This window comes from Enterobacter sp. 22499, assembly GCF_052044815.1.
Lineage (GTDB): Bacteria > Pseudomonadota > Gammaproteobacteria > Enterobacterales > Enterobacteriaceae > Enterobacter > Enterobacter bugandensis.
This window is the reverse complement of record NZ_JBQENR010000010.1, coordinates 1-56907: the sequence shown is the minus strand read 5'-3', so window position 1 is coordinate 56907 and position 56907 is coordinate 1. Positions and strand designations below refer to the sequence as shown.

General features: G+C 57.5%; 54 protein-coding genes (1 of these 54 only partly in view). 20 read left to right on the top strand and 34 right to left on the bottom strand.

Annotation, left to right across the window (positions count from 1 at the left end):
* From alr to ACTJI7_RS21555, 5 genes are all read left to right on the top strand, one after another.
* On the top strand, positions 1-780 hold the 3' portion of the coding sequence (gene alr / locus ACTJI7_RS21575) for an alanine racemase (RefSeq protein ID WP_440670989.1). It extends 300 nt beyond the left edge of the window; the window shows 780 of its 1080 coding nt (coding positions 301-1080); the start codon falls outside the window, past its left edge; the stop codon is at positions 778-780.
* A 109-nt stretch (positions 781-889) separates the two neighbouring features.
* On the top strand, positions 890-2083 hold the full coding sequence (tyrB, locus tag ACTJI7_RS21570) for an aromatic amino acid transaminase (RefSeq protein ID WP_440670987.1): 1194 nt from the start codon (positions 890-892) through the stop codon (positions 2081-2083).
* A 218-nt stretch (positions 2084-2301) separates the two neighbouring features.
* On the top strand, positions 2302-3015 hold the full coding sequence (gene aphA, locus ACTJI7_RS21565) for an acid phosphatase AphA (protein WP_041911537.1): 714 nt from the start codon (positions 2302-2304) through the stop codon (positions 3013-3015).
* Positions 3016-3127: 112 nt separating this feature from the next.
* Positions 3128-3544, top strand: coding sequence for a secondary thiamine-phosphate synthase enzyme YjbQ (locus tag ACTJI7_RS21560; RefSeq protein WP_041911536.1), 417 nt, complete (start codon positions 3128-3130; stop codon positions 3542-3544).
* Between the two features lie 2 nt (positions 3545-3546).
* The gene (locus tag ACTJI7_RS21555; protein WP_028015174.1) at positions 3547-3900 is read left to right on the top strand and encodes an MmcQ/YjbR family DNA-binding protein; all 354 of its coding nucleotides are present in this window, start codon (positions 3547-3549) and stop codon (positions 3898-3900) included.
* Positions 3901-3903: 3 nt separating this feature from the next.
* Here the strand turns inward: ACTJI7_RS21555 and uvrA are convergent, their stop codons facing one another.
* The gene (gene uvrA, locus ACTJI7_RS21550; RefSeq protein WP_041911534.1) at positions 3904-6726 is read right to left on the bottom strand and encodes an excinuclease ABC subunit UvrA; all 2823 of its coding nucleotides are present in this window, start codon (positions 6724-6726) and stop codon (positions 3904-3906) included.
* 251 nt (positions 6727-6977) lie between these two features.
* Between uvrA and ssb1 the strand changes: the two genes are divergently transcribed.
* Positions 6978-7508 (top strand): single-stranded DNA-binding protein SSB1, encoded by a 531-nt coding sequence (ssb1, locus tag ACTJI7_RS21545; RefSeq protein ID WP_006810470.1) that lies wholly within the window; start codon positions 6978-6980, stop codon positions 7506-7508.
* A gap of 60 nt (positions 7509-7568) precedes the next feature.
* Here ssb1 and ACTJI7_RS21540 read toward each other — a convergent pair whose 3' ends face one another.
* Positions 7569-7850 carry a YjcB family protein gene (locus tag ACTJI7_RS21540; protein WP_028015176.1) on the bottom strand — a complete coding sequence of 94 codons (282 nt, stop codon included), beginning with the start codon at positions 7848-7850 and terminating at the stop codon, positions 7569-7571.
* A gap of 656 nt (positions 7851-8506) precedes the next feature.
* On the opposite strand from ACTJI7_RS21540, the gene ACTJI7_RS21535 reads away from it, so the two are divergent.
* A complete protein-coding gene (locus ACTJI7_RS21535) occupies positions 8507-10072 on the top strand; it encodes an EAL domain-containing protein (RefSeq protein WP_028015177.1) in 1566 nt (521 codons plus the stop codon).
* Between the two features lie 6 nt (positions 10073-10078).
* Here ACTJI7_RS21535 and soxS read toward each other — a convergent pair whose 3' ends face one another.
* Positions 10079-10405, bottom strand: a complete 327-nt coding sequence (soxS, locus tag ACTJI7_RS21530) for a superoxide response transcriptional regulator SoxS (protein WP_008503387.1) — start codon at positions 10403-10405, stop codon at positions 10079-10081.
* A gap of 98 nt (positions 10406-10503) precedes the next feature.
* On the opposite strand from soxS, the gene soxR reads away from it, so the two are divergent.
* The 4 genes from soxR (at position 10504) to ACTJI7_RS21510 (ending at position 15368) form a co-directional block, all read left to right on the top strand.
* On the top strand, positions 10504-10962 hold the full coding sequence (soxR, locus tag ACTJI7_RS21525; RefSeq protein ID WP_023331806.1) for a redox-sensitive transcriptional activator SoxR: 459 nt from the start codon (positions 10504-10506) through the stop codon (positions 10960-10962).
* Positions 10963-11249: 287 nt separating this feature from the next.
* Complete coding sequence (locus ACTJI7_RS21520) at positions 11250-11921, top strand: glutathione S-transferase family protein (RefSeq protein ID WP_028015178.1); 672 nt, start codon at positions 11250-11252, stop codon at positions 11919-11921.
* Between the two features lie 297 nt (positions 11922-12218).
* A complete protein-coding gene (gene ghxP, locus ACTJI7_RS21515; RefSeq protein WP_028015179.1) occupies positions 12219-13568 on the top strand; it encodes a guanine/hypoxanthine transporter GhxP in 1350 nt (449 codons plus the stop codon).
* A 153-nt stretch (positions 13569-13721) separates the two neighbouring features.
* The gene (locus tag ACTJI7_RS21510; protein ID WP_028015180.1) at positions 13722-15368 is read left to right on the top strand and encodes a Na+/H+ antiporter; all 1647 of its coding nucleotides are present in this window, start codon (positions 13722-13724) and stop codon (positions 15366-15368) included.
* An 81-nt stretch (positions 15369-15449) separates the two neighbouring features.
* Here the strand turns inward: ACTJI7_RS21510 and ACTJI7_RS21505 are convergent, their stop codons facing one another.
* Entirely contained in the window at positions 15450-16337 is an 888-nt protein-coding gene (locus tag ACTJI7_RS21505) for a LysR family transcriptional regulator (protein WP_041911529.1), read from the bottom strand.
* A gap of 102 nt (positions 16338-16439) precedes the next feature.
* On the opposite strand from ACTJI7_RS21505, the gene ACTJI7_RS21500 reads away from it, so the two are divergent.
* Positions 16440-16850: a CidA/LrgA family protein gene (locus ACTJI7_RS21500; RefSeq protein WP_047366861.1), complete on the top strand. Its 411-nt coding sequence runs from the start codon at positions 16440-16442 to the stop codon at positions 16848-16850.
* Entirely contained in the window at positions 16843-17532 is a 690-nt protein-coding gene (locus ACTJI7_RS21495) for an LrgB family protein (protein WP_045630755.1), read from the top strand. Before ACTJI7_RS21500 ends, ACTJI7_RS21495 begins: the two co-directional genes overlap by 8 nt.
* Before the next feature lie 32 nt (positions 17533-17564).
* Here ACTJI7_RS21495 and actP read toward each other — a convergent pair whose 3' ends face one another.
* The 3 genes from actP to acs form a co-directional block, all read right to left on the bottom strand.
* Positions 17565-19214: a cation/acetate symporter ActP gene (actP, locus tag ACTJI7_RS21490; protein ID WP_047366862.1), complete on the bottom strand. Its 1650-nt coding sequence runs from the start codon at positions 19212-19214 to the stop codon at positions 17565-17567.
* Complete coding sequence (locus ACTJI7_RS21485; RefSeq protein ID WP_028015185.1) at positions 19211-19525, bottom strand: DUF485 domain-containing protein; 315 nt, start codon at positions 19523-19525, stop codon at positions 19211-19213. The genes actP and ACTJI7_RS21485 overlap by 4 nt, the downstream gene beginning before the upstream one ends.
* Positions 19526-19659: 134 nt before the next feature.
* Entirely contained in the window at positions 19660-21618 is a 1959-nt protein-coding gene (acs, locus tag ACTJI7_RS21480) for an acetate--CoA ligase (RefSeq protein ID WP_047366863.1), read from the bottom strand.
* Positions 21619-22041: 423 nt separating this feature from the next.
* On the opposite strand from acs, the gene gltP reads away from it, so the two are divergent.
* Positions 22042-23355: a glutamate/aspartate:proton symporter GltP gene (gltP, locus tag ACTJI7_RS21475; RefSeq protein WP_028015187.1), complete on the top strand. Its 1314-nt coding sequence runs from the start codon at positions 22042-22044 to the stop codon at positions 23353-23355.
* An 80-nt stretch (positions 23356-23435) separates the two neighbouring features.
* Here gltP and ACTJI7_RS21470 read toward each other — a convergent pair whose 3' ends face one another.
* The 3 genes from ACTJI7_RS21470 to fdhF all read right to left on the bottom strand — a co-directional run bounded on the left by ACTJI7_RS21470 (position 23436) and on the right by fdhF (position 26852).
* The gene (locus tag ACTJI7_RS21470; RefSeq protein WP_045261055.1) at positions 23436-24110 is read right to left on the bottom strand and encodes a tetratricopeptide repeat protein; all 675 of its coding nucleotides are present in this window, start codon (positions 24108-24110) and stop codon (positions 23436-23438) included.
* A 121-nt stretch (positions 24111-24231) separates the two neighbouring features.
* Positions 24232-24384, bottom strand: a complete 153-nt coding sequence (locus ACTJI7_RS21465; RefSeq protein WP_028015189.1) for a Hok/Gef family protein — start codon at positions 24382-24384, stop codon at positions 24232-24234.
* A gap of 320 nt (positions 24385-24704) precedes the next feature.
* Positions 24705-26852, bottom strand: a complete 2148-nt coding sequence (gene fdhF, locus ACTJI7_RS21460) for a formate dehydrogenase subunit alpha (protein ID WP_080350604.1) — start codon at positions 26850-26852, stop codon at positions 24705-24707.
* A 257-nt stretch (positions 26853-27109) separates the two neighbouring features.
* Here fdhF and ACTJI7_RS21455 point away from each other — a divergent pair, with 257 nt between their 5' ends.
* Positions 27110-27841, top strand: coding sequence for a response regulator (locus tag ACTJI7_RS21455; RefSeq protein WP_048960190.1), 732 nt, complete (start codon positions 27110-27112; stop codon positions 27839-27841).
* Here the strand turns inward: ACTJI7_RS21455 and ACTJI7_RS21450 are convergent.
* From ACTJI7_RS21450 to ACTJI7_RS21425, 6 genes are read right to left on the bottom strand one after another with little or no spacing between them, the layout of a single operon-like run.
* Positions 27838-28845, bottom strand: coding sequence for a carbohydrate kinase family protein (locus ACTJI7_RS21450; protein WP_182034418.1), 1008 nt, complete (start codon positions 28843-28845; stop codon positions 27838-27840). The two genes, ACTJI7_RS21455 and ACTJI7_RS21450, sit on opposite strands and share 4 nt — an antisense overlap.
* Positions 28842-29702, bottom strand: a complete 861-nt coding sequence (locus tag ACTJI7_RS21445) for a ketose 1,6-bisphosphate aldolase (protein WP_028015195.1) — start codon at positions 29700-29702, stop codon at positions 28842-28844. The genes ACTJI7_RS21450 and ACTJI7_RS21445 overlap by 4 nt, the downstream gene beginning before the upstream one ends.
* A gap of 10 nt (positions 29703-29712) precedes the next feature.
* A complete protein-coding gene (locus ACTJI7_RS21440) occupies positions 29713-30399 on the bottom strand; it encodes a D-lyxose/D-mannose isomerase (RefSeq protein WP_063155539.1) in 687 nt (228 codons plus the stop codon).
* A gap of 49 nt (positions 30400-30448) precedes the next feature.
* Complete coding sequence (locus ACTJI7_RS21435) at positions 30449-31390, bottom strand: ABC transporter substrate-binding protein (protein WP_028015197.1); 942 nt, start codon at positions 31388-31390, stop codon at positions 30449-30451.
* A gap of 30 nt (positions 31391-31420) precedes the next feature.
* On the bottom strand, positions 31421-32416 hold the full coding sequence (locus ACTJI7_RS21430; RefSeq protein WP_028015198.1) for an ABC transporter permease subunit: 996 nt from the start codon (positions 32414-32416) through the stop codon (positions 31421-31423).
* The gene (locus ACTJI7_RS21425) at positions 32413-33933 is read right to left on the bottom strand and encodes a sugar ABC transporter ATP-binding protein (RefSeq protein ID WP_028015199.1); all 1521 of its coding nucleotides are present in this window, start codon (positions 33931-33933) and stop codon (positions 32413-32415) included. The genes ACTJI7_RS21430 and ACTJI7_RS21425 overlap by 4 nt, the downstream gene beginning before the upstream one ends.
* Positions 33934-34058: 125 nt before the next feature.
* Between ACTJI7_RS21425 and ACTJI7_RS21420 the strand changes: the two genes are divergently transcribed.
* Both ACTJI7_RS21420 and yjdP read left to right on the top strand, forming a co-directional pair.
* On the top strand, positions 34059-36338 hold the full coding sequence (locus ACTJI7_RS21420; protein ID WP_047366871.1) for an ATP-binding protein: 2280 nt from the start codon (positions 34059-34061) through the stop codon (positions 36336-36338).
* Between the two features lie 69 nt (positions 36339-36407).
* Positions 36408-36731, top strand: a complete 324-nt coding sequence (gene yjdP, locus ACTJI7_RS21415) for a DDRRRQL repeat protein YjdP (protein ID WP_028015201.1) — start codon at positions 36408-36410, stop codon at positions 36729-36731.
* Positions 36732-36783: 52 nt separating this feature from the next.
* Here the strand turns inward: yjdP and phnP are convergent, their stop codons facing one another.
* From phnP to ACTJI7_RS21335, 16 genes are all read right to left on the bottom strand, one after another.
* Positions 36784-37542, bottom strand: a complete 759-nt coding sequence (gene phnP / locus ACTJI7_RS21410; protein WP_047366872.1) for a phosphonate metabolism protein PhnP — start codon at positions 37540-37542, stop codon at positions 36784-36786.
* Between the two features lie 9 nt (positions 37543-37551).
* The gene (gene phnO, locus ACTJI7_RS21405; RefSeq protein ID WP_047366873.1) at positions 37552-37986 is read right to left on the bottom strand and encodes an aminoalkylphosphonate N-acetyltransferase; all 435 of its coding nucleotides are present in this window, start codon (positions 37984-37986) and stop codon (positions 37552-37554) included.
* On the bottom strand, positions 37979-38530 hold the full coding sequence (phnN, locus tag ACTJI7_RS21400) for a ribose 1,5-bisphosphokinase (protein ID WP_120247327.1): 552 nt from the start codon (positions 38528-38530) through the stop codon (positions 37979-37981). The genes phnO and phnN overlap by 8 nt, the downstream gene beginning before the upstream one ends.
* Positions 38527-39663 carry an alpha-D-ribose 1-methylphosphonate 5-triphosphate diphosphatase gene (gene phnM / locus ACTJI7_RS21395; protein ID WP_047366875.1) on the bottom strand — a complete coding sequence of 379 codons (1137 nt, stop codon included), beginning with the start codon at positions 39661-39663 and terminating at the stop codon, positions 38527-38529. Before phnM ends, phnN begins: the two co-directional genes overlap by 4 nt.
* Positions 39660-40340, bottom strand: coding sequence for a phosphonate C-P lyase system protein PhnL (gene phnL, locus ACTJI7_RS21390; protein WP_047366876.1), 681 nt, complete (start codon positions 40338-40340; stop codon positions 39660-39662). The genes phnM and phnL overlap by 4 nt, the downstream gene beginning before the upstream one ends.
* 9 nt (positions 40341-40349) lie before the next feature.
* A complete protein-coding gene (phnK, locus tag ACTJI7_RS21385; RefSeq protein WP_045261067.1) occupies positions 40350-41105 on the bottom strand; it encodes a phosphonate C-P lyase system protein PhnK in 756 nt (251 codons plus the stop codon).
* Entirely contained in the window at positions 41102-41947 is an 846-nt protein-coding gene (phnJ, locus tag ACTJI7_RS21380; RefSeq protein ID WP_041911512.1) for an alpha-D-ribose 1-methylphosphonate 5-phosphate C-P-lyase PhnJ, read from the bottom strand. The genes phnK and phnJ overlap by 4 nt, the downstream gene beginning before the upstream one ends.
* Positions 41940-43004, bottom strand: a complete 1065-nt coding sequence (locus ACTJI7_RS21375) for a carbon-phosphorus lyase complex subunit PhnI (RefSeq protein ID WP_047366877.1) — start codon at positions 43002-43004, stop codon at positions 41940-41942. Before ACTJI7_RS21375 ends, phnJ begins: the two co-directional genes overlap by 8 nt.
* Positions 43004-43588, bottom strand: coding sequence for a phosphonate C-P lyase system protein PhnH (gene phnH / locus ACTJI7_RS21370; RefSeq protein WP_045630769.1), 585 nt, complete (start codon positions 43586-43588; stop codon positions 43004-43006). Before phnH ends, ACTJI7_RS21375 begins: the two co-directional genes overlap by 1 nt.
* The gene (gene phnG / locus ACTJI7_RS21365; RefSeq protein ID WP_028015211.1) at positions 43585-44037 is read right to left on the bottom strand and encodes a phosphonate C-P lyase system protein PhnG; all 453 of its coding nucleotides are present in this window, start codon (positions 44035-44037) and stop codon (positions 43585-43587) included. Before phnG ends, phnH begins: the two co-directional genes overlap by 4 nt.
* Positions 44038-44763: a phosphonate metabolism transcriptional regulator PhnF gene (gene phnF, locus ACTJI7_RS21360; RefSeq protein ID WP_047366878.1), complete on the bottom strand. Its 726-nt coding sequence runs from the start codon at positions 44761-44763 to the stop codon at positions 44038-44040.
* 20 nt (positions 44764-44783) lie between these two features.
* Entirely contained in the window at positions 44784-45563 is a 780-nt protein-coding gene (gene phnE, locus ACTJI7_RS21355) for a phosphonate ABC transporter, permease protein PhnE (RefSeq protein WP_028015213.1), read from the bottom strand.
* 51 nt (positions 45564-45614) lie between these two features.
* Positions 45615-46631: a phosphonate ABC transporter substrate-binding protein gene (gene phnD / locus ACTJI7_RS21350; protein WP_047366879.1), complete on the bottom strand. Its 1017-nt coding sequence runs from the start codon at positions 46629-46631 to the stop codon at positions 45615-45617.
* A gap of 23 nt (positions 46632-46654) precedes the next feature.
* On the bottom strand, positions 46655-47443 hold the full coding sequence (gene phnC / locus ACTJI7_RS21345; protein WP_047366880.1) for a phosphonate ABC transporter ATP-binding protein: 789 nt from the start codon (positions 47441-47443) through the stop codon (positions 46655-46657).
* Positions 47444-47579: 136 nt separating this feature from the next.
* The gene (gene yjdN / locus ACTJI7_RS21340) at positions 47580-48017 is read right to left on the bottom strand and encodes a VOC family metalloprotein YjdN (protein WP_028015216.1); all 438 of its coding nucleotides are present in this window, start codon (positions 48015-48017) and stop codon (positions 47580-47582) included.
* Between the two features lie 81 nt (positions 48018-48098).
* Positions 48099-48434 (bottom strand): zinc ribbon domain-containing protein YjdM, encoded by a 336-nt coding sequence (locus tag ACTJI7_RS21335; protein ID WP_047366881.1) that lies wholly within the window; start codon positions 48432-48434, stop codon positions 48099-48101.
* Positions 48435-49027: 593 nt separating this feature from the next.
* Here ACTJI7_RS21335 and crfC point away from each other — a divergent pair.
* The gene (gene crfC, locus ACTJI7_RS21330; RefSeq protein WP_192979156.1) at positions 49028-51382 is read left to right on the top strand and encodes a clamp-binding protein CrfC; all 2355 of its coding nucleotides are present in this window, start codon (positions 49028-49030) and stop codon (positions 51380-51382) included.
* Positions 51379-52254 (top strand): diguanylate cyclase regulator RdcB family protein, encoded by an 876-nt coding sequence (locus ACTJI7_RS21325; RefSeq protein ID WP_028015219.1) that lies wholly within the window; start codon positions 51379-51381, stop codon positions 52252-52254. The genes crfC and ACTJI7_RS21325 overlap by 4 nt, the downstream gene beginning before the upstream one ends.
* Before the next feature lie 55 nt (positions 52255-52309).
* On the opposite strand, the gene kdgT is transcribed toward ACTJI7_RS21325, so the two are convergent.
* A complete protein-coding gene (gene kdgT, locus ACTJI7_RS21320) occupies positions 52310-53302 on the bottom strand; it encodes a 2-keto-3-deoxygluconate transporter (protein ID WP_049137606.1) in 993 nt (330 codons plus the stop codon).
* Positions 53303-53951: 649 nt separating this feature from the next.
* On the opposite strand from kdgT, the gene proP reads away from it, so the two are divergent.
* Positions 53952-55454 (top strand): glycine betaine/L-proline transporter ProP, encoded by a 1503-nt coding sequence (proP, locus tag ACTJI7_RS21315; protein WP_028015221.1) that lies wholly within the window; start codon positions 53952-53954, stop codon positions 55452-55454.
* 34 nt (positions 55455-55488) lie between these two features.
* Here proP and ACTJI7_RS21310 read toward each other — a convergent pair whose 3' ends face one another.
* Positions 55489-56442, bottom strand: coding sequence for a nickel/cobalt transporter (locus ACTJI7_RS21310; RefSeq protein WP_440670976.1), 954 nt, complete (start codon positions 56440-56442; stop codon positions 55489-55491).
* Between the last annotated feature and the right edge of the window lie 465 nt (positions 56443-56907).

The following is a 56907-nucleotide window of genomic DNA, read 5'->3' as shown; positions in this document are numbered from 1 at the left end:
AACGAAGAACAACTGGCCGCGCTGGAAACGGCTGAACTGAGCGAGCCGGTCACCGTCTGGATGAAGCTCGATACGGGCATGCACAGGCTGGGCGTGCGCCCGGAAAACGCGGAGGCGTTTTATCAGCGTTTGTGCCAGTGCAAAAATGTGCGTCAGCCGGTCAATATCGTCAGCCACTTTGCCCGTGCCGATGAGCCCGAATGCGGCGCAACCGAGCAGCAGCTTGATATCTTCAACACCTTCTGCGAAGGCAAGCCGGGAATGCGCTCCATTGCGGCATCCGGCGGCATTCTGCTGTGGCCGCAGTCCCACTTCGACTGGGCGCGTCCGGGCATTATCCTGTATGGCGTTTCCCCGCTTGAGAATAAACCCTGGGGGCCGGACTTAGGCTTTAAGCCGGTGATGTCGTTGGTATCAAAGCTGATTGCCGTGCGGGAGCACAAAGCGGGCGAGCCGGTGGGTTACGGCGGTACCTGGACCAGCGAGCGCGACACGCGGCTTGGCGTGGTGGCGATGGGCTACGGCGACGGCTATCCGCGCGCGGCACCAACGGGCACGCCGGTGCTGGTCAATGGTCGTGAAGTGAAAATTGTCGGCCGCGTGGCGATGGACATGATTTGCGTGGATCTTGGGCCCGGCGCGCAGGATAAAGCGGGCGACGATGCGGTGATGTGGGGTGAAGGTCTGCCCGTTGAACGCATTGCTGAGATTACAAAAGTGAGTGCTTACGAACTTATTACGCGTCTGACGTCGCGGGTGGCGATGAAATACATCGACTGAGCTTTAACGGGATGCGATGCATCCCGCTTCTGTTAACATCCCCTCGATCTTATTCCGCTTCCGGTTTATTGTTGAAAACCCTGCCTCATAATAATCCGGAGAACATCGCGTGTTTCAGAAAGTAGACGCCTACGCCGGCGACCCTATTCTCTCCTTGATGGAGCGTTTCAAAGAAGATCCTCGCAGCGATAAAGTGAACCTCAGCATCGGTCTGTATTACAACGAGGATGGCATCATTCCTCAACTGAAAGCCGTTGCCGAAGCCGAAGCGCGTCTTAACGCAACCCCGCACGGTGCTTCGCTTTATTTGCCGATGGAAGGGTTAAACACCTACCGTAATACGATTGCGCCGCTGCTGTTTGGTGCGGACCACGCGGTGCTCGCGCAAAAGCGCGTGGCGACTATCCAGACGCTGGGCGGCTCGGGTGCGCTGAAGGTAGGCGCTGATTTCCTGAAAAAATATTTCCCGGATTCCGGCGTGTGGGTCAGCGACCCGACGTGGGAAAACCACGTGGCCATCTTTGAAGGCGCGGGCTTTAAGGTCGAGACCTATCCGTGGTTCGACAGCGAAACCAACGGCGTGCGCGTCGAAGCGCTGCTGGAAAAACTGAACACCCTGCCGGCGCGCAGCATCGTGCTGCTACACCCATGCTGCCATAACCCAACGGGTGCGGACCTCACCAATGCCCAGTGGGATGCGGTGATCGAGGTGCTGAAGGCACGTAACCTGATCCCGTTCCTCGACATCGCCTATCAGGGCTTTGGCGCGGGCATGGAAGAAGATGCTTACGCCATCCGCGCCGTTGCCAGCGCCGGGCTGCCAGCGCTGGTCAGCAACTCCTTCTCAAAAATCTTCTCTCTCTACGGCGAACGCGTTGGCGGTCTGTCCGTGGTGTGTGAAGACGCCGAAGCCGCGGGGCGCGTTCTCGGCCAACTGAAAGCGACGGTCCGCCGTATTTACTCCAGCCCGCCGAACTTTGGTGCGCAGGTGGTGGCGACCGTTCTGGGAGACGAACAGCTGAAAGCCACCTGGCTTGCGGAAGTGGAAGCGATGCGCAAGCGTATTCTGTCGATGCGTCAGGAACTTGTTAACGTGCTGAAAGAGGCGGTGCCGGGGCATAACTTCGACTATCTGCTCAAGCAGCGCGGGATGTTCAGCTATACCGGACTGAGCGCGGCACAGGTCGATCGCCTGCGTGACGAGTTCGGCGTCTACCTGATCGCCAGCGGCCGTATGTGCGTGGCGGGCCTGAATGCCGGCAACGTCCAGCGCATGGCGCAGGCGTTTGCTGCTGTAATGTAAATGCTCACTAACCCAGCCCTCTCCCCGTGGGAGAGGGCTGGGGTGAGGGCATCAGACCGCATAAATACGTCCCCCGGCACTTTGTGATCGTCTTCTTTTTATTCATCTTTATAAGTAAAAACTCCTTTCCTTCCCCTCCCGCCGGGGTTATGGTCGGATAGATTTTTGACCATCCACTCAAAATACAAAGATAACAAACTGAATATTCAGGGGAAAATATGCGCAAGATCACACTGGCGCTCAGCGCCGCCTGCTTATTGTTCTCGCTTAATAGCGCCGTCGTCGCGCGAGCTTCCGCACCGACGCCGCTTTACACCGGCACCACCGCCGCCATCCTTGCCGAGCAGGCACCCATTCACTGGGTTTCCGTGGCCCAAATCGAAAACAGCCTGATGGGCCGCCCGCCAATGGCCGTGGGCTTCGACATTGACGATACCGTGCTGTTCTCAAGCCCTGGCTTCTGGCGTGGCAAGAAAACGTATTCTCCGGACAGCGAAGCGTATCTGAAGAACCCGGAGTTCTGGGAAAAAATGAATAACGGCTGGGATGAGTTCAGCATTCCGAAAGAGGTGGCCCGCGCGCTGATCGCCATGCACGTTAAGCGCGGCGACAGCATTTACTTTGTCACCGGCCGTAGCCAGACCAAAACGGAGACCGTATCCAAAACCCTGCAGGACGATTTTCAGATCCCGGCAGCCAGCATGAATCCGGTCATTTTTGCCGGTGATAAAGAGGGACAAAACACCAAAACCCAGTGGCTGGAGCAGAAAAACATCAAAGTGTTCTACGGTGATTCGGATAACGACATTACCGCGGCGCAGGATGTGGGGGCCAGAGCGATCCGGGTGCTGCGTGCCTCTAACTCTACCTATCGACCGCTGCCGATGGCAGGCAAGTTTGGCGAGGAGGTGATTGTTAACTCCGAGTATTAGTTCTTGAGCGGCGGGTTTGATTCTTTTTTGAACAAATCCGCCGCTGCGGGTTTTACCTTTCGCCTTCTTGCTGCACACTTAGAAAGATTCATCTTTCAGAACGGAGCAGCTCATGTGGTATCAACAGACCCTGACCTTAAGCGCTAAACCCCGCGGGTTTCACCTGGTGACGGACGAAGTCATCGGGCAACTCCGCGACCTGTCGCGCGTCAAAACGGGTTTACTGCATCTGCTGCTTCAGCACACGTCAGCCTCCCTCACGCTTAATGAAAATTGCGACCCTACCGTCCGGTCTGATATGGAACACCATTTCCTGAAGACGGTTCCGGACAACGCCCCCTACGAGCACGATTATGAAGGCGCAGATGACATGCCTTCGCATATCAAATCTTCTCTGCTGGGCGTATCGCTGATGCTGCCGGTTCATAACGGGCGGCTAATGCTGGGAACGTGGCAAGGGATCTGGCTGGGAGAACATCGCATTCACGGTGGTTCGCGTAAAATTATCGCAACGCTACAAGGGGAATAAAGATGACAATTTCGGAGATACTTCAGTACTGCATGAGCAAGCCTGGCGCGGAACAAAGCGTTCACAGCGACTGGAAAGCCACGCAGATCAAAGTGGGAGACGTGCTGTTTGCGATGGTGAAAGAGGTTGAAGGGCGCCCGGCGGCGTCGCTGAAAACCAGCCCGGAACTGGCGGATCTATTACGTCAGCAGCATGATGATGTGAGGCCGAGCCAGCACCTCAATAAGGCGCACTGGAGTACCGTTTATCTGGACGGCTCGCTGCCCGGCTCGCAAATTTACTATCTGGTGGATGCGTCCTACAAGCAGGCGGTTGAGCTGCTGCCGGAAGCGACCCGACAGCAGCTCTCCGTGTAACAATTACAGCAACGGTTTAAGGAAGCGCGCGGTGTGCGAGGCTTCGCACTCTGCAACGGTCTCTGGCGTACCGGAGACGAGGATTTCACCCCCGCCGCTGCCGCCTTCCGGGCCGAGATCGACAATCCAGTCCGCGGTTTTAATCACGTCCAGATTATGTTCGATGACCACAATCGTGTTGCCCTGATCGCGCAGCTGATGCAGTACCTCAAGCAACTGCTGGATATCCGCAAAGTGCAGGCCGGTGGTCGGCTCATCCAGAATGTAGAGCGTCTGGCCGGTACCACGCTTGGACAGCTCGCGCGCCAGCTTCACGCGCTGCGCCTCACCGCCGGACAGGGTTGTTGCTGACTGCCCCAGGCGAATGTAGGTCAGGCCTACGTCCATCAGCGTCTGCAGCTTACGCGCCAGCGCAGGGACGGCGTCAAAGAACTCGCGCGCCTCTTCGATGGTCATGTCCAGCACTTCGTGGATGGTCTTGCCTTTGTATTTAATCTCCAGCGTTTCGCGGTTATAGCGCTTGCCTTTGCACTGGTCGCACGGCACGTAGATATCCGGCAGGAAGTGCATCTCAACCTTGATCACGCCGTCGCCCTGACACGCTTCACAGCGGCCGCCGCGCACGTTAAAGCTGAAACGTCCTGGCGTATACCCGCGCGAACGCGCTTCCGGTACCCCGGCGAAGAGTTCACGTACGGGCGTGAAGACGCCGGTATAGGTCGCCGGGTTGGAACGCGGCGTACGGCCAATCGGGCTCTGGTCGATGTCGATAACCTTGTCGAAATGCTCCAGCCCCTGAATATCGCGGTACGGTGCAGGCTCGGCCAGCGTCGCGCCGTTCAGCGCCGTCTGCGCAATCGGGAACAGCGTATCGTTGATCAGCGTCGATTTACCGGAACCGGACACGCCGGTAATGCAGGTAAACAGGCCAACCGGCAGCGTCAGGGTGACGTCCTTCAGGTTGTTGCCGCGCGCCCCTGTGAGCTTCAGCACTTTTTCCGGGTTCGCCGCGACGCGCTGTTTTGGCACTTCAATTTTGCGCTTGCCGCTCATGTACTGGCCGGTCAGCGACTCGGGCACCGCCATAATGTCCTTCAGCGTACCTTCCGCCACCACCTGGCCGCCGTGCACGCCCGCGCCCGGGCCGATGTCGATCACGTGGTCTGCGGCGCGAATTGCGTCTTCGTCGTGCTCCACCACGATTACCGTGTTGCCGAGATTGCGCAGGTGGATCAGCGTGCCGAGCAGACGCTCGTTGTCGCGCTGGTGCAGGCCGATGGACGGTTCATCCAGCACGTACATTACGCCGACTAAGCCCGCGCCAATCTGGCTCGCCAGACGGATACGCTGGGCTTCACCGCCGGAGAGCGTTTCCGCCGAGCGGGAAAGCGTCAGGTAGTTCAGGCCAACGTTCACGAGGAACTTGAGGCGATCGCCGATCTCTTTCAGCACTTTTTCGGCGATTTTCGCACGCTGGCCGGAAAGCTTCAGGTTGTTGAAGAAGTCCATTGCGTGGCCGATGCTCATGTCTGAGATGGTCGGCAGCGCCGTGTTTTCCACAAACACGTGGCGCGCTTCGCGACGCAGACGCGTGCCCTCGCAGGTGGCGCAGGAGCGGTTGCTGATGAACTTCGCCAGCTCCTCGCGCACCGCGCTGGATTCGGTCTCTTTGTAGCGGCGCTCCATATTGTGCAGCACCCCTTCGAACGGGTGGCGACGCACGGAGGTATCGCCGCGATCGTTCATGTATTTGAACTCGATGTTCTCTTTGCCGGAACCGAACAGGATCACTTTGTGCACGTTCGGGCTCAGGCTCGCCCACGGCGCTTCAACGTCGAATTTGTAGTGCTCCGCCAGCGACTTCAGCATCTGGAAGTAGTAGAAGTTACGCTTATCCCAGCCGCGAATCGCACCGCCCGCGAGCGACAGCTCGGGGTTCTGGATCACGCGATCCGGATCGAAATACTGCTGCACGCCCAGACCGTCACAGGTCGGGCACGCGCCCGCCGGGTTGTTGAACGAGAACAGGCGCGGTTCCAGCTCGCGCATGCTGTAGCCGCAAATCGGGCAGGCGAAGTTGGCGGAGAAGAGCAGCTCTTCCGCTTTCGGGTCGTCCATGTCGGAGACCACGGCCGTGCCGCCAGAGAGTTCCAGCGCGGTTTCAAAGGATTCAGCCAGACGCGTGGCGAGATCGTCACGCACCTTAAAGCGGTCAATCACCACTTCGATGGTGTGTTTCTTTTGCAGCTCAAGCTTTGGCGGATCGGACAGGTCACACACTTCGCCGTCGATACGGGCGCGGATATAGCCCTGGCTTGCCAGGTTCTCCAGCGTTTTGGTGTGCTCGCCTTTACGCTCTTTGATGATCGGTGCCAGCAGCATCAGGCGTTTGCCTTCCGGCTGCGACAGCACGTTATCCACCATCTGGCTCACGGTCTGTGCCGCCAGCGGGACATCGTGGTCCGGGCAGCGCGGCTCACCCACGCGGGCATACAGCAGACGCAGGTAGTCATGGATTTCGGTAATGGTACCGACCGTTGAACGCGGGTTATGCGAGGTAGACTTCTGCTCAATAGAGATAGCAGGCGATAACCCTTCAATATGGTCGACATCCGGTTTTTCCATCAGCGACAGGAACTGACGCGCGTACGCCGAGAGCGATTCAACGTAACGACGCTGTCCTTCGGCATACAAGGTGTCGAAAGCCAGTGAGGATTTGCCAGACCCCGAAAGCCCGGTCACGACGATGAGTTTGTCGCGAGGGATTATGAGGTTGATATTCTTGAGATTATGGGTGCGGGCGCCCCGAACTTCGATCTTATCCATTCACCTTTCCCGGTTGGAACACGGATTGCCTGGTTTGTTTGAAGGACAAACGGCTGTCAGAAACGGCTAATTATGACACAATTTGACCTGTTTGAATATACAGTATTGGAATGCATTTTCTGATTCGCTGTGTAACAATGTCGAGTTCGCGGGAGATTTCTGAACCGACCACGCAACTATGCAAATTGCCGCGTGGAAATGGTACACTCGCGCGTTTACACTATTAAGAAACGTATTCAGGAGACACGAACATGGCCAGCAGAGGCGTAAACAAGGTGATTCTCGTCGGTAATCTGGGCCAGGACCCGGAAGTACGCTACATGCCGAGTGGTGGCGCAGTTGCCAACATTACGCTGGCTACTTCCGAATCCTGGCGTGATAAAGCGACCGGTGAAATGAAAGAGCAGACCGAATGGCACCGCGTTGTGCTGTTTGGCAAACTGGCAGAAGTAGCCGGTGAGTATCTGCGTAAAGGTTCTCAGGTCTATATCGAAGGCCAGCTGCGTACCCGCAAATGGACCGACCAATCCGGTCAGGAAAAATACACCACGGAAGTGGTGGTGAACGTGGGCGGCACCATGCAAATGCTGGGTGGCCGTCAGGGCGGTGGCGCACCGGCAGGTGGCGGTCAGAACCAGCAGCAGGGTGGTTGGGGTCAGCCTCAGCAGCCGCAGGGCGGCAACCAGTTCAGCGGCGGCGCGCAGTCTCGTCCGCAGCAGCAGTCTGCTCCTGCTCCGTCTAACGAACCGCCAATGGACTTCGACGACGATATCCCGTTCTGATCAACGGATGCTAAAACAAAAAACCCAGACATCGTCTGGGTTTTTTTATTGCTGAAGGGATCAGGTAATCACCATCGGCCAGTCTGGTGGGGTGTGGTTCATCGCCTCAACCATCACCACTTTTATATTTTCCCAGACCGCGGCCATATCCAGCAGGGTAATGCCCAGCAGGCCCGTTGCGAACCAGCAGGCCGCGCCAAGCCCTAACAGGGTACTTATGACGGCAAGACCCGCGTAGTCGGATTTACGAAACTGAATGTTCAGCGTGCTGGCTAAAAACATCAAAACCGCGCTCAACAAGGGCCAGCGCAGGAGAACCATGCTGGTAGTAATGGTTGCCATAAAACCCATCCTCTACAAAACAGACGAACTGAATGAAACAGTGTTTCTCGTTACACAATATGTGTGAACTATATCACATTTGTTGATTTATTCGCCAGTGCCTGCGTAGCCAAAAAAGGGGATTTTATTACCCGGAAATAAGAGCATGCGGTGCGGGACCGCCTTCGGACAGGGGGAGGCGGATCCACAACGCGCTGAGGTAATCCCGTCGGGTAAGTGGGGAAGAGCATCTGGAGGCAGAGAGACGGCCAGCCGTGCCGTTTTTAGGGGGCGCATTATTTTCTGATAATATTGTGGTGATGTCTGATTATTTATAAAACAACGAACAAAATATACCCGCAGAAATAGGATAAAACGTCACGTTGGTGTTGTACTTTTTTCATGCCGCCAGAAGTTTTGCTTAATCAGCGATCTTCTGTTGTGTTCTCTTCAAACCTCCCGTACGCGATGGATAATTATTTTCCTTAATTAAAACGGAACGAATACTTACAGTTTAGCTTACGGGAAAATATTATCGTCATAACGAAATTTAAGATTTTTAATACTAAAAGTCAGTTGCTAACTTCGCATGATTCATGCAACGTAATCACCTGTTTAACAAAGCATCCGGCCTTCATTACTACAGGCGTACAACATGCAGGGATATAGGGCGGGAAATGAATCGTAGCGCGCGGCGCAAAATGCTCAGAGTGGTAGGGATCATCATGGTAGTTATGCTGCCGGTGATGCTTGCTCTATGGTTTGCCCAGCTACGAGCCGAGTCGGAAACGAGCGCTCAGCTACGGACATTTGCTGAACTGGCATTAGACAAAACAGAACTGGTTATTCAACAAGTTGAACTGGCCAGGGGCGAGGCAGAAAAATATCAGGGTGAACGTTGTACGCCGGAACATCGTCAATATATGTTGAACGTTGTTCGTGGCCGCCTGTTTGTCGCCGATTTAATTTATGCTGAAGGTCAGAATTTTCTTTGTTCGACCGTTTTTACACCGGATCAACCCTACGTCATTCCGGTCGCTAATTACACGCGTAAACCTGACGTTGCTATCTATTATTTTCGCGATACGCCATTTTATACTGGCTATAAAATGACATATATGCAGCGCGGAAATTATGTCGTGGTGGTCAATCCGCTTTCTTACAGTGAAGTGATGTCTACCGATCATTCCCTCGCATGGGGGGTATACGACACGGTAACTAATGCCTTCTTTTCCGTCAGCCAGAAAGCCAATGCGACTTTATTAAATTCGATGATTCGGGATAAGGAATCGGTATTTCAAAAAGATAACCGTTTCTATACCGTCGTGAAATCGACAAATCGGCCTATTGCCGCCATCGTGTCGACGTCAGATAAACGTTTTTATGAAACGCTCTATCACCAGGCGACGTTGACGCTACCGCTGGGAATGATCTGCAGCATTATTATTTTGCTGGTGTGGTCCCGTACCCATCGTGAACTTAATTCGCCGGGGCGCTTACTGCACCGGGCGCTGAACAAGCGCCAGCTTTGTGTGCACTATCAGCCGATTATTGATATCAAGAACAACCAGTGTGTGGGGGCAGAGGCGCTGTTGCGCTGGCCTGGTTTCAATGGGCAGGTAATGAGCCCGGCTGAGTTTATTCCGCTTGCGGAAAAAGAGGGAATGAGCGAGCGGATTACGGATTATGTCGTTGAGGAGGTGTTCAGCGATCTGGGCCATTTCCTGGCGGCGCATCCGCATCTCTATATTTCGATCAACCTGTCGGCCACGGACTTCCACTCCTCTCGGCTGATCGCCATGATTTCTGACAAGGCCCGGCACTACGCCGTACGCGCCCAGCAAATTAAAATCGAAGTGACGGAACGCGGCTTTATCGATGTGCCAAAAACCACGCCGGTGATTCAGGCCTTCCGTCAGGCGGGCTATGAAGTGGCGATCGATGATTTCGGGACCGGTTATTCCAACCTGCACAACCTCTACTCGTTGAACGTGGATATTCTAAAAATCGATAAATCGTTTATCGACACCTTAACCACCAACAGTACCAGCCACCTGATCGCCGAGCATATTATCGAGATGGCGCAAAGCCTGCGGCTTAAAACCATTGCGGAAGGGGTTGAGACGGCTGAGCAGGTGAGCTGGCTGTTGAAGCGCGGCGTTGAGTTCTGTCAGGGATGGCACTTCGCGAAAGCGATGCCGCCCCAGGAGTTTATGACCTGGCAGCAGCAACCTTTGCACTGATATGCATTAATTCAACTGGTGGCGATAATCGCTCGGCGTACGGTCAAACTCGCGGCGAAACACGCGGGAAAAGGTTTGTTGCGAGACATAGCCAAGATCCATCGCGATATCAAAAATCGGCCGCTGCGTTGAGCGTAACGCCTGCGCCGCCAGCAGCAGCCTGCGCTGACGAATGTACTCCCCCAGCGTCTGGTGCATGACCGTGCGGAACATTCTCTGTAAATACCATTTCGAATAGCCCGATTTTTTTGCGACCACATCAATGTTCAACGGTTGGTCGATATGATCGTCAATCCATTCAATAAGTGTCTGAATAATTTGCTGATGCGACATAAGGTTGCCCCTCTGTAGATACAACTTTCTCGGTTGATTCGTCGTTTTCTCTGCGGGGGAGTATAATTCCTCAAGTTAACTTGAGGTAAAGAGGTTTTATGGAAAAGAGATTGCCGCGCATTAAAGCGCTTTTAACCCCCGGCGAAGTGGCAAAGCGAAGCGGCGTTGCGGTATCGGCGCTCCACTTCTATGAAAGCAAAGGGTTAATTAAAAGCATCCGTAACGGCGGAAACCAGCGCCGCTATACCCGTGACGTGCTCCGCTACGTGGCGATTATCAAAATTGCGCAACGCATCGGCATTCCCCTGGCGACGATCGGTGAGGCATTCGGTGTGTTGCCGGAAGGGCATACGCTTAGCCCGAAAGAGTGGAAAGAGCTTTCGTCCCAGTGGCGTGAAGAGCTGGACAGGCGTATCCACACGCTGGTGGCGCTGCGTGACGAGCTGGACGGCTGTATCGGCTGCGGCTGCCTGTCCCGTAGCGACTGCCCGCTACGTAACCCTGGCGACAGGCTGGGCGAGCAGGGGACCGGGGCGCGACTGCTGGAGGAGGATTGAGTTCTTGCGGCAAAAAGCATAATAAAGAACTAAAGCGCCACTAAGGGCGCTTTAGTTTTTCCCGGTCTTTGTCTTTCTCTCTATCCCGCTGGTTCACGGGAGGGTTTCCCCCGACATCAGCACCCCTCGTGTCGAGCTGGTTGGGGAGGTTCCGGATTGTGCTGACACTTTAATTCTATGCAAGACCCGTTTTTTCGCCAGCCGCGCTAGCCGTTTTTTAGACGAAATTTTTTCGCGGTGTTGTTCGATTTTCTATAGTTAAAAAGTATGAATAACAGGAGAAAATCATGCTCACGGTACATCACCTTAACCAGTCGCGCTCGCACCGCGTGATCTGGGCGCTGGAAGAGCTCGCCCTGCCTTATGAGATTGTTCACTACCAGCGCGAAAAGAATATGCTGGCACCCGAGTCCCTCAAAAAGGTGCATCCGTTGGGCAAATCGCCGGTCATTGAAGATAACGGGCTGATCCTTGCGGAGTCAGGTGCCATTCTGGAATATCTGCAGGAAACCTATGATGCCGAATCGCGGCTGAAGCCTTTAGACCCCGCGCATAAGGTGCAATACCGCTTCTGGCTGCATTACGCAGAAGGGTCGCTGATGCCGCTGCTGCTCATGAAGCTGGTCTTCAGCAGCCTGGGCAAACCGCCCGTGCCGTTTGGCATCCGAACGCTGGGCAAGGCGCTGGGGCAGGGGGTACAGAAAGCGTATCTCAACCCCCAGCTGGAGACCCATGCGCGCTTTATTGACTCACATCTTGCTAAAAACAGCTGGTTTGCCGGAGAGACATTAAGCATGGCCGACATTCAGATGAGCTTCCCCCTCTTTGCCCTGCTGGCGCGCGGCGGCATTGCTAATCTTCCGCATATTCAGGCATGGAAGCAAAAAGTGGAAACTAGTCCTGGCTGGCAAAGAACCCTGCAACAAGGTGGCCCGTTAACGATCCCGGGCGAGGATTGAAATGTAAACAAATTGCGCATAGACGATAACGTTTGCGCATCCTCTGTTTATTTCTTCATCGTCATAAGTGAATTTTAGCGAAAAACGACAAAGTTCAGTTGAAAAGGGCGGGTATTAGGCTGGATAATCGTTTGCCTTAATTTGACCACCCGTTTTATAAGCGCGGAGCTAAACGTTTGCTTTTTTTGTGACGCCCTTTCGTCGCAAACGCAACACACGGATTTGACGTTTTAGCTGGCAGCGGTGTCTCCACCACGCTTATGGACGTTCTATAAAAACTCTCAGGGGATGTTTTCTATGTCTACGCCATCTGCGCGTACCGGCGGTTCACTTGACGCCATGTTTAAAATTTCGGCTCGTGGCAGCACCGTGCGCCAGGAAGTCGTTGCCGGTCTGACCACGTTTCTGGCGATGGTTTACTCCGTCATCGTGGTGCCGGGCATGCTGGGCAAGGCGGGCTTCCCGCCTGCGGCTGTCTTTGTCGCCACCTGCCTGGTGGCTGGCGTGGGCTCCATCGTAATGGGCCTGTGGGCGAACCTGCCGCTGGCGATTGGTTGCGCCATCTCTTTGACCGCCTTTACCGCGTTCAGTCTGGTGCTGGGCCAGCAGATCAGCGTACCGGTTGCCCTCGGCGCCGTGTTCCTGATGGGTGTACTGTTTACCGTTATTTCTGCCACCGGCATCCGTAGCTGGATTTTGCGCAACCTGCCGCAGGGCGTGGCGCACGGCACCGGTATCGGTATCGGCCTGTTCCTGCTGCTGATCGCTGCCAACGGCGTGGGTCTGGTCATCAAGAACCCGCTGGACGGCCTGCCGGTAGCGCTCGGTCATTTCGCGAGCTTCCCGGTCATTATGTCGCTCATCGGTCTGGCGGTGATTATCGGCCTGGAAAAACTGAAGGTGCCGGGCGGCATTTTGCTGACCATTATTGGCATTTCCATCGTCGGCCTGATTTTCGATCCGACCGTTCACTTCTCCGGTATTTTCGCCATGCCGTCGCTGAGCGATGACAAAGGCAACTCCCTGATCGGCAGCCTGGATATCGTCGGCGCGCTGAACCCGGTGATCCTGCCAAGCGTGCTGGCGCTGGTGATGACCGCGGTATTTGACGCCACCGGTACCATTCGCGCGGTGGCCGGTCAGGCCAACCTGCTGGATAAAGACGGTCAGATTATTGATGGCGGCAAAGCGCTGACCACCGACTCCCTGAGCAGCGTCTTCTCTGGTCTGGTGGGTGCGGCGCCTGCGGCGGTGTACATCGAATCTGCAGCGGGTACGGCGGCAGGCGGTAAAACCGGCCTGACGGCCATCACCGTTGGCGTGCTGTTCCTGCTGATCCTGTTCCTCTCTCCGCTCTCCTATCTGGTGCCTGCGTATGCGACCGCGCCAGCGCTGATGTACGTCGGCCTGCTGATGCTGAGCAACGTGGCGAAAATCGATTTTGCGGACTTCGTGGATGCGATGTCCGGCCTGATTACCGCAGTGTTTATCGTCCTGACCTGTAACATCGTGACCGGCATTATGATCGGTTTCGCGTCGCTGGTGATTGGGCGTCTGGTTTCCGGAGAGTGGCGCAAGCTGAACATCGGCACTGTGGTGATCGCCGTTGCGTTGGTCGCCTTCTACGCGGGCGGCTGGGCAATCTAAATTATCCATTGATGCGAAAACGGGTGGCTCAGGCCGCCCGTTTTTATTTTCAGGACTCATCCCGTTGCCTTTTGCGTTACTCTGGAGAGGATAGAATAAGAGGCACGACGCCTCAGGTTTGGCTTAAAAAGAAACACAGCAAACAGGGAACGCATGGAAATTTTCTTCACAATACTCATCATGACCCTTGTGGTCTCATTATCCGGGGTGGTTACACGCGTACTGCCCTTCCAGGTCCCCCTGCCTTTAATGCAAATAGCCATCGGCGCGCTGCTGGCGTGGCCGACGTTCGGTCTGCACGTGGAGTTCGATCCGGAACTGTTCCTCGTGCTGTTTATCCCGCCGCTGCTGTTTGCCGATGGCTGGAAAACGCCGACGCGCGAATTTCTTGAGCACGGGCGAGAGATCTTCGGCCTGGCGCTGGCGCTGGTGGTCGTTACCGTGGTCGGGATTGGTTTCCTGATCTACTGGGCCGTACCGGGTATCCCGTTAATTCCCGCCTTTGCGCTGGCCGCCGTGCTGTCGCCGACCGACGCCGTGGCCCTTTCCGGCATCGTGGGTGAAGGGCGCATTCCGAAGAAAATAATGGGCATTTTGCAGGGCGAGGCGTTGATGAACGACGCTTCCGGCCTGGTGGCCCTGAAGTTTGCCGTGGCGGTAGCCATGGGCACCATGGTCTTTACCATTGGTGGCGCGACCCTGGAATTCTTCAAGGTGGCGATTGGCGGTATTCTCGCGGGCTTCGTGGTGAGCTGGCTGTACGGTCGTTCGCTGCGCTTCCTCAGCCGCTGGGGCGGCGATGAACCGGCGACACAAATCGTTCTGCTGTTCCTGCTGCCGTTTGCCTCTTACCTTATCGCTGAACATATCGGCGTCTCGGGCATTCTGGCTGCGGTAGCCGCGGGGATGACCATCACCCGCTCCGGCGTGATGCGCCGCGCGCCGCTGGCGATGCGCCTGCGCGCCAACAGCACCTGGGCGATGCTGGAGTTTGTCTTTAACGGCATGGTCTTCCTGCTGCTGGGCCTGCAGCTGCCGGGCATTATGGAATCCTCGCTGATCGCGGCGGAGGCGGATCCAAACGTTGAAGTCTGGATGCTGTTTACCGATATCGTGCTGATCTACATGGCATTAATGCTGGTGCGTTTCGGCTGGCTGTGGACGATGAAAAAGTTCAGCGTCCGCTTCCTGACCAAAAAGCCGATGGAGTTCGGCTCCTGGACCACGCGCGAGCTGCTGATTGCCTCCTTCGCGGGCGTACGCGGGGCGATAACCCTCGCCGGTGTGCTCTCTATTCCGCTGCTGCTGCCGACGGGCGACGTCTTCCCGGCGCGCTACGAGCTGGTGTTCCTGGCGGCGGGCGTGATTCTCTTCTCGCTGTTTGTCGGCGTGATTATGCTGCCGATTTTACTCCAGCACATTGATGCCGGTGACTCGACCCAACAGCACAAAGAGGAGCGGATAGCCCGTGCGGCGACGGCAGAAGTCGCGATTGTCGCCATTGAGAAGATGGAGGAGCGTCTGGCTGCCGATGCCGAAGAGAACATTGATAACCAGCTGCTGAAGGAAGTCAGTTCACGCGTGATTGGTAATTTGCGCCGTCGTGCTGACGGACGTAACGACGTGGAAAGCTCGCTGCAGGAAGAGAACCTCGAGCGTCGTTTCCGCCTGGCGGCGCTGCGCTCCGAGCGTGCCGAGCTGTATCACCTGCGCGCGACGCGTCAGATCAGCAACGAGACGCTGCAAAAGCTGCTGCACGATCTGGACCTGTTAGAAGCGCTGTTAATAGAGAATCAGTAGCGCGTTGTTGCCCGGTGGCGCTACGCTTACCGGGCCTACATTTGAACCGTAGGCCGGATAAGGCGAAGCCGCCACCCGGCACTATTCAGACCGCACCCAAAACCCCTCACAACATTGCAGCCACGCCTGTGCGCTGTGCGAAAGATACACTCCTTCACGCCAAATCATCCCCAACTGCCAGTGCAGGTCACTCTCCAGCGGGATCCAGCGCAGCGTGTTTTTATCAAGCCGCTCGCAGATCGGCTGTGGCAGAATGGCAATTCCCACGCCCGCCTGCACCATTGCCGCGAGGAAATCCCACTGGCCGCTGCGTACCGCAATACGCGGCTTCACGTTATGGTGGTTAAACAGAGTCATCAACTGGCGGCTTAAGGCGAAGTCTTCGTTGTAGATCAGCAGCGGGTGTTCGCCGAGCAGATCGGGCTTCACTGAGTCTATCTTCAGCCAGTCGCCGGAGCGGGGCACCAGCACGCACAGTGGATGGCTGAACAGCGGCAGCGTTGCCAGCCCGCTCTCTTCCTCCACGGGAAGGGCCGTCATCGCCACGTCCAGCTCGCCGTTGATCACCGCCTGCTGCACGGTCAGGCCGCCAAACTCAGATATTTTAAGCTCAACGCCGGGGTAGCGCTGGCGGAACAGGCTTATCGGCCCGGCCATCATCATGCCAACCATCGGCGGAATGCCGAGCCGCAGCAGACCTTTCGTCAGGTGGTTGATGTCCGCAAGCTCGGCCTCAAGCTGGCGAAACTCCGCCAGGATCGCCAGCCCGCGCTCGAACACCACGCGTCCGGTATCGGTCAGCAGCAGCTTGCGTCCGTCGCGGATCAGCAGGGTGCAGTTCAGCTCGTCTTCGAGGTTTTTCAGCATTTTGCTGATGGTTGGCTGGGTAACGAACAACTTCTCCGCTGCGCGGGTAAAACTTTGCTGGCGAACCACCTCGACAAAATAGCGCAGCGTTCTTATGTCCATGATTATTCCTCGAAACTATACCTTCGATGATTTTAATTCATTTCAGTCGATGACGTACGCTCACTATACTGGCGCCTCGTCTCAATTCTGAGGAAAAAAACCATGGCCGTGGCGTTAAGCCGTGTTACGCCTGCCGTTGTGCAACGACTCCAGGTACCAGTTCAGGTACTGCTCTACGCGGGACTGTTTGTTTTTGCGGAATACCTTGTCGACTGGCTGCACCTGCCTTTACCCGCCAACCTGGTGGGAATGGTGCTGATGCTGGTGCTGATCCTCTGCCGCGCGTTGCCCCTCAGCTGGGTGCGCGCCGGCGCGCGCTGGCTGCTGGCGGAGATGCTGCTGTTCTTCGTTCCGGCCGTGGTGGCGGTGGTGAACTATGCGCAGCTGCTGATGGTCGACGGCTGGCGCATCTTCACGGTTATTGCCCTGAGCACGCTGATGGTGCTGGGTGCCACCGCCTGGGTGGTGGATAAGGTGTACCGGTTCGAAATCAGCAGGCAAAAGCATGACTAACTTTCAGATAAGCGTGTTGTGCCTGATCGTGACGGTCGCCATCTACTTTGCCAACAAACGCCTGTATCGCCGCTTTCGCACGCTGCCGCTGATGCCGCTGGTCTTCACGCCGATCCTGCTGGTGCTGATGCTGGTCTTCGGCCATATCTCCTGGCAGAACTACATTGGTGAATCCCACTGGCTGCTGTGGCTGCTCGGCCCGGCGACTATCGCCTTTGCGGTGCCGGTGTATGACAACCTGGCGATTATCAAACGCCACTGGATGTCGCTCAGCGCGGGCGTCGTCACCGCGACGGTGGTGGCGGTCTGTAGCTCCGTCTGGCTGGCGCGGCTGTTTACCCTCTCCGATGAAATTCAGCGCAGCCTGGCCGTGCGCTCGGTGACCACGCCGTTTGCGCTGGCGGCCGCCAAACCGCTCGGCGGGCAGCCGGACCTGGTGGCGCTGTTTGTGGTGGTGACGGGCGTCTTTGGCATGGCGGTGGGAGATGTACTGTTCCTGCGGCTCTCTATCCGTGAAGGGATGGCGAAAGGAGCAGGGTTTGGCGCGGCATCTCACGGGGCAGGCACGGCGCGTTCGTATGAACTCGGTCAGCAGGAGGGCGTGGTGGCAAGCCTGGTGATGATGCTCTCGGGCGTGACGATGGTGTTAATTGCGCCGCTGGTGGCGTGGGTGATGTTTTAAGCTCCCCGGCCAGAGCAACCGGGGAGAAAGGCTTAGTGTGCGCGGCCCTGCTCAACGCCGAGGCCGGTTTGTGAGCGGATAAACTGGGCGCGGAATTTCTCACGCTCCAGGTTACCCTCCGGCGAGTTGTCGGTAGCCGAGAAGACCCAGATACCGATAAACGCCACGGCAATGGAGAACAGCGCCGGGTACTCGTACGGGAAGATAGCGCTTTCGTGACCGAGGATCTGCACCCAGATGGTCGGGCCGAGGATCATCAGAATTACCGCTGTCAGCAGGCCGAGCCAGCCGCCTATCATCGCCCCACGGGTGGTCAGTTTGGACCAGTACATGGAGAGCAGAATGATTGGGAAGTTACAGCTTGCCGCAATTGAGAAGGCCAGTCCCACCATAAAGGCGATGTTCTGCTTCTCAAACAGGATCCCCAGCAGAATAGCGACCACGCCCAGCACCAGCACGGTGATTTTGGAAACCTTCAGCTCGTCGCGCTCGCTCGCGCCTTTACGGAAGACGTTGGCGTAGAGGTCGTGCGATACCGCAGACGCGCCCGCCAGCGTCAGCCCGGCGACCACCGCAAGGATGGTGGCGAAGGCCACGGCGGAGATAAAGCCGAGGAACAGGTTGCCGCCCACCGCGTCGGCCAGGTGCACCGCCGCCATGTTGTTACCGCCAATCAGCGCACCCGCCGCGTCTTTAAACGCCGGGTTCGCGCCCACCAGCATGATCGCGCCGAAGCCGATAATGAAGGTAAGAATGTAGAAGTAGCCCATGAAACCGGTGGCGTAGAAGACGCTCTTACGCGCTTCACGCGCGTCTGACACCGTGAAGAAACGCATCAGAATGTGCGGCAGGCCAGCGGTACCAAACATCAGGCCGAGACCGAGAGAGAGCGCGGAGATCGGATCTTTCACCAGCCCGCCCGGGCTCATGATCGCTTCTCCTTTCGGGTGGACAGCCATCGCTTCGGTGAACAGGTTATTGAAGCTGAAGCCGACGTGTTTCATCACCATAAAGGCCATAAAGCTCGCGCCGAACAGCAGCAGTACGGCTTTGATGATCTGCACCCAGGTGGTGGCCAGCATGCCGCCGAACAGAACGTACATCACCATCAGCACGCCCACCAGCACCACCGCGACGTGGTAGTTCAGGCCAAACAGCAGTTCGATAAGCTTGCCCGCGCCCACCATCTGGGCGATCAGATACAGCGCCACCACCACCAGCGAGCCGCAGGCGGAGAGGGTACGAATCGGCCCCTGCTTCAGGCGATAGGATGCCACGTCAGCGAAGGTGTAACGTCCCAGGTTGCGCAAGCGCTCGGCAATCAGGAACAGAATAATCGGCCAGCCGACAAGGAAGCCGAGGGAGTAGATCAGGCCGTCATAGCCGGAGGTGTACACCAGCGCGGAGATCCCGAGGAACGAGGCGGCGGACATAAAGTCACCCGCAATCGCCAGGCCGTTCTGGAAGCCGGTAATGTTGCCGCCCGCAGTGTAGTAATCGTTACGGGAGCGAACGCGTTTCGACGCCCAGTACGTAATGTACAGCGTCAGCACCACGAAAATCAGGAACATGATAATCGCCTGCCAGTTGGTTGGCTGACGCTGTACCTCGCCGGTAATGGCATCCGCCGCGTGGGCGGCAAAGGGAAGTGTGGCGGCTAGCGCCGTCAGGATTCGCTTCATGATGCTTTTACCTCTTGCAGTACCGCTTTATTAAGACGATCGAACTCACCGTTCGCGCGCCAGACGTAGACGCCGGTCAGCACAAACGAAATCACGATCACGCCAATGCCAATGGGGATACCGCGCGTCACGCTGGTGCCCTCATGTAACGGGGTGCCCAGCCAGTGCGGCGCAAAGGCGATCAGCAGAATAAAGCCGACATAGATAATCAGCATGATGATGGAAAGGGTGAAGGCAAACCGTTGCCGCTTATCGACGAGCTCCCTGTAGTGCGCACTATTCTCTATCTGCTGACAAATATCGTTATTCATCACAGAAATCTCCAGAGGTAAGGTTGGTTTGTTTTATCCCCTCTCCCCTATGGGGAGAGGGTTAGGGTGAGGGGAGGAAGGTGCGGTCTAATGCCCTCACCCCGGCCCTCTCCCACGGGGAGAGGGAGAAAACACTACGATGGCATTGCGATGGCCTGCTTCTCTTCGAGCAGTTTGTCCACCACGCCAGGATCGGCAAGCGTTGAGGTATCGCCGAGGTTGCTGGTATCGCCTGCCGCGATTTTGCGCAGGATACGGCGCATAATCTTGCCGGAACGGGTTTTCGGCAGCGAGTCTGTCCAGTGCAGTACGTCCGGCGTGGCAAGCGGGCCAATCTCTTTACGTACCCAGTTGCGCACCTCGGTATACAGCTCCGGCGACGGCTCTTCACCGTGGTTCAGGGTGACGTAGGCGTAGATCGCCTGGCCCTTGATGTTGTGAGGAATGCCGACCACCGCCGCTTCGGCAATCTTCGGATGCGACACCAGCGCGGACTCAATTTCTGCCGTACCCAGACGGTGGCCGGAAACGTTCAGCACGTCGTCCACGCGTCCGGTGATCCAGTAATAACCGTCTTCATCCCGGCGCGCGCCGTCGCCGCTGAAGTACATGTTTTTAAAGGTCGAGAAGTAGGTCTGCTCGAAGCGCTCGTGATCGCCAAACAGCGTGCGCGCCTGGCCCGGCCAGGAGTCTGTGATCACCAGGTTACCCTCGGTGGCGCCTTCCTGCGGATTACCTTCGTTATCCACCAGCGCAGGCTGCACGCCGAAGAACGGACGGGTTGCCGAGCCGGCCTTCAGCTGCGTGGCACCCGGCATTGGGGTGATCATGAAGCCGCCGGTTTCGGTCTGCCACCAGGTGTCCATCACCGGGCACTTCTCGTTACCGATTTTCTTCCAGTACCACTCCCAGGCTTCCGGGTTGATGGGCTCGCCCACGGAGCCGAGGATGCGCAATGAGGAGCGGTCGGTGCCCTCGATGGCCTTATCGCCTTCCGCCATTAACGCGCGGATCGCCGTTGGCGCGGTGTAAAGAATGTTGACCTGGTGCTTATCGACCACCTGACACATGCGCGCCGGGGTCGGCCAGTTCGGTACGCCCTCAAACATCAGCGTCGTTGCGCCGCAGGCCAGCGGGCCGTACAGCAGGTAGCTGTGTCCGGTGACCCAGCCCACGTCGGCGGTACACCAGTAGATGTCGCCCGGATGGTAGTCGAAGACGTATTTAAAGGTGGTGGCCGCATAGACCAGATAGCCGCCGGTGGTGTGCAGTACGCCTTTCGGTTTACCGGTTGAGCCGGAGGTGTAAAGAATAAACAGCGGATCTTCCGCGTTCATCTCTTCCGGCTGATGCTGGTCGCTCGCTTTTTCAATCAGGTCGCTCCACCACAGGTCACGCCCCTCGTGCCAGTCGATCTTGCCGCCGGTACGCTTGAGGACAATGACGTTATTGATGGATTTTACGTTCGGGTTTTTCAGCGCTTCATCGACGTTTTTCTTCAGCGGAATACCGCGCCCGGCGCGTACGCCCTCGTCGGCGGTGATCACCAGCTTCGAGTTCGAGTCAACGATGCGCCCGGCAACCGCTTCAGGGGAGAAGCCGCCGAAGATGACGGAGTGGATCGCGCCGATACGCGCGCAGGCGAGCATAGCTACTGCCGCTTCCGGCACCATCGGCATGTAGATCGCCACCACGTCGCCTTTTTTAATCCCCTGGTCCAGCAGCACGTTGGCGAAGCGGCAGACGTCGCGGTGCAGCTCTTTATAAGAGATATGTTTGCTCTGAGAGGCATCGTCGCCTTCCCAGATAATGGCCGTTTCGTTGCCGCGTTCGGCAAGATGGCGGTCCAGGCAGTTCGCCGCCAGGTTCAGCGTGCCGTCTTCATACCATTTAATGGAGACGTTGCCTGGCGCGAAAGAGGTATTCTTCACCTTCTGATAAGGTTTGATCCAGTCAAGGATGTGACCCTGCTCGCCCCAGAAGGCGTCCGGGCTGGTAACAGATTGCTGATATTTCTCGTGGTACTGCTCCGGGGTGATCAGGCAACGGTCCGCAATGTTTGCGGGAATGTCGTGTTTGTGTATTTGGCTCATGGCTTTTTTTCTCCTTGTAAGATGTTAATAATATGTCGCAAAAACGTTAATAGTAGGGGCTTTACAAGCTTTGTTTAGTATTTGGGCGACAGATCACGCATTGTTTGAACAGGTTGAAAATTGAGCGAATGAAACTTTGAAGGGAAATAATTCACGATGCCGATTATTCACAATTCTTTATAAAAAAGCGTTTTTATAACAAAAGGTTATTTATCAGAATTATGACAAACTCGCGTCATAACCGCTTTTGATAGTGAAATGCGTCGTTCTTTAAGGCTTGCGCAACAGGTCGTGCAAATGATACTCATACGCCGCGTTAAAAAATCCCATAAACCAACGCAACACAATTCATACCCTTTCAGTATGTCTCCATATTCATGCAGTTTTGCTGGTGCGGAGATTTCATTGAGGAAGTCAGTTTCTATGAAAAATTTGAAAGTCAGCCTGGCCTGGCAGATCCTGCTGGCCCTTGTGCTGGGCATCTTGCTGGGCAGTTATCTTCATTATCATAGCGACAGCCGCGAGTGGCTGATTGCGAACCTGCTCTCTCCGGCAGGCGATATTTTTATTCATCTGATTAAGATGATTGTGGTGCCTATTGTGATCTCGACGCTGGTGGTCGGTATCGCGGGCGTCGGCGATGCGAAGCAGTTAGGCCGCATTGGCGCGAAAACTATTCTCTATTTCGAAGTGATCACCACGGTTGCGATTATCCTCGGCATAACGCTGGCGAACGTATTCCAGCCAGGCTCCGGGATCGATATGTCGCAGCTGGCGACGGTGGATATTTCGAAATACCAAAGCACCACCGCTGACGTGCAGAGCCATTCCCACGGTCTGATGGGGACTATCCTGTCGCTGGTGCCGACCAACATCATTGCTTCCATGGCGAAAGGCGAGATGCTGCCGATCATCTTCTTCTCGGTGCTGTTTGGTCTGGGGCTCTCCTCCCTGCCGGCAACACACCGTGAGCCGCTGGTCACCGTGTTCCGCTCAATCTCCGAAACCATGTTCAAAGTGACCCACATGGTGATGCGCTACGCGCCGGTTGGGGTGTTCGCGCTTATCGCCGTGACCGTGGCGAACTTTGGTTTTGCCTCCCTGTGGCCGCTGGCGAAGCTGGTGATCCTGGTGCACTTCGCCATTCTGTTCTTCGCGCTGGTGGTGCTGGGGATTGTGGCGCGCCTGTGCGGGCTGAGTATCTGGATCCTGATCCGCATCCTGAAGGATGAACTGATTCTGGCGTACTCCACCGCAAGCTCTGAGAGCGTGCTGCCGCGCATCATTGAGAAGATGGAGGCGTACGGTGCGCCAGCGTCGATAACGAGCTTCGTGGTGCCGACCGGCTACTCCTTTAACCTGGATGGCTCGACGTTGTACCAGAGTATTGCGGCGATCTTTATCGCGCAGCTGTACGGCATTGACCTGTCGCTGTGGCAGGAGATCGTACTGGTTCTGACGCTGATGGTGACCTCAAAGGGCATCGCAGGCGTGCCGGGCGTCTCCTTCGTGGTGCTGCTGGCGACGCTGGGCAGCGTGGGTATTCCGCTGGAAGGCCTGGCGTTTATCGCCGGTGTGGACCGTATCCTCGATATGGCGCGTACGGCGCTTAACGTGGTGGGTAACGCGCTGGCGGTGCTGGTTATCGCCAAGTGGGAACACAAATTCGACCGTAAAAAAGCGCTGGCGTATGAACGCGAAGTGCTGGGTCGTTTTGATAAGACGGCTGACCAGTAACATCCTAAGCCCGGTGGCGCTGCGCTTACCGGGCCTACGGGTTTTGTAGGCCGGGTAAGGCGACGCCGCCACCCGGCACGTTATTCTCCGCTCAACGCATCAAACTCTTCACACCCCGTATCAAACCCTTCGGTACAGCTCAGGTTTAGCCAGTAGAGCGCTTTCTGCTTATTCGGCGTGATAAAGCCTTTCTCACCCTGCTGGAACAGCATTCCTGCCCAGTATTCCGCATAGCCCGTACGTGACAGCGACGAGCTACGCTTAAACCATGACGCCGCCTGTACGTCATCCTGCGGCACCTCTACGCCGTTGGCATAAATCAGCCCCAGCAGCAGCTGCGCATCGACCGCCGAGTCGTTGTCGATATCTTCGGCCGCCGTTTGCAGGAGCTTGATGGCCTGAGGATAGTCGGTTTTACCCGCCTGCGTGTTCACCATAATACGCGCCAGCATAATCGTGCCGCGCTTGCTGCCGGCGATGGTGGCCTGCTGCGCCAGCGCTTTAGCCTGAGCGTAATCCCCCTGCGTAAAGAGGATCTGCGAGAGTAACCCCATGGCGTCGACATCACCGCCTTTCGCGGCTTTCTCGGCCCACAGCGCTGCCTGCTTTCTGTCACCGGAGCTGAAGTAGGTATCGGCGAGATAATACTGGGCGCGGGCATCGCCGGCTTCCGCCTGCTTCTGATACTGGCTGCCTATCTCATCCGCGCGGGCGAACGACGTAAAAAATAACAACAACAGAAAAATGGCTTTCATGGATTCTTATCATCTGGGTACACGCCGCGCAGTATAATCGCGGTAGCAAAAGAAAAAAATGGGTGCATTAAGACCTCAACATCCTACAAGCCGGGCGAAACCGTGGTTTCGCCCGTAGAGGTTAGCCTGCCACGCAGGCTAATTTCGCCGCCACCTCCTGATGTTCACTCTTTATTGAAAACTCGCACAGTCTACCGCGAGTAATAAAGGTAAATATCACTATCGTCAGGCAGATAATAAAGACGATGCCTAACGCAGTTTTTAATGGCGTCATGCCTTTTACTCCTTGTCAAAAAAAGAAGAAGAGGCTACTCTCAACCTGTTGGTAGTTGAGGGGTAGCCTCGGGTGAATGAAAATTTCCCGGGGCTTTCCACTTTCTGTCCCTCAACAATGCTCAAGACAGAAAGTCTTAAGCACCCGCCGCACATCTTATCCTTCTGAATTAAAATGCAAAGATGTAATTCTGTTCTGCGCGAATTACATTATTTTGCGAGTCGCTTTCCAGAATAATAATTTATATTTTTAATGTTTTAAGCGGAAATAAAAAGGGAGTGAATAACTCACTCCCTTTATTCAACGATTAATTAACGGCTTCAACCCATTGCGCTTTCACGCAGCCGTGCTTTCAGCTTGTTATATTCGTCGATCACATACTGTTCCGCCGCGTGCTGATCCGCAATCGGCTCAACGTTGACGGCGCAGTATTTATACTCCGGCGTTTTGGTTATCGGGCTGAGGTTCTCCGTCACCAGCTCGTTACAGGCACCAATCCACCACTGGTAGGTCATATAGACAGCCCCTTTGTTTGGACGGTCGCTGACCTGCGCGCGGGTAATGATGCGGCCTTTGCGCGAATTCACCCACACCAGCGCTTCATCTTCAATACCGAGCCGTTCGGCGTCGGCGGTGTTGATCTGCGCGTAGCCCGGTTCGTCCGCCAGCGCCGCCAGCGCGGCGCAGTTACCGGTCATCGAACGGCAGGAGTAGTGACCTACTTCACGCACGGTCGAGAGCACCATCGGGTACTCCTCGGTGAGTTTATCGATCGGCGCAACCCAGTCGCAGGTGAAGAACTGCGCCAGCCCGTTCGGCGTGTCAAATTTCTCTTTAAAGAGATACGACGTCCCCTGGTCGGCCTCAGACTCGTCCCGGCACGGCCACTGGATGTAGCCCAGCTCACCCATTTTTTCATAGGTTGCCCCATAAAAGTCCGGGCACAGATGCCGCAGCTCGTCCCAGATCTCCTGGGTGTTGTTGTAGTGCATCGGGTAGCCCATGCGGGTGGCGATTTCGCTGATGATCTGCCAGTCCGTTTTCAAATCCCACTTCGGCTCGACCGCCTTAAAGAAGCGCTGGAAGCCGCGGTCCGCCGCCGTATAGACGCCTTCATGCTCGCCCCAGGAGGTCGACGGGAGAATCACATCCGCCGCCGCCGCGGTTTTGGTCATGAAGATATCCTGGACAATCACCAGCTCCAGATCCTCAAAGCCTTTGCGCACCGCAGACAGCTCGGCGTCGGTCTGGAGCGGATCTTCACCCATGATGTAGGCCGCCCGCACTTCACCGTGCGCCGCGCGGTGCGGCAGCTCGCTGATGCGATAGCCGGTGTGTGCCGGCAGGCTCTCCACGCCCCAGGCCTTCGCGAACTTCTCGCGGTTTTCCGGGTACTTCACGTACTGGTAGCCCGGATACGTGTCCGGCAGCGCGCCCATGTCGCAGGCACCCTGGACGTTATTCTGGCCGCGAACCGGGTTAACGCCGACGTGCGCTTTGCCCAGATTCCCGGTCAGCATCGCGAGGCTGGTCAGGGAGCGCACGGTTTCCACGCCCTGGTAGAACTGGGTCACGCCCATGCCCCACAGGATGGCGGCGGTTTTCGCTCCGGCATACATCCGTGCCGCCTGGCGGATCTCCTGCGCGCTGACGCCGGTTATCGCCTCTACCGACTCCGGCGTGTAGCCTTCGACAATTTTCCGGTACTCTTCAAACCCTTCCGTACGCGTGGCGACAAACGCCTGGTCGTACAGGTTCTCCTCAATAATGACGTGCCCCATCGCATTCAACAGCGCGATATTCGAGCCGTTTTTCAGCGCAATGTGCATATCCGCAATGCGCGCGGTTTCGATTTTGCGCGGATCGCAGACGATAATTTTCGCCCCGTTCTGTTTAGCGCGAATCACGTGGTTCGCGACGATAGGGTGAGAATCCGCCGGGTTATAACCGAAGATAAACACCAGATCGGTGTTATCTATCTCGTTGATAGCATTACTCATTGCGCCGTTACCGACCGACTGGTGCAGACCTGCAACCGATGGGCCGTGTCAGACGCGAGCGCAGCAGTCGACGTTATTGGTACCAATAACGGCGCGCGCGAATTTTTGCATCACGTAGTTGGTTTCATTCCCGGTCCCGCGTGAGGAGCCGGTGGTCTGAATGGCATCCGGGCCATACTTGGCCTTAATGGCACTCAGGCGCGTGGCGACGTAATCCAGCGCCTCGTTCCAGGAGACGGCTTCCAGCTTGCCGCCGCGCTCGCGGCGGATCATAGGGTTTTTCAGGCGCGGGGTGAGGATTTGTGTATCGTTAATAAAATCCCAGCCGTAATACCCCTTCAGGCACAGCGTGCCCTGGTTGGTTTTCCCCTGCGCGGCCTCCGCCCGGACGATTTTGCCGTTATCGACCACCAGGTGGATCTTGCAACCTGAGGCACAATAAGGGCAAACCGTGACGACTTTTTTCATCAGTCTGCTCCAGTTAATCAAATCTTTCGCACCGACTAATGCAGCTTCTATGCCATGTTTTTAGTGGGGTTACTCACCGGCTTTACGGTGCATTCACGGCGAAATCCCTGACGAAATGCAGACAATCGTCAAAATTGACGTGTCGAATGAGCGGCGGATGTGACATGGGTTGAATTTCCGTCACGGAAAAATTCATTTCACTGGAGCCGACGGCAGAATGGTTCAGACTTAACATAATCCCCTGACGGAAGCATATGATGAAACCGGCGATTCTGGTGGTTGATGACGATATGGCAGTGTGTGAACTGCTGCAGGATGTGCTGAGCGAGCACGTCTTTAGCGTGCTTGTCTGCCACAACGGCCAGGATGCGCTGCGGCAGGTTCAACAGGAGCCGGCTATCGCCCTTGTTCTGCTGGATATGATGCTGCCGGACATCAACGGCCTGCAGGTTTTGCTGCAGCTGCAAAAGCAGCGCCCGGCGCTACCGGTGATCATGTTAACCGGGCTGGGCAGTGAATCAGACGTGGTGGTGGGGCTGGAGATGGGGGCTGACGATTATATTGGCAAACCGTTTAATCCACGCGTGGTGGTGGCACGCGTTAAGGCCGTGCTGCGTCGTACCGGAGCGCTGGCAGCCGAAGCGCCGATGCCACGTGCGGCGGGGATAACCTTCAACGACTGGACGCTGGACACCGCCCGCTGTGAACTGATTGATCCGCAGCGTAACGCCGTGCCACTGACTCAGGGTGAATATGGCCTGCTGCTGGCGCTCACGCAAAATGCCCGCCGGGTACTGAGCCGCGAGCAGCTGCTTGAGCTCACCCACAGCGAAAGTACCGAGGTATTCGACCGCACGATTGACGTGTTGATCATGCGCCTGCGGCGAAAAATCGAGGTCAACCCGCATCAGCCTAAGCTCATCAAAACCATGCGCGGTCTGGGCTACGTTTTTGCCGCCGATGTGTCTCATAGCGAGAAAGCGGCCTAAGTATTCTCTTTAATAAACAGCTGCAGCTCGGCCAGCGTTTTCGCGCCGTCAATCGCATTGGCCGCCAGCAGGCTTGCCCGCGCGCAGGCGTGGGCCAGATAAATACTTTCTGTCAGCGGCAGCGATTCATGGCAGCCGTATAAAAAGCCCGCGCAAAAGGCATCGCCCGCGCCGACGCTGCCGATAATCTCGTTCTGCTCCAGCTTCCAGGACGGAACCCATCGGCCTGCTTCTCCCGGTGTTTCACCCCATGCCCCTTCCGGGCAGTGGATTACCACCCGCTGACGAACGCCTGCCGCCAGCAGCTGCGCCGCGGCATCGGCGATATGGGCGATGTTCAGCGCATCGTCGGCGTCGCGCATCTCCAGCCCGCTAAACTCACCAGCCTCGAGCTCGTTAATCACCAGATAATCCAGATGGCGCAGGGCAGGGAGTACCAGCGGCTGATAGCGCGGGTCGCCCTTGCGGGACACCAGGTCAAGGGAGGTTTCATACCCCTGCTCGCGCATCTGCGCCAGCAGCCGCGCGCTGCGGGTGCCAAACTCGTCATCCGGCATATCCAGGCTGTCGAGCAGCAGCAGGTAGCCGAGATGGAAGATCTTCATCGATCCATCGAGACGATCGAAGGCGGGAAGATCCAGCAGACGGTTGGCGCCCGGCGAGTGGAAAAAGGTGCGCTGCCCGCTGGGATCGGTCATCACCTGCGACATGGAGGTTGGGGCGAAGGTGGTGCGCTGCACGCGCTGGCGGTTGACGTGGTACTGGTCGAGCATCGCCAGAATGTAATCCCCGTCGCCGTCTTCCCCGATCAGCCCCACCGCCTGCAGCGGCAGGCCGGCGTGCATTTTCGCCAGCGTCAGCAGCACGTTGAGCGGCGCGCCGCCGGTGGAGCGTTCGCTGTGGGTGATTTCCGCCAGCCAGCCGCGCTCCGGCCACTGCACGATCTGGTGAACGTGATCCACCAGCATATTGCCTGCGGCGATGATGCCTTTGCGTTCCATTATGCCTGTCCCGCGCTGCCGAAGATGCGCATCTGCTCGGCGACCGTATCGGTTATCGCCTCTTCTATCCCCAGCAGCAGTTCGGCAAACTCATCGTACAGCGGCTGGCGGTTCGCCATACGCTGCTCAACGGCGGCGAGCGCGGCCTGCGACATGCCGGTGTAGAAGTTGATTTTATGAATGCCCAGCTCGATGGCGCGGCGGAAGTCGGCATCGCTAATCCCGGAGCCGCCGTGCAGTACCAGCGGCAGCCCCGTCTGCTGACGAATGGCGTCCAGGCGCGGGAAATCGAGCTTCGGCTCGCCTTTGTATTTGCCGTGCGCGTTGCCGATGGCGACCGCCAGCGCGTCTATGCCGGTCTTATCGACAAACTCCCGCGCCAGCTGCGGGTCGGTAAAGAACGCTTCATCCGCATGTCCGTACAGCGCGCCGCCTTCATCCCCGCCGACCGCGCCCAGCTCCGCCTCCACCGAGACGCCCACCGCGTGGCACATCTTCACCACTTCCCGGGTCTGGCGAATGTTCTCCTCGTAGCTCAGCGTCGAGCCGTCGAACATCACCGAGCTAAACCCCAGGCGCAGGGCGCGCACGACGGCCTCGAAATGCAGGCCGTGGTCGAGATTCAGCACCACGGGAATATCGTGACGGGCGGCTTCGAACTTGACCGCTTCGACCAGCGAATCCAGGGAAACATACTTAAAGTGCACTTCGGCGATGTTGATGATAAACGGCGAACGTTCCTGCTTTGCGGCGGCAAACAGCGCGCGCAGGAAATGGGAGTCGAGCACGTTGAACGCGCCCAGCGCGTAGCGATGTTTCCTGGCGTGCTCAAGACCGTCGGCAAGAGAAATCAGTGGCATCATTCACTCCTTATCTCCGAAACAGGTTGTACTCGTTGCACAGCACCAGCACCGCCGGTTCGTCTTCTTCGATGTTGTTATAGCGGGCAACGGGCTGCAAAAAGTGGTTGTCGTGCTCGTCGTCATTCACCGACGACACTTCGCCCACCAGCACGTCGCCAAAGCCGCGTTCGCCCCAGAAGCTGTGATACAGACCGGGCGTGAGACAGATGCTTTCCCCTGGTGTGAGGCGCAGCTGGCTGCCGGGAGCGTGGGTTTGCCGACAGCCGTCAATCGTGACGGTCACGTCGGTGTTTTCGGTCTCCTCATGCATCCCGGCATTCCATAACTCAATAATCAGGTTCCCGCCGCCCCGGTTAATGATGTCTTCCCGCTTGCGCCAGTGAAAATGCATCGGCGTCACCTGGCCGTCGCGCACGTGCATGATTTTTTCGGCGTAGCATTTCTCATACGGCACGCCGTTCGGGGAGCCGTTGCGCAGGGTAAACAGCGTCAGACCCTGTGCGGAAAAGCTGTTGCCGCCGAAAGCGGTCACGTCCCAGCCGAGCTTGAGGTCAAACACTTCCTGCCACGCGGCCTGGTCAAGCTGCTGCCATTTTGTGGGTGGAAAGCTGGCAAACGGCGGGAGATGCACGTCGTGCATGGAAAAGAACTGCCGCGTGTGGCCGAGGATTTCATTGATGTCGGAGCGTTTCATGGGGACTCCTTGAAAACAGTTCCCTCTCCCTGTGGGAGAGGGAAAAGGATCATTTAACCGTCCACCCCTTATACGTGCCGACGTTCTTTTTATCGATCATCGTCACCGGGATCAGCACAGGCTCTTTCGGCGCAGGTTTGCCCTGCAGAATGTCATAGCCGATCTCCACCGCCTTCGCCGCCATCACCTGCGGATCCTGCGCCGGGGTCGCCACAAACAGGGAGTTTTCGCGCTTCAGCGCCTCTTCACCGTCCGGGGAACCGTCCACGCCGACGATAAAGAACTCGTTGCGCTGGGCCTGTTTCGCCGCCAGATCGGCGCCGATCGCGGTCGGATCGTTAATCGCGAATACGCCGTCGATCTTCGGATTGGCCGCCAGCAGGGAGGTCATCACTTCCAGCCCGCCTTCACGACTGCCTTTGGCATTCTGGTTGTCCGATAGCACCTTGATGTCCGGATGTTTTTTGAATTCCGTCTGGCAGCCTTCCACGCGGTTCTGCACCGCGGAGACCGGCGGTCCATTGATGATCACCACGTTGCCTTTGCCTTTCAGGCGGTCGGTAATGTACTTACAGGCCATTTCCCCCGCCTGGGTATTATCGGAGGTGATGGTCGCATCGGCCCCTTCCGCCGCCACGTCCACCGCCACGACCACGATCCCCGCTTCTTTGGCTCGCTTCACCGCCGGGCCGATCCCTTTGGAATCCGCAGCGTTGAGGATGATCATGTCCACCTTCGCGGCAATGAAGTTATCGATCTGCGACACCTGCTGGCCCAGATCGTAACCGCTGGAAACCAGCGTCACCTTGACGTTATCGCCAGCCAGCTTGCGTGCTTCCAGCTCGGCACCTTTGGTGATCTGCACGAAGAACGGGTTAGCCAGGTCGCCCACCGTCACGCCGATGGACTTCAGATCTTTTGCCTGCGCAAACGGCGTTGCGGCCAGCAGGGCGCCAGCACAGAGCGCGGTCACTAAGGGTTTCAAACGCATCTTGTCTTCCTCGCTTGTAGGGTATTGTTGTTATGCACTTTGATGATGTCGGGTACGGTATTTGTCGATTAGCACCGCTATGATGATCACCGCCCCTTTGATCACCAGCTGCCAGAAGTAGGAGACGCCCATCAGCGTCATGCCGTTGTTGAGGGTGGCGATGATCAGCGCCCCCACCAGCGTGCCGGTGATCGTGCCGATCCCGCCGACGAAGCTGGTGCCGCCGAGGATTACCGCCGCAATCGCATCCAACTCGTAACCCGTGCCGAGGTTGCCGTTGGCGCTGTAGAGGCGCGAGGCGCTCATCACCCCGCCGAGGCCGGAGAGAAGGCCGCTCATGCCGTAGACAAACAGCAGCACCAGCCAGACCTTGATGCCGGTTAAGCGCGCCGCCTGCATGTTGCCGCCGACCGCGTAGATATGAACGCCGAGCGTGGTGCGGCGCAGGATGAACCAGCAGATAGCGATGACCGCCAGGGCAATGACGACGAGCCACGGAATCGGGCCGAGATAGTTATTGCCGATCCACTCGAAGCTGATGCTGGAGTTAATCACCGTGGTGCCGTCCGCCAGCAGATACGCCGCGCCTCGCAGCGCCGTATAGGTGCCGAGCGTGACGATAAACGGCGGCAGCCCGGCGAAGGCCACCAGCGCGCCGTTGAACAGCCCCAGCACCATGCCGAGCATCAGCGCCGCCGGAATGGAGAGCATCGCGAATTCAGGAATAAGCGAGACCACCATCGCCGCCACCGCCGTGGTGCCCAGAATCGAGCCCACGGAGAGGTCAATCCCGCCGGTCAGAATGATGAAGGTCATCCCCGCCGCCAGCACGATGTTGATCGACGCCTGACGGGTAATGTTGAGCAGGTTACTTTCGGTAAAGAAGTTCGGGGCGATAAAGCCAAACACCGCCACAATCAGGATTAAAATCGGCAAAATGCCGACCGTTTGCATCAGATCGCTCATCAGCATTTTTTTGGCGGAGGCGGATTTCGCCACCTGCTGCGGATGGGTTGGAGTTGTCATGATTGCACCGCCTGATGATGTGTGTCGTTCACGCCGGTTGCCAGCGTCATAATATTTTCCTGAGAGATGTCGCGCCCGTGCAGTTCACCCGCAATGCTGCCTTCCCGCATTACGTACACCCGGTCGCTCATCCCCACCACTTCCGGCAGCTCGCTGGAGATCATCAAAATCGCCACGCCCTTGCGCGCCATCTGGTTCATGATGCGGTAGATCTCGCTTTTGGCACCGACGTCCACCCCGCGCGTGGGTTCGTCGAGAATCAGAATGCGCGGGCCAATCGCCACCCAGCGGGAGATCAGCAGCTTTTGCTGGTTGCCGCCGGAGAGCCCGCCCGCGCGCACCTGAGAATGGGGCACGCGGATGTTAAGCAGGGCGATAGCATCATCGGAAATGGACTGGGCTTTTTTGCGGTTAAGCATGCCGAAGGTGGCGTCGCGCTCCAGCGTCGCCATGGTGATGTTCTCCTGCGCCGCCAGCTCCAGAAACAGCCCCTGCTCCTTGCGGTTCTCGGTGAGAAAACCAATCCCGTTTTCAATGGCCGCGCGCGGGGAGTGGATCACCACCGGCTCGCCGTCCACCTCAATCATCCCGCCGGTGGCCTTGCGCACGCCGAAAATCAACTGCGCCAGCTCGGAGCGTCCGGCCCCGACCAGCCCCGCCAGCCCGACGATTTCACCGGAGCGCACCTGCAGGCTGCATGGCTGCACTTTTTTACCGTCGGTGAGGTGGTGCACGTTGAGACGCGGGCTGCCGAGAGGGATATCGCGCTCTTTGTTGAACAGATCGCTGAGCGGGCGGCCCACCATCATCTTCACCAGTTCAGACGCGTTCAGCTTGTCGCGCGTCAGGCTGCCGACGTACTGCCCGTCGCGCAGAACGCTCACGCGGTCAGAGAGTTCATAAACTTCCGCCATGCGGTGGCTGATATAGATAATCGCCATGCCTTCATCGCGCAGGCGCAAAATCAGTTCAAACAGGCGATGGGTTTCGCGGGAGGAGAGGGCGGCGGTGGGTTCGTCCATCACCAGGATGCGGCTGTTGCGGTGCAGCGCGCGGGCGATTTCCACCTGCTGCTGCTCGGCGATGGTCAGCTTCATCACCAGGTCGGTAGCGCTGAACTGCGCGCCGAGACGGTCAATCACCGCCTGCGCCTGGGCGGCCATCTCCTTGCGCTGCACCAGCCCGCCGCGCGACAGCTCGCTGCCGAGGAAGATATTTTCAGCGACGGTCAGATTGGGGGCGAGCTGCATCTCCTGGTAAATCAGGGTAATGCCTGCGGCCAGCGCGTCCTTCGGCCCTTTGATGTGAAACGGCTGGCCGTCGATCAGGATCTCGCCGCCGGTGGCGGTATAGGCCCCCGCGAGGATCTTCATCAGCGTGCTTTTTCCCGCGCCGTTTTCCCCCATCAGCGCGTGGATCTCACCGGGGAAGACCGTCAAATCCACGCCCTTGAGCGCGTGGAAATTGCCAAAGGTTTTGGCAATGTGGCGCATCTCTAAAACCGGGGTTCTGCTCATGGCGGATCTCCTGTGAATGTCGATATCTGCACTTCATCACAGGTGCGTAAATGCAAAATGTCAGAAGCTGTTCATATTTGTCATAGTTATGAATAGCGAATGTGGATCACAGTTACGGAGTCAACATGTCTTCACGCCCCCCGTTCTTCTCCAGCGCCCGCGGTCGCCTGCTGATATTTAACCTGCTGGTGGTCGCCGTCACGCTGATGGTGAGCGGCGTGGCGGTGCTCGGCTTTCGTCATGCCAGCCAGATCCAGGAGCAGGTCCAACAGCAAACGCTGGACGACATGACCGGGAGCATGAACCTCGCGCGCGACACGGCCAACGTGGCAACGGCGGCGGTGCGGCTTTCGCAGGTAGTGGGGGCGCTGGAGTACAAAGGCGAGGCCGAGCGGCTGAAGCAGATGCAAACGGCGCTGCGCCGCTCGCTGGAACAGCTGGCGGATGCCCCGCTGGCGCAGCAGGAGCCGGCGCTGGTGGCGCGGATTATTCGCAGAAGCAATGAATTACAGCAAAGCGTAACGGGGATGCTGGAGCGTGGGCAAAAGCGGCATCTTGAGCGTAACGCGCTGCTGAGCTCGCTCTATCAAAGCCAGAGCTATTTACGCCATCTTCAGGACATCAACCGCCGCTTCGGCAGCAACGTGCCGGACGCGCGGCAGCTGATGGAGATGGATCGGCTGATCGCGGCCGCGATTGATACACCTTCGCCGCGTGCTACCGTTCAGCAGCTGGACGCCGTGACCGCCACGCTGCCCCGAAGCGCCATACAGCCGGTCGTGGAGGGCGTTCTGCCCGATTTTAACGCCGAGCTGCGCAAGCTTGCCCCGCTGTCGAAGCAGCTGGAGGAGAGCGATCTGTCCATCAGCTGGTATATGTTCCACATTAAGGCGCTGGTGGCGATCCTTAATAGCGATATTAATCAGTACGTTGAGCAGGTGGCGCAGGCTTCCCGGTTTCGCACGGCCCAGAGCCATCACGAGTTGCAATCCATCAGCGTGTTTATCAGCATCTTCGCCGTGCTGGCGCTGATCATCACCGGCTGCGCCTGCTGGTATATCTACCGCAATCTGGGCTCCAACCTGACGGCCATCTCCCGGGCGATGTCGCGACTTGCCCACGGTGAACAGGATGTTTCTGTTCCTGCGCTGCAGCGGCGCGACGAGCTGGGCGAGCTGGCGCGCGCGTTTAACGTTTTTGCCCGCAACACCGCCTCGCTTGAGCACACCACGCGTTTGCTGAAAGAGAAAACCACGCAGATGGAGATTGACCGCATCGAGCGTCAGGGGCTGGAAGAGGCGCTGCTGCACAGCCAGAAGATGAAGGCCGTCGGACAGCTGACCGGCGGGCTGGCGCATGATTTTAACAACCTGCTGGCGGTAATTATCGGCAGCCTTGAGCTGACAGACCCCGAATCAAACGACGCGCCGCGCATTACCCGTGCGCTGAAGGCTGCCGAACGCGGCGCGCTGCTGACCCAGCGGCTGCTGGCGTTTTCCCGCAAACAGTCCCTGACGCCGCATGCAGTAGAGATGCTGCCCCTGCTGGAAAACCTTCGGGAACTGATGCGCCACTCGCTGCCCGCCACGCTTACCCTGGAGATTGAAGCGCAAACCCCGGCATGGCCCGCGTGGATTGACGTCAGCCAGTTGGAGAACGCCATTATCAACCTGGTGATGAACGCCCGGGATGCGATGGAAGGCCAGAGCGGGGCGATCAAAATTCGCACCTGGAACCAGCGCGTGACCCGCAGCGACGGACGCAGGCAGGATATGGTAGCGCTGGAGGTCATCGATCGCGGCAGCGGGATGTCGCAGGAGGTGAAATCCCGGGTTTTTGAACCGTTCTTCACCACCAAGCAGACCGGAAGCGGAAGCGGGCTGGGCCTGTCGATGGTGTACGGTTTTGTGCGTCAGTCCGGGGGGCGGGTAGAGATCGAAAGCGCGCCGGGACAAGGAACGACCGTGCGGCTCCACCTCCCGCGCTCGACGCTGCCCGCCGTTTCGGAGGATGAAGCGCTGGCTGCCACAACGTCCGTGGATCACGAGCGGCTTGTACTGGTGCTGGAAGATGAGGCGGACGTTCGCCAGACCCTGTGCGAACAGCTGCATCAGCTTGGCTACCTGACGCTCGAAGCGGACAGCGGCGAGCAGGCCCTGAGCATGCTGGCGGCGTCGCCGGATATTGGTATGTTTATCAGCGATCTGATGTTGCCCGGAAGCCTGAGCGGGGCCGAGGTGATTAACCATGTGCGCAGCCATTATCCGCAGCTTCCGGTGCTGCTGATCAGCGGGCAGGATTTGCGCCCGGCGCATAACCCGCAGCTGCCGGACGTTCCGTTACTGCGTAAGCCGTTTACCCGCCAGCAGCTGGCGCAGGCGCTGCGGAAGGTGATGGTAATTTGAGATTCCTCCGCTACCCCGGTTCCCAGCCATTCATTACCGTAAGGCCAGTTCCCCTGCGAGTCTGGCCTTATGAAACGTTACTCTACCGTCCTGTTATTTGGTCTGCTGACTTTAACCAGCCAACTGGCGCATGCCGATGTGATTGATGACGCCATTGGCAACATTCAGCAGGCGATCAACGATGCCTACAACCCCAGCAGCAGCCGTAATGACGATGACGACGATCGTTACGACCGCAGCCGTCAAATCGACAGCCGACAGTACGACGATCGTCGTCGGCAGCTCGAAGACAGACGCCGCCGCTTAGACGAGCGTCAGCGCCAGCTGGACGACGACAGGCGTCGGTTAGAAGAGGACGAGCGCAGGTTGGAAGACGATTACGATCGCGGCTAAGTGCGGCCTGTTGCCCTCACCCCAACCCTCTCCCACGGGAGAGGGAGAAAACCTAATCCAGCACAAGTACCATCCCGTCATATCCCGCTTCAATGCCGTCCGGCAGCGGGTTATCCATCATCCATGCGTCAAACTGATGGCTAATGTGCGTCAGGATCACCTGCGGACAGCCAATCACCTCGTTCAGGGCAATCACCGTATTTAAATCACTGTGGTTGCGCGGTGTCTCCGGACGCGGTTCATGGCTGCAGTCGATGATTATCGCCTGTGGCTGATTGTTGAGCAGAAACGTCACCGTTTTATCCGGCAGCCCGGCGGTATCAGAAAGCCACGCCACGCGGCTATGGGCCGATTCCAGCAGATACCCGAAGGTCAGTTTTGAATGGTTGAGCGGCAGCGGCGTGACCCGCAGCCCCTGCAGCTCAAACATCACGAACGGCTTGACCGTGTGGCTGAAATCCAGAATACCGGGGTGTTTAAACAGGTCGTCACAGCCCGCTTCATCCGGCGGGCCGAAGACCGGGATGGTTGCGCCCACGCCCCAGCGCAGGGGGAACAGCCCCTGGACGTGATCCATATGATAGTGCGTGAGCAAAAACTGCTGGAAGCTCCCCGCCGGCCAATCGTCCATCAGGTGCGGAATGCCCGCATCCAGCAGGGTGACAGCATCGTTGAATTTGACCACCGCGCTACAGGGGCGACGGCGATAGTTGTCCTGCAGGCGCGCCCTGCGACACGCCGCGCAGTCGCAGCCAAAGACCGGGACCAGCTGTGCGCTTCCGGTTCCCGTTAACGTGATGGTCAGACTCATAACGCACCTCTACAGCGGTTTGGTGAAGCGAAAATGGCTCTGCGTATATCCCTCACGAACGTAAAAGCGGTGGGCGTCCGTGCGCTTCACGCTGGTGGAGAGCTCCGTTAGCTCGGCACCGGCCTGCCTCGCAACGTCTTCTGCCCATGCCAGTAACTGGCTGCCAATCTTTAACCCGCGCGCCTGCGGCATCACCACCAGCTCCTGGATCTCGCCGATCCAGCGGGCATGGTGCAGGTGAAACTGCATGTGCAGACCGATCATGCCGACGACCTGTCCGTCCAGCTCGGCAAGCTGGTAGCGCATGTTGTGATCCTGAAGGTTGGCCAGAAATCCGGCGTGAAACGTCTGGTGATCGAACTCTGCCTGCTTCAGTTCACAGATCAGGGCGTAAACAATTTGTGCATCGTCGGCGGTGGCGGGGCGAAGCTGGCAGTCAGGCATGCTGTCTCTCCTTCTGGCGAATAAGCGATAAAAAGGTCTCGACTGACTGTAGCAAACTTCCGTCATTATTGAGGACGTGACAGCCCGACGGGGTGTAGCGCGCCGCACGTTCCAGCCGCTGGTCGATCTCACGCGCATTTTCGCGCCCCCGGCTTTGCAGGCGGTTGCGCAGAATATCCGGAGAAACCTGCAAACAGACCGGCAGCAGCGCCGCTTCGTACCGGGCTTTTGCCTGCGGCAGATGCGCGCGCGAGCCGTTAACCAGCACGTCGAAGCCCGCGTGCAGCCAGAGGTCGATCTCGATGCCGACGCCGTAATAAAAGCCGTTCGCGTGCCAGCTCAGCGCCAGCAGATTTTGCCCGGCGCGGGTAAAAAACTCCTGCTCGCTCAGGGCGATATGGTTTTCACTGCCAGCGTTCGCCGCGCGGGTAATGTAGCGGTGCGCCACCAGCAGCTGTGAATGTTCCCGCTGCCGTAACGCCGACAGCAGGCTGTCTTTTCCCGAGCCGGACGGGCCCATTAACCAGATGAGTCTTCCCATCAGAACACCCTTTTTCCCTGACGCCAGACGTGGTCGATATGAACGTGCTCGCCCTTGCGGTGCGCCAGCACCAGGTCTGCCCGTTTGCCTTCGGCAATCTCACCGCGGTCGTGAAGGTTGAGCGCGCTGGCCGGGTTTTTCGTCACCAGTCGAATCGCCTGCGGCAGCGTAAAGCGGTTGTCCTCGTCGTCTGCAACGCGGAAGGCCGCGTCCAGCAGGCTGGCGGGGTAGTAGTCAGACGAGAGGATATCCAGCAGGCCGAGGGAAGCGAGTTTGCTTGCCGCCACGTTGCCGGAGTGCGATCCGCCGCGCACGATGTTCGGCGCGCCCATCAGCACGTTCATGCCGTGTTTGCGGGAGGCTTCAGCCGCTTCGAACGTGGTGGGAAATTCGGCGATCACGCTGCCTAGTTGATGGGATTCGCGCACGTGATCGTGCGTGGCGTCGTCATGGCTGGCCAGCGCGATATTCCGGTCCCGACACATCGCGGCAATGGAGAGACGGTTCGGCTGCGACCATTGTGCCGCAAGCTCCAGCTGCTCTTCTTCGTAGCGCGCCATCTCCGCGTCGTTGAGCGAGTATTTGCCCTGATAGTATTCACGGTACTTTTCAATGTTGGCGAACTGGCGCTGCCCCGGGGAGTGATCCATCAGGGAGACCAGCGACACCGGCTCGCGTCCGACCAGCTTTTCAAACAGCGGCAGGGTGGTGTGGTGCGGCAGCTCGCAGCGCAGGTGCAGGCGGTGCTCGGCGCGGTTGAGGCCGCGCTTTTGCGTCTCCTCCACGGCGTTGATCATCTTCTCCAGATTTTCCAGACGATCGCCGCCGTCGCGCACGTCGCCGATCGCCACCGCGTCCAGCACCGTGGTGATGCCGCTGGCGACCATCAGCGCGTCGTGGCTGCTCATCGCCGAATGGGCGGGCCAGTCCACCTTCGGGCGCGGGGTGAAGAATTTATCCAGATTATCGGTATGCAGCTCAATCAGCCCCGGCAGCAGCCAGCCGCCGTCGCCGTCCATCGCTTCAGGAGAACGGCTTTGGGTTTCGGCAAAGGCGCGGATGACGCCGTCCTGGATTTCAACCGAACCCTTCACGACCTCATTTTCCAGCACCAGCCTGACATTATTGATAATCATGCGTTTGTCCCCATCGGGTGCAGCCTGTCCGCCACGCGATTGCGGACGGCGTCGTCGTGGAAGATCCCGACGATCGCCGCCCCGCGCGCTTTGGCCTGTTCGATCAGCGCTATCACCGCTGCGCTGTTTTTAGCGTCGAGCGAGGCGGTGGGTTCATCCAGCAGTAAAATCGGATAGTCGACGATAAACCCGCGCGCGATATTCACGCGCTGCTGCTCGCCGCCGGAAAAGGTCGACGGGGCGAGGTGCCACAGGCGCTCCGGCACGTTGAGGCGCGTCAGCAGGCTGGCGGCCCTGGCGGCGCAGGTTTCGCGCGGCACGCCGAGATCCAGCAGGGGCTGCATCACCACGTCCAGGGCGGAGATCCGCGGGATCACCCGCAGGAACTGGCTGACCCAGCCGATCGTTGAGCGGCGCACTTCCAGCACCTTGCGCGCCGGGGCCTGAACCAGATCGACCCACTCTTCGTTATGGCGGATGTGGATGTGGCCTTCGTCCGGTAAATAGTTGGCGTACAGGGAGCGCAGCAGGGTCGATTTACCGCTGCCGGAGTGGCCGTGCAGCACCACGCATTCACCCTGACTCACCTCTAACGAGGCGTTTTGCAGCACCGGCAGGCGTACGCCATTTTGCTGGTGGAGCACAAAGGTCTTACTGACATTTTCAACGTGGATCATGTTGGCCTCTCAATTCTGTAATACCGAGGACACCAGCAGCTGGGTGTATGGATGATGCGGGTCGTCGAGCACGCGGTCGGTCAGCCCACTTTCCACCACCTGACCCTGCTTCATCACCAGCAGGCGGTCCGCCAGCAGGCGCGCAACGCCCAGATCGTGGGTGACAATCACCACCGCCAGGTTCAGCTCCACCACCAGGCCGCGCAGCAGGTCGAGCAGGCGGGCCTGCACGGAGACGTCCAGCCCGCCGGTGGGTTCATCCATAAACACCAGCTTTGGATGGGTGACCAGATTGCGGGCAATTTGCAAACGCTGCTGCATACCGCCGGAAAAGGTGGTTGGCAGGTCGTCAATGCGCGAGGCGGGGATCTCCACCTCCTCCAGCCAGTGCTGTGCGGTGGCGCGGATGTTGCCGTAGTGGCGCGCGCCGGTGGCCATCAGCCGTTCGCCGATATTGCCTCCCGCCGACACCTGACGGCGCAGGCCGTCCATCGGGTGCTGATGCACCACGCCCCACTCGGTGCGCAGCAGGCGACGGCGCTCGGCCTCGCTTATGTCGTAGAGGGAGCGTCCCTGATACAGGATCTCGCCGTGTTGCGGCGTCAGGCGCGCGGAGATGGACTTCAGCAGGGTGGTTTTGCCGGAGCCGGACTCGCCGACAATGCCCAGCACTTCGCCCGGCCACAGCTCGAACGACACGTCGCTGAAGCCTTTTCCCGGCGCATAAAGGTGGGTCAGGTTATTAACCGAAAGCAGCGGTTTCATTGGCCGTTCGCCTCGCTCTGTTGGCGGCAGTAATCGGTGTCGGAGCAGACAAACATCCGTTTGCCCGTATCGTCCAGCACCACTTCATCGAGATAGCTGTGTTTGGATCCGCAGATGGCGCACGGCTCGTCCCACTCCTGCACCGTAAACGGGTGATCGTCGAAATCCAGGCTTTCGACACGCGTATACGGCGGTACCGCGTAGATGCGTTTTTCACGTCCGGCACCAAAGAGTTGCAGGGCAGGCATCATGTCCATCTTCGGGTTATCGAATTTTGGGATCGGCGACGGGTCCATGACGTAGCGCCCGTTGACCTTCACCGGGTAGGCGTAGGTGGTGGCGATATGGCCGAAGCGGGCGATGTCTTCATACAGTTTGACCTGCATGATCCCGTACTCTTCCAGCGCGTGCATGGTGCGGGTCTCGGTTTCGCGCGGCTCGATAAAGCGCAGCGGCTCCGGGATCGGCACCTGGAAAATCAGAATCTGATCTTCCGTCAGCGGAGTCTCCGGAATGCGGTGGCGGGTCTGGATCAGCGTCGCGTCTTCGGTTTTTTCGGTGGTGTTGACGCCCGTCACGCGCTTAAAGAAGTTGCGGATCGACACGGCGTTGGTGGTATCGTCCGCGCCCTGGTCGATAACCTTCAGCACGTCCGCTTCGCCAATCACGCTGGCGGTGATCTGAATGCCGCCCGTGCCCCAGCCGTACGGCATCGGCATTTCACGGCCACCAAACGGCACCTGATAGCCCGGAATAGCCACCGCTTTTAAAATGGCGCGGCGGATCATGCGTTTAGTTTGCTCATCCAGATAGGCAAAGTTGTAGCCGCTTAAGTTAGCCATTGGCGCGCTCCCGTTGCAGGCGTTTCAGCAGTTCCAGTTCGGCCTGGAAATCGACGTAGTGCGGCAGCTTGAGGTGCGAGACAAAGCCTGCGGCCTCGACGTTGTCCGCGTGGGCCAGCACGAACTCTTCGTCCTGCGCCGGGCCGGCAATGTGCTCGCCGTAGTCCGGCGCCTGCAGGGCGCGGTCAACCAGCGCCATCGCCATCGCCTTGCGCTCGCCGAGGCCAAACACCAGCCCGTAGCCGCGGGTAAAATGCGGGTCTTCATTCTCTGGCGCGACGAAACCGTTGACCATTTCGCACTCGGTCATCAGCAGTTCGCCGACGTTCACCGCAAAACCCAGCTCTTCCGGCACGATTTCGACGTCGAGATAGCCGCTGCGGATCTCTGCCGCGAACGGGTGGTTGCGCCCGTAGCCGCGCTGTGTGGAGTAGGCCAGCGCCAGCAGATACCCTTCGTCGCCGCGCATCAGCTGTTGCAGGCGGGACGAGCGTGAGCACGGGTAGACCGGCGGCGTGCGGGTGACGTCGTCCGGCGTGGCGCCAGTGTCTTCTTCCGCTTTCGCCAGCCCCTGGTTTGCCAGCAGGCTGAAGACGTGCGGAGACGGTTCCTGTTCGACGTCTGAAGTGCTGAGCGTTGGGGCTTCGCCGTTCGCCAGCAGCGTGAAGTCCAGCAGACGATGGGTGTAGTCGTAAGTCGGGCCAAGCAGCTGGCCGCCGGGAATGTCTTTATAAACGGCAGAGATTCGGCGCTCCAGGCGCATTTCCGCCGTGTTCACCGGCTCGCTGACTGCCAGACGGGGAACGGTGGTGCGCCAGGCACGCAGCAGGAAGATGGCTTCCACGTTATCGCCGCTGGCCTGCTTCAGCGCCAGCGCTGCAAGCTCGCGGTCAGCAACGCCGCCCTCGGTCATCACGCGGTCAACCGCGAGGTTAAGCTGTTGCTCAATCTGGGCGACGCTCAGCTCGGGAAGCTTTTCATTGCCCCGTCGTCTGCGCGCCTGCAGCGCATGGGCGGCTGCGATCGCCTTTTCGCCTCCTTTGACGGCTACGTACATCAGCACACCTCCACGTGGGTAGTCCGCGGGATTGCCAGCAGGCGCTCGCCGCAGGTCAGGATCAGGTCAATGCCGAGCGGGAACGGGTGCGGGCGCTCGGTCAGCTCATGGATGATGCACTCCGGTAGCTGAGGCGCGACCATCCGCTCGTCGGCGATGCCTGCGCCCGTCAGGCGAAGCATGCGGCCACCGCTCAGGCTGGAGACCTGCAAAATCAGCGTGGCGCTGGTTTCCGGTGCGACGGCGCTGCCTTCGCTCAGGGCGTTAAGCTGTTCATGGCTGATCTGTTCGTCGGCGACGGCAAAGACCGCCTGCTGGGGCTGATCGACCAGCGGCGCGCTGGTGTGAAAGCGCAGGTTCTGGCTGGCGATATCGTTCAGCAATGCGCCTGACAGCCATACCGGGGTGTCGTTGTCCGCCAGCGTCAGCAGCACGCTGGTGGAGGCGAGGTTCAGCGGCAGCCAGCCCTGCGAGAGCTGGTGCAAGGAGACAATCACCCCCGGCTCGCTCATGGCCTTCAGCAGGCGACGGAAACTCTGTTGGGCATCCTGGACGGCCAGGGTAAAAGCAGGTTGAAGCGTCATGCGTTGTCTCCGCGAACGAGCGTAAAGAAGTCGACCCGGCTGGTGTTCACTTCGGCCTGACGCGCGGCAAGGCGTGCGGCGCGGTCGGCTTCCAGCGGGGCAATAAGGGTTTCCATTAACGTCTGGAAATGCGGGTGTTCCTGTAAAAGCGCGTCGATCACCGCGCAGCGCTCGGCGTGCGTTTTGTCTCGCCCAAGTACGTAGCTATAACCCAGCGTGCCGCTGTTAAGGCGGATAGCCGCGCGGGTGAGGGTGGCATCGCCGGCGAAGAAGCGCTCGCCGGTGCCGCCCATGCGTGCCTGGATCTGCACCAGGCCGATCTCCGGCGCGCGGATCGTGTCGTAGTCCGGCGTCAGGCCGAGTGCGTTCATGCGGGCGGCCAGCGCAGCAGGCTGGCTATGGGCCAGCACGCGCATCCAGCGCTGTCGGGTGGAGGTGTCGAAGTGCATTCAGTGCTCCATGGTGAATTCAATCATGTCGGCGCGGGTCAGGCTGACGGAGTATTCCGTCGCGTTAATCTCGCCGTCACGGTGGTTGAGGGTGCGCACGCAGAGCAGCGGGGCCATATTGGGGATCTCCAGCACCTTGCTCTCTTTCGCCTGCGCGCGGCGGGCGCTGATGCGCGTCTGGGTGCGTTTGAGCGCGATACCCGTCGCGTCCTGAAGGAAATCATGCAGGGAACCGCTGGCGAAATGTTGCAGCACGGGCCAGAGGGCCAGGTCCGCGAAGTAGTGGTCAATCTGGCAGACCGCCACGCCGTTGACCCGGCGCAACGTACGCAGGTGTACGACGTTGTCACCCTCCTGAATCCCGAGCGCGTCCGCCACGTGGCGGGAGGCCGGGCGCAGTACCGAGAGCAGCTTTTCGCTGGTCGGATGGCTACCCTGATCCAGCAGGTTCTGGCTAAAACGCGCCTGGGCGTTGAGTGGGTAGTCAAACGGGCGCATCAGCACCAGCACGCCGACGCCCTGACGGCGCTGGACCCAGCCGCGCTCCACCAGCTGGTCAATGGCGCGGCGCAGGGTATGGCGGTTCACTTCGTAGCGGTCGGCAAGCTGCTGCTCGGCGGGCAGGTAGTCACCGCAGCGGTAATGCGTGCGCAGCTCCACTTCGAGCCTGGCCGCAATCTCTTGCCAGCGGGTAGGGTAACTGGTCGGATGTCTGGATAAGTGCATACCAATCAAAGCCTCGCTAATCAGATGAAGTGCTTACGCAAGCGTTGAGAGAGGAAATCCAGCAGGCTGACGGTGACGATGATGAGCACCATCAGGGCGCAGGTTTGCTGGAACTGGAAACCGCGAATCGCTTCCCACAGGGTGACGCCAATCCCGCCTGCGCCCACCATACCGACTACGGTGGCGGAGCGAACGTTGGACTCGAAGCGGTACAGCGAGTAGGAGATCAGCAGCGGCATCACCTGCGGCAGGACGCCGTAGAGGATCTCTTCGATTTTGTTGGCGCCGGTTGCGCGAATACCTTCCACCGGGCCGGGCTCGATGGCTTCGACCGCTTCCGAGAGCAGCTTGGAGAGCACGCCGGTGGTGTGGATGAACAGTGCCATCACGCCGGCGAACGGACCCAGGCCAACGGCGACCACGAACAGCATCGCAAAGACCATTTCGTTGATGGCGCGACAGGCGTCCATCAGGCGACGCATCGGCTGGTAAACCCACCACGGTACGATGTTCTCGGCGCTCATCAGGCCGAACGGAATGGAGAGAACGACGGCGAGGGCGGTGCCCCAGACGGCGATTTGCAGGGTGATCGCCATTTCGCTGAGGTAGTCCTGCCACTGGCTGAAATCCGGCGGGAAGAAGTCGGCGGCGAAGGTCGCCATGTTGCCGGAATCTTTGAAGAGCAGCAGCGGATCCATCTCCGCGCCCTTCCAGGAGATAACGAGTACCGCCAGCAGGATGGCCCAGCTTATGAGCGAGAACCAGCTGCGCTTCGGCGGCGGGAGGGTGATGGTTTGCATGTTGGCTCCTTAATCTGTTCTCCCTCTCCCCCAAGGGAGAGGGGACTTGTGTTACTGCACCGCTTTATTCACGCTCGTCATCGCACCCAGCGCGGCGGTCAGGCGGTCGAGGTCTTCCAGCTGGGCCTGGATTTCAGAGACTTTGCTGGTCTTCTCCTCTTCCTTCAGCCCTTTGTTGTCCTTCACGGCCTGCATTTGCTTAAACAGCGCCAGCTGGCGAATCGGGACCAGCTGCAGATCGCTGGACGCGCGGAACGGTGCCCAGCCCAGACGTTCCAGAACCGCTTTCTCTTCCGGCGTTTTGCCGTAGTTCATAAAGAAGTCGTAGACCTTGTCCTTGGTGCTTTCGGAGAGGTTTTTGCGCCAGACGATCGGGTCGCCGGGGATCAGCGGGGATTTCCAGATGACCTTCAGCGCTTTCAGCTTGTCCGGCGCGGAGGTTTTCAGCTTGTCGAGGTTTTCGGTGTTGTTGGTGGCAACGTCCACCTGCTTGTTCGCCACGGCCAGCGCGTTGGTTTCGTGGCTGGCGTTGACGGTGCGCTTAAAGTCGCTGGCGGAGATGTTGTTTTTCGCGAAGACGTAGTAGCCAGGGACGAGGAAGCCGGAGGTGGAGTTCGGATCGCCGTTGCCAAAGGTCAGATCTTTGCGTTTGGCGATCATGTCGTTGAGGTTGTTGATCGGGCTGTCTTTGTTGACGATCAGCACGCTCCAGTATCCTGGAGAACCATCTGCCGCAACGGTCTGGGCAAAGACCTGACCGTTGGCGCGGTCCACCGCTTCCATGGCGGAAAGGTTGCCGTACCAGGCGATGTCCACTTTGTTAAAGCGCATCCCCTGGATGATGCCCGCGTAGTCCGGGGCGAAGAAGGCGTTCACTTTGATCCCCAGTTTGGTTTCCATATCTTTCAGGAACGGTTCCCACTGCGGCTTCAGGTTTTGCTGTGATTCCGTTGAAATGATGCCAAAGTTCAACGCTTTTTCCTGCTCTTCGGCGTACGCCGGGCTTAACAGGGTGCTGATGCTGAACATGCTGGTGAAGGCCAGCGCGGCAACGGCTTTGTAGTTCATTTCCATTCCTCGTTATCGGGACGTTAAGCAGCCTGCGCGCGTTCTTCGACGCGGTTTACGCTGCGGTAGAGATGGTCAAAACGTTCGTTATCAAACTGATGGCTGGCGCCATCGAAGAACACGTGGCCCTGACGCAGGGCGACGATGCGCTCGCAGTAGCGCAGGGCGTAATCCACCTGATGCAGCGTCACCACCACGGTGATGCCGTCGTTCTGGTTGATGTCGCGCAGGGTTTCCATCACGATGCGGGCCGACTCCGGATCCAACGAGGCGATGGGCTCATCGGCGAGAATGATTTTGGCTTTCTGCATCAGGGCGCGGGCGATAGCGACGCGCTGCTGCTGCCCGCCGGACAGCGTGGACACGCGCTGGTGGGCGAAGTGCGCCATGCCGACGCGGGTCAGCGCCTGTAAGGCTTCCTGCTTCTGTGATGGGGAGAACCAGCGCAGGCAGGTGCGCCAGAACGGGGTGCTGCCGAGCGCGCCAATCAGCACGTTCTCCAGCACCGTCAGGCGGTTCACCAGGTTGAACTGCTGAAAGATGTAGCCCGTCCGGGCGCGGCTTTCGCGAATATCGCTCGCCAGACGGCCTGCATGCTGCACGGTGTTACCCAGCAGCTCGACGCGGCTTTCCGGCGTTTTATCGCAGGTAATAAGGCCGCTTAAGTGACGCAGAAGGGTGGATTTTCCTGAACCTGACGGCCCCAGCAGCGCCACCATTTCGCCCTGCTGGACGGTCAGATCAACGGCATGCAGCGCCTTGTTGTGATTGAAGGTCTTGCTCAGTTTCTCGACGCGGATAACAGTGTGCATGTGCTGGGCCTCACGATAAATGTGGCCTCATGCTGGCGCATCAATATGACATTTGGGTTAAGTGCAGGTTGCGGGAGTTTGAAGAGTTGAGGGGAGTTTGATGACAGGCGGAGGCAGACCGCCCACCGCCCGAAAATTAGTGCTGCTGCTTAACGACGTTAATCATCCACGGCACGCCGTACTTGTCGGTGACCTTACCGAAGCCGTGCGCCCAGAAGGTTTCCTGCCAGGCCATGTCGATATTCCCGCCATCGGCAAGGTTGTCGAACCAGCGCTTGCCTTCTGACACATCCTGCGTGTCGAGCACCAGCGTGAAGCCCGCGTATTGTGCGCTGCTGCCCGGCGGCAGCCCGTCGCTCATCATGATATCGCTGCCCGCAATGCGAACGTTGGAGTGAGCGATAGCCGAATCCGGAAACTGCATGCCGGACGGACAGCCTTCTTCGCTGTTATCGCTTTTTGGCATTTCGCCGAAGGTGATTTTATAGAGGAGTTCTGCGCCGACGGCCTGCTGATAGAAGGCGGTAGCCTCTGCACAGTTGCCGGCAAAAGAGATGTAGGGACTTAACGGCATAATCTTTACCTCACGTAAGAAAAGCCCGTTAAGTGTAGTTCCCGAAAGCCCGGTAAGCGAAGCGCTACCGGGCGGGTTAAATCAGTTCTTTTTCACGAACTCAGATTTCAGTTTCATCGGACCGAAGCCGTCAATTTTGCAATCGATATTATGATCGCCTTCCACCAGACGGATATTCTTCACTTTGGTGCCGATCTTCAGCATGGAAGAGCTGCCTTTCACCTTAAGATCTTTCACCACGGTGACGCTGTCGCCATCCGCCAGCAGATTACCGTTGGCATCTTTGACGATCAGTGCATCAGCGTCCTGCGCTGGCTCGGCATCATTCCATTCGTGTGCACATTCCGGGCAGATGAACATGCCATTATCTTCGTAGGTGTATTCAGAATTGCATTTTGGGCAGTGTGGGAGTTGCATGTCGGTATCCTCAAAAGTGTTAACGCGCTGGAAAGTGCCAGCTAAATGACGGCAGAGTGCCGAAAAAGGCGGCAAGTATAACGCAAATCCACACTTTTGTCGGTGCTATTGTGAATTTAAAAAACGCAGAAAATGTGTTGCGAGTGACACTTACTGTCAGTCAGCTAAGCGATGCTAACGTCATTAACACGGTGGAAAGAGAAGTCGCTAAATATATCGAATATTTTATTGCGGCAAATTGCTACGCACCTTCATTTCGGATAAGGTGAAGCAACGCATTGTTATTTATCTTCGAACTTTACTGCCATGCATTTCTTATGTTGGCGGCCTATCCCTCTCTTTTTAGGTGGGTAAATAATGATGATATATCCTGAAGCTTCTTAAAATGGGCCAGGCTTTTTATCTTTTGGCTTTCAGGCCTTGAGGAGAGCTTTACACGCCATGCAGGGATAGCCATTTATTTCTGATTATCTTCAATTAGTTATATTTTGGTGAACATGTTTTCCACACGTGATCATATAAGCCTGAACATCATAATTAATACAAGTGGCTTAATAAAAGTAATAAATTTGCGTTAAGGAAAGGCTTTTATCATGCACACACAGACCATTTTTGAATTAAGTCAGGAAGCTGAGCGTTTGTTACAGCTTGCCCTGCAAAATCTCGATACCCTGAAATCAATGCCCACAGCGAAGCTGGAGAGCACGACGGCTGCTATTACAGGTGAAAAGAACAACGTGCTGCCTTTGCATTTTAGTGCGCGAGGTGTCGAAGCGCAGCAGGCAACGCTGAATAATGAATTACGCAAAATAACACGTCTGGAAATGGTTCTGGCTATCGTTGGCACGATGAAAGCGGGGAAATCGACCACCATTAATGCCATTGTGGGTACCGAAGTGTTGCCGAACCGCAACCGCCCAATGACGGCGCTGCCTACGCTGATCCGTCATACGCCAGGCCAGAAAGAACCGGTGCTCCACTTCTCGCATGTCTCTCCTATTGATGATTTGATTCACCTGCTGCAGAAAAAGCTTGGCGATTACGATCGCGGCAAGCTGGCTCTGCAACTGGAAATTGATAAGGACATGAATACGCTGCTGGAGCGTATTGAGAAAGGTGAGGCCTTTGAAAAGCATCATCTCGGGGCGCAGCCAATATTTCATTGCCTGAAAAGTCTTAATGATCTGGTAAGGCTCTCCCAGGCGCTGGGCGTGGCGTTTCCTTTCTCCGAATACGCGGCCATCGAACATATTCCGGTGATTGAAGTGGAGTTCGTGCATCTTGCGGGTCTTGATGCCCACCTCGGGCAACTGACGCTGCTCGATACTCCCGGCCCCAATGAGGCCGGACAACCGCATCTGCAAAAAATGCTTAGCGAACAGCTAGCCCGCGCGTCGGCGGTGCTGGCGGTGATGGATTATACCCAGCTTAAATCTATATCTGATGAAGAGGTCCGTCAGGCTATTTCGGTTGCGGGGAAATCAGTGCCTCTGTATGCGCTGGTGAATAAATTCGACCAGAAGGATCGCAATAGCGACGATGAAGAGCAGGTCAGGGCGATGATCTCCGGTACCTTAATGAAAGGCACTATTTCGCCTGGCCAGATCTACCCTGTTTCCTCTATGTGGGCGTATCTGGCAAACCGCGCCCGCAACGAGATGAATGCCCGTGGACGCCTGCCGGATCATCAGGAGCAGCCCTGGGTGCAGGATTTTGCCGAAGCCGCACTCGGACGCCGCTGGCGTTCGGCGGACCTGGACGATATAAACCATATCCGTCACGCAGCCGATTTGCTCTGGGAAGATTCGCTGTTTGAACAGCCGATACGCAAACTGATTTACGCCGCCTATGCCAATGCCTCGCTATTCGCGCTGCGCTCGGCCTCGCATAAGCTGCTCAACTACGCGCAAAATGCCCGGGAGTATCTCGACTTCCGCTATCAGGGGCTGACGGTGGCCTTTGAGGGGCTGGAACTGAACATCGCGCGTCTTGAAGAGGATATGGCGCTGCTGCAGACGCGCCAGAGCGCGGTGAGCGATGAGGTGAAACATGAAGTTGACCAGGCGCTGAACGCGACCGCGGACTTTATGGAGGCCGAAAAATCGGCGCTTCATCAGGCAGTGGGCCATGTGTTCAGCCCTCAAAATATTCTTGATTTGGCAGGCATTGAGCGGCTGAATCGCCGCAGTGACAAACTGCAAGAGCGGGAACCGCTGGTTCTGGATGATGAAGGTCAGGCGCAGATCGTCCTGAGTAAAATTCGCTCCTCCTGTGAACTCATCATGCTGGATGCGCAGGCAAAAATCGCCCGGGAGCTGGCGTTACGCTTCGATCAGCTGGAATCTACGCTGGCGCGCTCGCTGAATGACGCTATCCGTCCCATTGAAACGCGTATAAAAGAGCATCTGAGCCATGCCGGCTTCCGGGCGCGGATCAGCTTCCCGGCTTTTCAGGCAAACCAGCTTGACTTCAATACGCGGGCACTGTTTAACGATGCCATTGCACAGGATAACCGCCCGGCAGGTCAACTTTCCGCCGGGAGCAGTATGCGTGAAACCGTTTCGCGTTGGCTCAATAATCCGGGCTGGGGCTGGGATGAGTATGTGGTCACGCGCACGCACTATGTTATCGACATTGCGCAACTGCATGACAAATTTAAGCAACATATTGATCAGTTTTGTGAACAAATACGTAAAGCTTTATCCGCGCAGGTCGATGTCTCTGTTACGGCCGGAATGGCGACGTTCTTTGCAGAATTTTCGTTATGCCTGACCGGGTTACAGGAAAGCTTGCGTGATAGCCTCGCAGTGCGTCAACAAAATGAGCATTCAACCCGAGCGCTCAGCCAGCTGTTGAAGCAAAGCATTACGACTGCGACGTGGATTCAGGAAGATACCCGACTGTTACGCGATGACATTCAAACTCTATTCGCAGCAGAGCAACCATGACAACACAGCTACTGGACGGTCCCGGGCGGACGCTGGAGTGTATTCATCCCAGGTTTATGGTCGATCTTGTGCAGGGCGTGGACGCGGCGCGCCATCCCCATCTGGGGCCGCAGCAGCTGCAGTTTCGTGAACGTTTGACTCAGGAGATCATGACGCATACCCGGTTACGGCCCTGGGCGATGGCGGGAATGCTTAACGAGAACGCGGCCCTGCGCCTGGGGCTGGCGGAAAAACTCGCCGGCATGTTGGATCCGGGCCATCTTGCGCTGACGCTGATGGCCGATAAACTGACTGCACTGTGCCAGCAGGCTCACCTGCGCGCTCAGCCATCTCCCGGCCTGCTTGAACAGTATGCGGAGCTCTCCTCTCATTTTACCCAACGTGCCGCCTATAAAGAAAAGGCGCTGACCCAGCGTGGACTGACGGTACAGGCGGGCGAGCACAGTGAACAAATTTTCACCCGCTGGCGAGCCGGTCACTATGATGGCTGGTCTTTGGCCGGGCGCTGCTTCATTGTTCTGGAAGAGCTGCGCTGGGGAGCATTTGGCGATGCCTGCCGTCTGGCGAACAACGATGTGTCGGCCATGCTCAAGGATAATTTACGCAGCATGGCCGCCAACTACCTCGCGCAGGGCATCAATGCGTCTCCCACAACGCGCCATTTCTATCATCAATGGCTGACCACACCCGCTTCGGCGGGTTTAATCGATCACAAAGACATGCTGGGCTGGCTGGGCGACTGGTGTCAGGCGGATATACACCCGGTGAGTTGGTCAGTGACGCAAAACTGGCAGACCGTCGCGCTGGGTATGCCGAGGCTGTGTTCGGCAAAACGGCTGGTGGATGCAATGGTGGAAGAGATTTTTGGTTGAACCCCTCATCCTGACCCTCTCCCCCCAGGGGAGAGAGGATGGCTGGCGCGGTGTGTTAGTGATTCATTTCTATCGGTTTCGGTTCAGGCGGGATCTCTTGCACATTTCCGTAGCGTTTCGCGTATAGCGCCGTGATGATGGGCACCAGGATTGCGGTGACAATCACGCTGGCGGCAACCAGTGCCGTCGCGGACGCGGCCACCGGTTCGAAGGCCGGGTTAATCTGGGCGATAATCACCGGGTTTGCAACGGCAGCGCCTGCGGCTGAAGAGGCGGCGACGCCCGCCGTGCCGTTTCCTCCCCCGATTACGCGGTCAGCAACGATCAGCGGAATCCCGGTGATGATGATAACCGCGACACCCAGCACAATCCCCAGCAGTCCCGTATCAAGAATCACGTTCAGGTTGATGGTGTTACCCAGCGCAAAGCCAAAGAATGGGATCAGCACCGGCGTGGCTTTGCTGAAGAAATCACGCAGATCGTGATCCAGATTGCCCAGCGCGAAGCCGATCAGGAATGGCAGGATCGCGCCGACAAAATGATGGGGCTCAAAAGAAGCCAGGCCAGCGGACCCCAGGATCAACATCGTCATGAGCGGGCCGGACTCCAGAGACATCAAAACAAACGCGCCGGACTCCTCTTTCGTTCCGTACTGGTTCATCAGGCTGGCATACAGCCCGCCGTTGGTCATGTCCATCGCCGAGACAATCGCCAGGACAGATAACCCGGCGAAGAAACCGGTCTGAATTCCATTTTCAGGAATGAACATCGCGCATATCATTGCGACCACCCAGGCAACCGCTATTTTGGTTATCACCAGCGTTCCGGATTTGCGTAATACGGTACCGGTTGCCCGCAAATTAATGGATGCGCCGATACAAAAGAACCAGACCGCCAGGATGGGAACGGTACCCGTAATCATCCCCTTTGTGAAACCACCAAAATAAGCCCCGGTTTCAGGTGCTAATGTATTCAGAATAGCACCGAGTACCAGCGGCACCAGCATCATACCACCCGGTATGCGTTCTATCGTGGCTTTAATCTTCATCTCTAACCCTCACAATTTCGCCTCTCATGGTGAGCGGCAGGTGCGAATAAAAAAATCAATAAATTCAATTTGATGAAGGGTGCTCTTGATGATTGGTTTGTGATAACCCTGCACCGAAATTCAGTCAGCGCTCTCGTTTTCTCTCATCAGAAAACATGCGTCGCTATGTTTCAGGAATTATCATGCGATCGATGGAATATTGATTCAATGAAAATAAAACGGTGTTTTAGTTATCTTCATCACATATTGAATGTAAACTTTACGGCGCGTTGTGAGAGCTGAAAATTTATGTAAATCTCTTGTAAAAAATATGGCTTTTTATTCTGTTGGGAAAAGAAAAAGGATGAGGGCGAAAATGAGGGCTCTGTAAGGTTGAGAAAGTACTTATTTGCGGTAGTTGACAAAAACTGTCTTCACCTGACGCAATATAAATATATGTGTGAAGTTGATCACAAATATAAACGCTGGTAGGGTAAAAAGGTCATTAACTGCCCAGACAGGCGTCAACAGGTTCGGTTGTATCGACGGTAAACGTCAATGTAAGTAAACCTGCTACGCTTGAAGATGGAGGTTCGCACGGAGCGGATCTCAGGTTCACAGAGTGCGAGTTGGCTGTGGAACGGACAGGGCTAAGTCTACGAGGAAAGCTATGCTAAGAAGGAAAAAGGTTAAACCCATTACGCTTCGCGACGTCACCATTATTGATGACGCTAAACTGCGTAAAGCGATCACCGCCGCCTCGCTCGGTAATGCGATGGAATGGTTCGATTTCGGTGTCTACGGCTTTGTTGCCTATGCATTAGGTAAAGTGTTCTTCCCCGGTGCTGACCCAAGCCTGCAGATGATTGCCGCGCTGGGTACATTCTCCGTTCCTTTCCTGATCCGCCCGCTGGGTGGTCTGTTCTTCGGTATGCTCGGTGACAAATACGGTCGCCAGAAAATACTCGCTATCACCATTGTCATTATGTCGATCAGTACGTTCTGTATCGGCCTAATACCGTCCTATGCCACGATCGGCATCTGGGCACCTATTCTGCTGTTGCTCTGTAAGATGGCGCAGGGCTTCTCTGTCGGGGGCGAGTATACCGGGGCGTCGATCTTCGTCGCGGAGTATTCCCCTGACCGTAAGCGCGGCTTCATGGGCAGCTGGCTGGACTTCGGTTCGATTGCCGGGTTTGTGATGGGTGCGGGCGTCGTGGTTCTGATTTCAACCGTGGTCGGTGAGGAGAACTTCCTCGACTGGGGCTGGCGTATCCCGTTCTTTATCGCGCTCCCACTGGGTATCATCGGTCTTTACCTGCGACATGCGCTGGAAGAGACACCTGCGTTCCAGCAGCACGTTGATAAACTGGAGCAGGGCGACCGCGAAGGGCTGCAGGACGGCCCGAAAGTGTCCTTTAAAGAGATCGCGACAAAGCACTGGCGCAGCCTGCTGACCTGTATTGGTCTGGTGATTTCCACCAACGTCACTTACTACATGCTGCTGACCTACATGCCGAGCTATCTGTCGCATAACCTGCACTACTCGGAAGATCACGGCGTACTGATTATTATCGCCATCATGGTGGGTATGCTGTTTGTACAGCCGATTATGGGTCTGCTGAGCGACCGCTTTGGCCGTCGACCGTTTATCATCCTGGGTAGCGTAGCGCTGTTCGCGCTGGCGATCCCGGCGTTTATTCTGATCAACAGTAACGTGCTGGGTCTGATTTTCGCGGGTCTGCTGATGCTGGCGGTGATCCTGAACTGCTTTATCGGGGTGATGGCATCCACATTACCTGCGATGTTCCCGACGCACATTCGTTATAGTGCGCTGGCGGCGGCGTTCAACATCTCCGTTCTGATTGCCGGCCTGACGCCTACGCTTGCCGCCTCTCTGGTGGAAAGCACGCAGAACCTGATGATGCCAGCCTACTACCTGATGGTTATTGCGGTAGTCGGCCTGGCGACCGGCCTGACCATGAAGGAGACGGCGAACCGTCCTCTGAAAGGGGCGACGCCTGCGGCATCTGATATTCAGGAAGCGAAAGAAATCCTGCGCGAGCACTACGATAACGTTGAGCAGAAAATTGAGGATATCGACGCAGAGATTGAAGAGCTGCAGAAGAAACGCTCCCGTCTTGTTGATCAACATCCCCGCATTAACGAGTAATAAAAGAAACCCGCCAACGGCGGGTTTTCTTTTATTAGCATCCGGCGGCGATGTAGTCGCCGTTGGCGCTAATGGGGATGACGGTCAGGAACAGGACGGTCGCGAACAGGATCAGGATGATACCTCCGGCAATTTTAACTGCCGGCACCAGCCATCTGAACGCGCTATCTCCCCCGAACCATGCCACCGTGCGTTCACGGGCATAACGAACCGCCAATGATAGCCCCATAATAGAGAGTGCCGTTCCTAAAGACATGGTCATAACGGCCGCCATTCCCCAGGTGACAATGCCCAGCGCGTTCGAAAACATCAGAATCATGATTGCACCGCTGCACGGACGTGCGCCAATCGCCAGAATGACGCCCAGACGTGTTTTCCATTCACCTTGTGTCAGATCTGCGCCCACGCCGTGATGACCACAGCCACAGTGTTCATCGTGCTGATGAAGGGGAGTGATGGCTGAGATCCTTATTCTTTGAGGCCGCAGGCTTTTCAGCGCCTGGTAAATGATGAAAGCACCAAATGCGCCAATCAGCACGGCGCTTATCTTCTCGACATACCAGCGGCTGGTGCTGATATCCCCTGACGCGAGGTTAAATCCTACTGCCAGAATAAAGACAAACAGAATGGCGCTGACGCCCTGCATCAGGCTGCCAAGAAAGGGAACGGTGCGTGCGGCCAGTTCGCTCTCCTTATTTGTGCTCAGGTAGGTTGTCACGATGAACTTCCCGTGCCCCGGCCCGATGGCGTGAAGGACGCCATAAAAGAAAGCGCCTGTTAAGAGCCATAATCCACCGCTGTACTGGTTGTTATTAAGCTGCAGGAGATACATCACCAGATAACGGTGCAGCGTAATCTGCGTGGCAAGGCACCACTGAATAAAGGCGTTCCAGTGCGTATGCAGCGTAAAAGTGGCGAAGAGGATGGCCAGCAGCATCAATCCGGCCGTAGGGAGGCGCCAGTCGCGAGGCAGGCGTTGTGTATTCATCAGGGGGAGCTCTGCGGAGAAGAATATTTGCCGCTAGTATAGTTGATCTTCTCTTTCAGTTCGCAGGATCGCATCAGGATCTTGCTGTAATTGTGGATAAGTCTGTGCGTAAAAGGGTATAAGGCGGGGTTTTGCTGGGGAATGCATCAGTCAGTCATTTTTTTGCAACTTTTCTGTTGCGGGCTGCGGAGAACTCCCTATAATGCGCCTCCATCGACACGGCGGATGTGAATCACTTCACAGTTAACCCGGTCGGTTGAAGAGAAAAAATCCTGAAATAACGGGTTGACTCTGAAAGAGGAAAGCGTAATATACGCCACCTCGCAACGGTGAGCGAAAGCCGCGTTGCACTGCTCTTTAACAATTTATCAGACAATCTGTGTGGGCACTCAAAGTGACATGGATTCTTAACGTCGCAAGACGAAAAATGAATACCAAGTCTCTGAGTGAACATACGTAATTCAT

Coding starts and splice junctions, on each gene's coding strand:
- aphA (WP_041911537.1), top strand. CDS start 2,302: ATGCGCAAGATCACACTGGCGCTCAGCGCCGCCTGCTTATTGTTCTCG.
- ACTJI7_RS21560 (WP_041911536.1), top strand. CDS start 3,128: ATGTGGTATCAACAGACCCTGACCTTAAGCGCTAAACCCCGCGGGTTT.
- ACTJI7_RS21555 (WP_028015174.1), top strand. CDS start 3,547: ATGACAATTTCGGAGATACTTCAGTACTGCATGAGCAAGCCTGGCGCG.
- uvrA (WP_041911534.1), bottom strand. CDS start 6,726: ATGGATAAGATCGAAGTTCGGGGCGCCCGCACCCATAATCTCAAGAAT.
- ssb1 (WP_006810470.1), top strand. CDS start 6,978: ATGGCCAGCAGAGGCGTAAACAAGGTGATTCTCGTCGGTAATCTGGGC.
- ACTJI7_RS21540 (WP_028015176.1), bottom strand. CDS start 7,850: ATGGCAACCATTACTACCAGCATGGTTCTCCTGCGCTGGCCCTTGTTG.
- ACTJI7_RS21535 (WP_028015177.1), top strand. CDS start 8,507: ATGAATCGTAGCGCGCGGCGCAAAATGCTCAGAGTGGTAGGGATCATC.
- soxS (WP_008503387.1), bottom strand. CDS start 10,405: ATGTCGCATCAGCAAATTATTCAGACACTTATTGAATGGATTGACGAT.
- soxR (WP_023331806.1), top strand. CDS start 10,504: ATGGAAAAGAGATTGCCGCGCATTAAAGCGCTTTTAACCCCCGGCGAA.
- ACTJI7_RS21520 (WP_028015178.1), top strand. CDS start 11,250: ATGCTCACGGTACATCACCTTAACCAGTCGCGCTCGCACCGCGTGATC.
- ghxP (WP_028015179.1), top strand. CDS start 12,219: ATGTCTACGCCATCTGCGCGTACCGGCGGTTCACTTGACGCCATGTTT.
- ACTJI7_RS21510 (WP_028015180.1), top strand. CDS start 13,722: ATGGAAATTTTCTTCACAATACTCATCATGACCCTTGTGGTCTCATTA.
- ACTJI7_RS21505 (WP_041911529.1), bottom strand. CDS start 16,337: ATGGACATAAGAACGCTGCGCTATTTTGTCGAGGTGGTTCGCCAGCAA.
- ACTJI7_RS21500 (WP_047366861.1), top strand. CDS start 16,440: ATGGCCGTGGCGTTAAGCCGTGTTACGCCTGCCGTTGTGCAACGACTC.
- ACTJI7_RS21495 (WP_045630755.1), top strand. CDS start 16,843: ATGACTAACTTTCAGATAAGCGTGTTGTGCCTGATCGTGACGGTCGCC.
- actP (WP_047366862.1), bottom strand. CDS start 19,214: ATGAAGCGAATCCTGACGGCGCTAGCCGCCACACTTCCCTTTGCCGCC.
- ACTJI7_RS21485 (WP_028015185.1), bottom strand. CDS start 19,525: ATGAATAACGATATTTGTCAGCAGATAGAGAATAGTGCGCACTACAGG.
- acs (WP_047366863.1), bottom strand. CDS start 21,618: ATGAGCCAAATACACAAACACGACATTCCCGCAAACATTGCGGACCGT.
- gltP (WP_028015187.1), top strand. CDS start 22,042: ATGAAAAATTTGAAAGTCAGCCTGGCCTGGCAGATCCTGCTGGCCCTT.
- ACTJI7_RS21470 (WP_045261055.1), bottom strand. CDS start 24,110: ATGAAAGCCATTTTTCTGTTGTTGTTATTTTTTACGTCGTTCGCCCGC.
- ACTJI7_RS21465 (WP_028015189.1), bottom strand. CDS start 24,384: ATGACGCCATTAAAAACTGCGTTAGGCATCGTCTTTATTATCTGCCTG.
- ACTJI7_RS21455 (WP_048960190.1), top strand. CDS start 27,110: ATGAAACCGGCGATTCTGGTGGTTGATGACGATATGGCAGTGTGTGAA.
- ACTJI7_RS21445 (WP_028015195.1), bottom strand. CDS start 29,702: ATGCCACTGATTTCTCTTGCCGACGGTCTTGAGCACGCCAGGAAACAT.
- ACTJI7_RS21440 (WP_063155539.1), bottom strand. CDS start 30,399: ATGAAACGCTCCGACATCAATGAAATCCTCGGCCACACGCGGCAGTTC.
- ACTJI7_RS21435 (WP_028015197.1), bottom strand. CDS start 31,390: ATGCGTTTGAAACCCTTAGTGACCGCGCTCTGTGCTGGCGCCCTGCTG.
- ACTJI7_RS21430 (WP_028015198.1), bottom strand. CDS start 32,416: ATGACAACTCCAACCCATCCGCAGCAGGTGGCGAAATCCGCCTCCGCC.
- ACTJI7_RS21425 (WP_028015199.1), bottom strand. CDS start 33,933: ATGAGCAGAACCCCGGTTTTAGAGATGCGCCACATTGCCAAAACCTTT.
- ACTJI7_RS21420 (WP_047366871.1), top strand. CDS start 34,059: ATGTCTTCACGCCCCCCGTTCTTCTCCAGCGCCCGCGGTCGCCTGCTG.
- yjdP (WP_028015201.1), top strand. CDS start 36,408: ATGAAACGTTACTCTACCGTCCTGTTATTTGGTCTGCTGACTTTAACC.
- phnP (WP_047366872.1), bottom strand. CDS start 37,542: ATGAGTCTGACCATCACGTTAACGGGAACCGGAAGCGCACAGCTGGTC.
- phnO (WP_047366873.1), bottom strand. CDS start 37,986: ATGCCTGACTGCCAGCTTCGCCCCGCCACCGCCGACGATGCACAAATT.
- phnM (WP_047366875.1), bottom strand. CDS start 39,663: ATGATTATCAATAATGTCAGGCTGGTGCTGGAAAATGAGGTCGTGAAG.
- phnL (WP_047366876.1), bottom strand. CDS start 40,340: ATGATCCACGTTGAAAATGTCAGTAAGACCTTTGTGCTCCACCAGCAA.
- phnK (WP_045261067.1), bottom strand. CDS start 41,105: ATGAAACCGCTGCTTTCGGTTAATAACCTGACCCACCTTTATGCGCCG.
- phnJ (WP_041911512.1), bottom strand. CDS start 41,947: ATGGCTAACTTAAGCGGCTACAACTTTGCCTATCTGGATGAGCAAACT.
- ACTJI7_RS21375 (WP_047366877.1), bottom strand. CDS start 43,004: ATGTACGTAGCCGTCAAAGGAGGCGAAAAGGCGATCGCAGCCGCCCAT.
- phnH (WP_045630769.1), bottom strand. CDS start 43,588: ATGACGCTTCAACCTGCTTTTACCCTGGCCGTCCAGGATGCCCAACAG.
- phnG (WP_028015211.1), bottom strand. CDS start 44,037: ATGCACTTCGACACCTCCACCCGACAGCGCTGGATGCGCGTGCTGGCC.
- phnF (WP_047366878.1), bottom strand. CDS start 44,763: ATGCACTTATCCAGACATCCGACCAGTTACCCTACCCGCTGGCAAGAG.
- phnE (WP_028015213.1), bottom strand. CDS start 45,563: ATGCAAACCATCACCCTCCCGCCGCCGAAGCGCAGCTGGTTCTCGCTC.
- phnD (WP_047366879.1), bottom strand. CDS start 46,631: ATGAACTACAAAGCCGTTGCCGCGCTGGCCTTCACCAGCATGTTCAGC.
- phnC (WP_047366880.1), bottom strand. CDS start 47,443: ATGCACACTGTTATCCGCGTCGAGAAACTGAGCAAGACCTTCAATCAC.
- yjdN (WP_028015216.1), bottom strand. CDS start 48,017: ATGCCGTTAAGTCCCTACATCTCTTTTGCCGGCAACTGTGCAGAGGCT.
- ACTJI7_RS21335 (WP_047366881.1), bottom strand. CDS start 48,434: ATGCAACTCCCACACTGCCCAAAATGCAATTCTGAATACACCTACGAA.
- crfC (WP_192979156.1), top strand. CDS start 49,028: ATGCACACACAGACCATTTTTGAATTAAGTCAGGAAGCTGAGCGTTTG.
- ACTJI7_RS21325 (WP_028015219.1), top strand. CDS start 51,379: ATGACAACACAGCTACTGGACGGTCCCGGGCGGACGCTGGAGTGTATT.
- kdgT (WP_049137606.1), bottom strand. CDS start 53,302: ATGAAGATTAAAGCCACGATAGAACGCATACCGGGTGGTATGATGCTG.
- proP (WP_028015221.1), top strand. CDS start 53,952: ATGCTAAGAAGGAAAAAGGTTAAACCCATTACGCTTCGCGACGTCACC.
- ACTJI7_RS21310 (WP_440670976.1), bottom strand. CDS start 56,442: ATGAATACACAACGCCTGCCTCGCGACTGGCGCCTCCCTACGGCCGGA.